Origin of the sequence: Desulfosarcina widdelii (assembly GCF_009688965.1) — a bacterium.
GTDB classification, from domain to species: Bacteria; Desulfobacterota; Desulfobacteria; order Desulfobacterales; family Desulfosarcinaceae; genus Desulfosarcina; species Desulfosarcina widdelii.
Genome location: NZ_AP021875.1, coordinates 2,936,733 through 2,994,403 on the forward strand (window position 1 = coordinate 2,936,733; position 57,671 = coordinate 2,994,403).

At 56.3% G+C, this 57,671-nt stretch carries 47 protein-coding genes (2 of these 47 cut by a window edge); 13 read left to right on the forward strand and 34 right to left on the reverse strand.

Going from position 1 to position 57,671, the window contains the following annotated elements:
* From GN111_RS13840 to GN111_RS13865, 6 genes are all read right to left on the reverse strand, one after another.
* Positions 1 to 162: the start of a PAS domain-containing protein gene (locus GN111_RS13840; protein ID WP_170302278.1), read on the reverse strand. The gene continues 831 nt to the left of window position 1, outside the view; only the first 162 of its 993 coding nucleotides appear in the window; the start codon lies at positions 160 to 162; its stop codon lies off the left edge, out of view.
* A 64-nt stretch (positions 163 to 226) separates the two neighbouring features.
* Positions 227 to 976 carry a substrate-binding periplasmic protein gene (locus GN111_RS13845; RefSeq protein WP_155304316.1) on the reverse strand — a complete coding sequence of 250 codons (750 nt, stop codon included), beginning with the start codon at positions 974 to 976 and terminating at the stop codon, positions 227 to 229.
* Positions 977 to 1,030: 54 nt separating this feature from the next.
* Positions 1,031 to 5,155, reverse strand: coding sequence for a PAS domain S-box protein (locus GN111_RS13850; protein WP_170302279.1), 4,125 nt, complete (start codon positions 5,153 to 5,155; stop codon positions 1,031 to 1,033).
* A gap of 4 nt (positions 5,156 to 5,159) precedes the next feature.
* Positions 5,160 to 6,290 carry an ABC transporter substrate-binding protein gene (locus tag GN111_RS13855; RefSeq protein ID WP_155304318.1) on the reverse strand — a complete coding sequence of 377 codons (1,131 nt, stop codon included), beginning with the start codon at positions 6,288 to 6,290 and terminating at the stop codon, positions 5,160 to 5,162.
* A 28-nt stretch (positions 6,291 to 6,318) separates the two neighbouring features.
* The gene (locus GN111_RS33915) at positions 6,319 to 8,928 is read right to left on the reverse strand and encodes a PAS domain S-box protein (protein WP_170302280.1); all 2,610 of its coding nucleotides are present in this window, start codon (positions 8,926 to 8,928) and stop codon (positions 6,319 to 6,321) included.
* Positions 8,929 to 8,932: 4 nt separating this feature from the next.
* The gene (locus GN111_RS13865; protein ID WP_155304320.1) at positions 8,933 to 10,078 is read right to left on the reverse strand and encodes an ABC transporter substrate-binding protein; all 1,146 of its coding nucleotides are present in this window, start codon (positions 10,076 to 10,078) and stop codon (positions 8,933 to 8,935) included.
* 272 nt (positions 10,079 to 10,350) lie between these two features.
* Here GN111_RS13865 and GN111_RS34195 point away from each other — a divergent pair, with 272 nt between their 5' ends.
* The gene (locus GN111_RS34195; RefSeq protein WP_269433838.1) at positions 10,351 to 11,052 is read left to right on the forward strand and encodes a septal ring lytic transglycosylase RlpA family protein; all 702 of its coding nucleotides are present in this window, start codon (positions 10,351 to 10,353) and stop codon (positions 11,050 to 11,052) included.
* Positions 11,053 to 11,113: 61 nt separating this feature from the next.
* Here GN111_RS34195 and GN111_RS13875 read toward each other — a convergent pair whose 3' ends face one another.
* The 7 genes from GN111_RS13875 to GN111_RS13905 form a co-directional block, all read right to left on the reverse strand.
* On the reverse strand, positions 11,114 to 12,274 hold the full coding sequence (locus tag GN111_RS13875; protein ID WP_155304321.1) for a M20 family metallopeptidase: 1,161 nt from the start codon (positions 12,272 to 12,274) through the stop codon (positions 11,114 to 11,116).
* Positions 12,275 to 12,305: 31 nt separating this feature from the next.
* The gene (locus GN111_RS13880) at positions 12,306 to 13,190 is read right to left on the reverse strand and encodes an ABC transporter permease (protein WP_170302281.1); all 885 of its coding nucleotides are present in this window, start codon (positions 13,188 to 13,190) and stop codon (positions 12,306 to 12,308) included.
* A gap of 7 nt (positions 13,191 to 13,197) precedes the next feature.
* Positions 13,198 to 14,160, reverse strand: a complete 963-nt coding sequence (locus tag GN111_RS13885) for an ABC transporter permease (RefSeq protein WP_155304323.1) — start codon at positions 14,158 to 14,160, stop codon at positions 13,198 to 13,200.
* 319 nt (positions 14,161 to 14,479) lie between these two features.
* The gene (locus GN111_RS13890; RefSeq protein ID WP_170302282.1) at positions 14,480 to 15,991 is read right to left on the reverse strand and encodes an ABC transporter substrate-binding protein; all 1,512 of its coding nucleotides are present in this window, start codon (positions 15,989 to 15,991) and stop codon (positions 14,480 to 14,482) included.
* 37 nt (positions 15,992 to 16,028) lie between these two features.
* Entirely contained in the window at positions 16,029 to 17,012 is a 984-nt protein-coding gene (locus GN111_RS13895; RefSeq protein WP_155304325.1) for an ABC transporter ATP-binding protein, read from the reverse strand.
* On the reverse strand, positions 17,009 to 18,016 hold the full coding sequence (locus GN111_RS13900) for an ABC transporter ATP-binding protein (protein ID WP_155304326.1): 1,008 nt from the start codon (positions 18,014 to 18,016) through the stop codon (positions 17,009 to 17,011). The genes GN111_RS13895 and GN111_RS13900 overlap by 4 nt, the downstream gene beginning before the upstream one ends.
* Before the next feature lie 115 nt (positions 18,017 to 18,131).
* A complete protein-coding gene (locus GN111_RS13905; protein ID WP_155304327.1) occupies positions 18,132 to 19,160 on the reverse strand; it encodes a helix-turn-helix transcriptional regulator in 1,029 nt (342 codons plus the stop codon).
* Positions 19,161 to 19,367: 207 nt separating this feature from the next.
* On the opposite strand from GN111_RS13905, the gene GN111_RS13910 reads away from it, so the two are divergent.
* The 4 genes from GN111_RS13910 to GN111_RS33925 all read left to right on the forward strand — a co-directional run bounded on the left by GN111_RS13910 (position 19,368) and on the right by GN111_RS33925 (position 23,630).
* Positions 19,368 to 19,835: a pyridoxamine 5'-phosphate oxidase family protein gene (locus GN111_RS13910; protein WP_155304328.1), complete on the forward strand. Its 468-nt coding sequence runs from the start codon at positions 19,368 to 19,370 to the stop codon at positions 19,833 to 19,835.
* 183 nt (positions 19,836 to 20,018) lie between these two features.
* Positions 20,019 to 22,172 (forward strand): hybrid sensor histidine kinase/response regulator, encoded by a 2,154-nt coding sequence (locus GN111_RS13915; RefSeq protein WP_155304329.1) that lies wholly within the window; start codon positions 20,019 to 20,021, stop codon positions 22,170 to 22,172.
* A 125-nt stretch (positions 22,173 to 22,297) separates the two neighbouring features.
* Positions 22,298 to 22,951 (forward strand): hypothetical protein, encoded by a 654-nt coding sequence (locus GN111_RS13920; RefSeq protein WP_155304330.1) that lies wholly within the window; start codon positions 22,298 to 22,300, stop codon positions 22,949 to 22,951.
* A 172-nt stretch (positions 22,952 to 23,123) separates the two neighbouring features.
* Positions 23,124 to 23,630, forward strand: coding sequence for an HNH endonuclease (locus tag GN111_RS33925; protein ID WP_170302283.1), 507 nt, complete (start codon positions 23,124 to 23,126; stop codon positions 23,628 to 23,630).
* Between the two features lie 31 nt (positions 23,631 to 23,661).
* On the opposite strand, the gene GN111_RS13930 is transcribed toward GN111_RS33925, so the two are convergent.
* Positions 23,662 to 24,210 carry a DUF309 domain-containing protein gene (locus tag GN111_RS13930; RefSeq protein WP_155304331.1) on the reverse strand — a complete coding sequence of 183 codons (549 nt, stop codon included), beginning with the start codon at positions 24,208 to 24,210 and terminating at the stop codon, positions 23,662 to 23,664.
* Positions 24,211 to 24,660: 450 nt separating this feature from the next.
* Here GN111_RS13930 and rho point away from each other — a divergent pair, with 450 nt between their 5' ends.
* Together rho and GN111_RS13940 are read left to right on the forward strand one after the other, a co-directional pair.
* Entirely contained in the window at positions 24,661 to 25,743 is a 1,083-nt protein-coding gene (gene rho / locus GN111_RS13935; RefSeq protein ID WP_155304332.1) for a transcription termination factor Rho, read from the forward strand.
* 11 nt (positions 25,744 to 25,754) lie between these two features.
* Entirely contained in the window at positions 25,755 to 25,964 is a 210-nt protein-coding gene (locus GN111_RS13940; RefSeq protein ID WP_155304333.1) for a YwbE family protein, read from the forward strand.
* A 214-nt stretch (positions 25,965 to 26,178) separates the two neighbouring features.
* Here the strand turns inward: GN111_RS13940 and GN111_RS13945 are convergent, their stop codons facing one another.
* Complete coding sequence (locus GN111_RS13945) at positions 26,179 to 27,537, reverse strand: ISNCY family transposase (RefSeq protein WP_155302183.1); 1,359 nt, start codon at positions 27,535 to 27,537, stop codon at positions 26,179 to 26,181.
* Between the two features lie 361 nt (positions 27,538 to 27,898).
* Between GN111_RS13945 and GN111_RS13950 the strand changes: the two genes are divergently transcribed.
* On the forward strand, positions 27,899 to 28,453 hold the full coding sequence (locus tag GN111_RS13950) for a hypothetical protein (protein ID WP_155304334.1): 555 nt from the start codon (positions 27,899 to 27,901) through the stop codon (positions 28,451 to 28,453).
* A 68-nt stretch (positions 28,454 to 28,521) separates the two neighbouring features.
* On the opposite strand, the gene GN111_RS13955 is transcribed toward GN111_RS13950, so the two are convergent.
* From GN111_RS13955 to GN111_RS13970, 4 genes are all read right to left on the reverse strand, one after another.
* Positions 28,522 to 29,058, reverse strand: a complete 537-nt coding sequence (locus GN111_RS13955) for a nitroreductase family protein (RefSeq protein ID WP_155304335.1) — start codon at positions 29,056 to 29,058, stop codon at positions 28,522 to 28,524.
* A gap of 44 nt (positions 29,059 to 29,102) precedes the next feature.
* Positions 29,103 to 29,591 carry a YchJ family protein gene (locus GN111_RS13960; RefSeq protein ID WP_155304336.1) on the reverse strand — a complete coding sequence of 163 codons (489 nt, stop codon included), beginning with the start codon at positions 29,589 to 29,591 and terminating at the stop codon, positions 29,103 to 29,105.
* Between the two features lie 180 nt (positions 29,592 to 29,771).
* On the reverse strand, positions 29,772 to 31,262 hold the full coding sequence (locus tag GN111_RS13965) for a CDP-alcohol phosphatidyltransferase family protein (protein WP_155304337.1): 1,491 nt from the start codon (positions 31,260 to 31,262) through the stop codon (positions 29,772 to 29,774).
* A 149-nt stretch (positions 31,263 to 31,411) separates the two neighbouring features.
* Positions 31,412 to 33,475, reverse strand: a complete 2,064-nt coding sequence (locus GN111_RS13970) for a transglycosylase SLT domain-containing protein (RefSeq protein ID WP_155304338.1) — start codon at positions 33,473 to 33,475, stop codon at positions 31,412 to 31,414.
* A gap of 482 nt (positions 33,476 to 33,957) precedes the next feature.
* Here GN111_RS13970 and GN111_RS13975 point away from each other — a divergent pair, with 482 nt between their 5' ends.
* The 3 genes from GN111_RS13975 to GN111_RS13985 all read left to right on the forward strand — a co-directional run bounded on the left by GN111_RS13975 (position 33,958) and on the right by GN111_RS13985 (position 36,484).
* Positions 33,958 to 34,713 carry a phytochelatin synthase family protein gene (locus tag GN111_RS13975; RefSeq protein ID WP_170302284.1) on the forward strand — a complete coding sequence of 252 codons (756 nt, stop codon included), beginning with the start codon at positions 33,958 to 33,960 and terminating at the stop codon, positions 34,711 to 34,713.
* A gap of 89 nt (positions 34,714 to 34,802) precedes the next feature.
* Positions 34,803 to 35,876, forward strand: a complete 1,074-nt coding sequence (locus GN111_RS13980; RefSeq protein WP_170302285.1) for an MBL fold metallo-hydrolase — start codon at positions 34,803 to 34,805, stop codon at positions 35,874 to 35,876.
* A gap of 29 nt (positions 35,877 to 35,905) precedes the next feature.
* Complete coding sequence (locus GN111_RS13985; protein WP_155304341.1) at positions 35,906 to 36,484, forward strand: hypothetical protein; 579 nt, start codon at positions 35,906 to 35,908, stop codon at positions 36,482 to 36,484.
* 39 nt (positions 36,485 to 36,523) lie between these two features.
* Here GN111_RS13985 and GN111_RS13990 read toward each other — a convergent pair whose 3' ends face one another.
* From GN111_RS13990 to GN111_RS14020, 7 genes are all read right to left on the reverse strand, one after another.
* Entirely contained in the window at positions 36,524 to 36,766 is a 243-nt protein-coding gene (locus tag GN111_RS13990) for a hypothetical protein (protein ID WP_231715739.1), read from the reverse strand.
* A 143-nt stretch (positions 36,767 to 36,909) separates the two neighbouring features.
* The gene (locus GN111_RS13995) at positions 36,910 to 37,359 is read right to left on the reverse strand and encodes a hypothetical protein (protein WP_155304342.1); all 450 of its coding nucleotides are present in this window, start codon (positions 37,357 to 37,359) and stop codon (positions 36,910 to 36,912) included.
* A gap of 84 nt (positions 37,360 to 37,443) precedes the next feature.
* Complete coding sequence (locus tag GN111_RS14000) at positions 37,444 to 37,929, reverse strand: Lcl domain-containing protein (protein ID WP_176603291.1); 486 nt, start codon at positions 37,927 to 37,929, stop codon at positions 37,444 to 37,446.
* Between the two features lie 4 nt (positions 37,930 to 37,933).
* Positions 37,934 to 38,437: a universal stress protein gene (locus GN111_RS14005; protein ID WP_170302286.1), complete on the reverse strand. Its 504-nt coding sequence runs from the start codon at positions 38,435 to 38,437 to the stop codon at positions 37,934 to 37,936.
* Between the two features lie 75 nt (positions 38,438 to 38,512).
* Positions 38,513 to 40,588, reverse strand: coding sequence for a TRAP transporter permease (locus tag GN111_RS14010; protein WP_155304344.1), 2,076 nt, complete (start codon positions 40,586 to 40,588; stop codon positions 38,513 to 38,515).
* Positions 40,589 to 40,710: 122 nt separating this feature from the next.
* Positions 40,711 to 41,688 carry a TAXI family TRAP transporter solute-binding subunit gene (locus GN111_RS14015; protein WP_155304345.1) on the reverse strand — a complete coding sequence of 326 codons (978 nt, stop codon included), beginning with the start codon at positions 41,686 to 41,688 and terminating at the stop codon, positions 40,711 to 40,713.
* 425 nt (positions 41,689 to 42,113) lie between these two features.
* A complete protein-coding gene (locus tag GN111_RS14020) occupies positions 42,114 to 43,802 on the reverse strand; it encodes an AMP-binding protein (protein ID WP_155304346.1) in 1,689 nt (562 codons plus the stop codon).
* A gap of 548 nt (positions 43,803 to 44,350) precedes the next feature.
* Between GN111_RS14020 and GN111_RS14025 the strand changes: the two genes are divergently transcribed.
* Positions 44,351 to 45,202 (forward strand): glycosyltransferase family 2 protein, encoded by an 852-nt coding sequence (locus GN111_RS14025; RefSeq protein ID WP_155304347.1) that lies wholly within the window; start codon positions 44,351 to 44,353, stop codon positions 45,200 to 45,202.
* 107 nt (positions 45,203 to 45,309) lie between these two features.
* Here GN111_RS14025 and GN111_RS14030 read toward each other — a convergent pair whose 3' ends face one another.
* From GN111_RS14030 to GN111_RS14065, 8 genes are all read right to left on the reverse strand, one after another.
* The gene (locus GN111_RS14030; protein ID WP_155304348.1) at positions 45,310 to 46,524 is read right to left on the reverse strand and encodes a pyridoxal phosphate-dependent aminotransferase; all 1,215 of its coding nucleotides are present in this window, start codon (positions 46,522 to 46,524) and stop codon (positions 45,310 to 45,312) included.
* 54 nt (positions 46,525 to 46,578) lie between these two features.
* Positions 46,579 to 46,920, reverse strand: coding sequence for an AzlD domain-containing protein (locus GN111_RS14035; protein WP_155304349.1), 342 nt, complete (start codon positions 46,918 to 46,920; stop codon positions 46,579 to 46,581).
* Positions 46,913 to 47,632, reverse strand: coding sequence for an AzlC family ABC transporter permease (locus GN111_RS14040; RefSeq protein ID WP_155304350.1), 720 nt, complete (start codon positions 47,630 to 47,632; stop codon positions 46,913 to 46,915). Before GN111_RS14040 ends, GN111_RS14035 begins: the two co-directional genes overlap by 8 nt.
* Before the next feature lie 417 nt (positions 47,633 to 48,049).
* Positions 48,050 to 52,045 carry an ATP-dependent RNA helicase HrpA gene (gene hrpA, locus GN111_RS14045; protein WP_155304351.1) on the reverse strand — a complete coding sequence of 1,332 codons (3,996 nt, stop codon included), beginning with the start codon at positions 52,043 to 52,045 and terminating at the stop codon, positions 48,050 to 48,052.
* A gap of 105 nt (positions 52,046 to 52,150) precedes the next feature.
* Positions 52,151 to 52,510, reverse strand: coding sequence for a PilZ domain-containing protein (locus GN111_RS14050; RefSeq protein WP_155304352.1), 360 nt, complete (start codon positions 52,508 to 52,510; stop codon positions 52,151 to 52,153).
* Positions 52,511 to 52,860: 350 nt separating this feature from the next.
* Positions 52,861 to 54,006: a TRAP transporter substrate-binding protein gene (locus GN111_RS14055; protein WP_155304353.1), complete on the reverse strand. Its 1,146-nt coding sequence runs from the start codon at positions 54,004 to 54,006 to the stop codon at positions 52,861 to 52,863.
* Between the two features lie 59 nt (positions 54,007 to 54,065).
* On the reverse strand, positions 54,066 to 55,391 hold the full coding sequence (locus GN111_RS14060; RefSeq protein WP_155304354.1) for a TRAP transporter large permease: 1,326 nt from the start codon (positions 55,389 to 55,391) through the stop codon (positions 54,066 to 54,068).
* The gene (locus GN111_RS14065; protein ID WP_155304355.1) at positions 55,391 to 55,924 is read right to left on the reverse strand and encodes a TRAP transporter small permease subunit; all 534 of its coding nucleotides are present in this window, start codon (positions 55,922 to 55,924) and stop codon (positions 55,391 to 55,393) included. Before GN111_RS14065 ends, GN111_RS14060 begins: the two co-directional genes overlap by 1 nt.
* 405 nt (positions 55,925 to 56,329) lie before the next feature.
* Here GN111_RS14065 and GN111_RS14070 point away from each other — a divergent pair, with 405 nt between their 5' ends.
* Positions 56,330 to 57,671 carry the 5' portion of an ASKHA domain-containing protein gene (locus GN111_RS14070; protein WP_155304356.1) on the forward strand. The gene runs 605 nt beyond the window's last position, so only the first 1,342 of its 1,947 coding nucleotides appear in the window; the start codon lies at positions 56,330 to 56,332; the stop codon falls past the right edge of the window.

Consider the following 57,671-nt stretch of genomic DNA (forward strand, 5'->3'; position numbering starts at 1 on the left):
GAACATCTTCTCAGCAGCCTGGTTCTGATCCAAACAAATTCCCTGTTCGGAAAGAAATATTGCCTCGAACGGTGCATCGGCCAAGGCCCTATGTTTACGGGTCTCAATTTCCAGCTCTTTGATGCGTTGTTCCAGTTCTTTGTAAGTGGGCTTTCCATGCATTTTGGGTGCCTGTAAGATGCGGTTTCGATCCATCCCAAAAAATCTGATCGTTTAGAGGTGAAGGCTACTCTACATACTTGGCCACGATCCGGTCTATGGTCCCATCGGCAATCATCTCTTCGATAGCTTTATTCAAAGCCGGCAAAAAAGCTTGTCTGCTCCGATGAAGCCGCAGCGACAATTTGGAAGGCTTGAATCGGTAAGCAGTAACGAAATCGGCAGGGTCCAAGTTCGCTTTTTTCAATAAATATCTGGCCTGAACTTTATCTACGATGATCCCGTCAAGCCGTTCCAGCGCCAGTTTTTGAAGATTTTTTTCCGATACGGGGTTGTCTTCCCGGTGGATATCTCCTCTATTAAAAGCCTCCTGAAAACCCTCGGGATAAAAATATCCCAGCCCACAACCCAAATTCATCCCGTAAAAATCCCGGACTGAAGTTGCGTGGATAGCATTTTTCTTTCTGACGAGAACAATATCGCCGGTTGTATAAAAAGGGATGGTATAAACCGAAATATGGCTCTGGCAGTCCCGCCAGGAAGGATTGACAGTAGGTTCCATATCGATCCCTCCCTTTTCGAACGCAGCCATCATCCGCTTGTGGGGAAACGGTCGGACGTTCATCGCACAGCCGGTTCGCTTGGAGAGTTCCTGGAGGATTCCCGGAGTGATCCCCGTCAGATGTCCATCCTCCAAGACTTGCCATGGCCGCCATTCAGCCGTACCAAGGTTCAGAGACTGGGTTGATGCTTCTCCCTGCCACCATCCCACAAAGACTCCCACGATGATCGCAAACAGGACCTGTTTACTTACCATACGCTATTCTCACGTCCCTTATTTTCCACGGGATAATAACCCAACGGCTATCTGTCAGGAATCGCCTTTGCCCTCTTTTGGGAGTCGAAGGACAAACCGGGTGCCGCAATCTTCCACGGCATGCACACGCATCTCGCCGCCGTGGTCCTCTGTGATGATAAAATAGGACACCGACAGGCCCAAACCCGTGCCTTTGCCCACCGGTTTGGTGGTGAAAAAAGGCTCGAAGATGCGCCGGCGGGTGGTTTCGTCCATACCCGGCCCGTTGTCCTCGATCTCCACCCGCACCCAGTCGCCGTCATTCCGGACGCGCAGGAGAAACATCGGTTGAGTTGATGGACTCGACACCTCGGCCATGGCCTCGGCACCGTTTTTGAGAATATTTATGAACACCTGCTGAATTTTGCTGGATTCGCAGGGCACCGGAACGGTTGCATCGTCGTACTCCCGCACGATCGCGATCTTCTTGAAATCATAATGCTTTTTCATGTCGTAATCGGTTTTGAGCAGGTCCAGGGATTGATCCAGCAGGCCGCTAAGGTCGTGGCTGGAAACAGTGCTGTCGCTCTTGCGGGCAAAGCTTAGCATGTTTTTTACAATGATCGCCGCCAGGCTGCCGGATTTGCGGATATTCTCTATCATGTTGGGCAGCTTGCGAAGCTCCAGGTATTTTCTGATGGCCGTCATGCTGGTGCCGGCCGCTTCTGCCGCCTCGTGGTTGGCAGGCAGGTCGCCGGTCAACCTGTTGGACAAAACGGAAGCGTTCTGAAGAATACCGGCCAAAGGGTTATTGATCTCGTGGGCCATTCCCGCGGCCAGGCCCCCCACGGAGAGCATCTTCTCGCTCTGGATCATCATCTCCTCCAGGCGAACCCGTTCGGTGACATCGTCCACCCGGATCACCGCCCCCTCCACGCCATTGGTGACCAGCGGGAAGATGGTGATGTCTTCGAATCGGGTTTCCTGACCGGCTTTTATGGCAATTTTAGGTGAGTTGATCACCCTCCGCTCTTTAATGGCGGTTTTTATGGTTTCCAATTGATCCGCCAGTTGGGAAAATACGACATTCAAGGGCTTGGCCAGCACCTGGCTGGAAGGGCGTCCCGTCACTTTTTCGGCCTGTTTATTCCACTGGGTCACCCGTCCTTCCATGTCCACGCCCACCAGCACCGAAGGCATGGAATCGATGATGTTGGTGAGATAATTGCGCAGTTGCCGCAGTTCTTCTTCTATCTTTTTGCGCTGCGTGATGTCGACAATCGTACCTTGCATGGTCGTCAGGTTCCCTTCCCCGTCGAACTTTCCCCCGAAAGTGGAGTAATAGTATCCAATGCTGCCGTCGGGGCGCAAAAATTTCTGATCAAAGCTGCCCTTTTCCTTTGTTTGGAGAAACCGTTGAACAATCTCTTCATGCCGCTTTTTGTATTCCGGCCAAGGCGACAGGGCCATAATGGAGTCGATCCGGGGAGAATATTCGGAGGGATCCAAGTGGAGTATTTCATACACTTTTTTCGACCAATCCACCTTCCCCGTGTTGACGTTCCATTCCCAGTACCCCAGTCCGGCCAGTTCCTGGGCCTCTTTGAGCCGGGCCTCACTAATCTGAAGTGCCTCCTCCGCCTGCATGCGTTCGGTAATGTCGGCATGGGTGCCGATAAAACGGGCCGGCTTTCCCTGGTCATCCCAGGCAACAATTTTCCCTTTGCTCTGAACCCACATGTAGTTGCCGTCTTTACGTCGAAACCGAAACTCCACCTTGTAATCATCCAGGCCCCCGGATAGATACCGGGTGATAGCCGATTTTACCCGTTCACGGTCCTCGACGCGAACGCGTTTTTCGAATTCATCGAAAGCTCCGGGAAACGCATAGGGCCCGTATCCGGCCATGGTGTAGTAGCGGGAATCGAAATAAACGGCATCCTGGTCGATATGCCAATCCCAAATGCCTTCGTTGGCACCCGACAACGCCAGGTCCAGGCGTTCTTCACTTTCCTTCAGCGCCTGTTCCATGCTCCTCCGTTCGGTAATATCCTGTGCAAAAGCGATGGCATACTGTTGGCCTTCGAATTCCAAGAGATTGGCATAGATCTCAACGGGAATCCGACGACCGTCTTTCCTACGGTGAGTACTTTCATGGGCGATCAACCCTCGGGCAACCAGTTCTTCCCAAATCGAATCCCAGGTTTTATCAGCAAATGCGGTATCGATGTCCACTATCGACATCGTTTCCAGTTCTTCTTTGGTATAGCCAAGCATTTGCGCGAATTGTCGGTTCACTTCCCGAATCCGCCCATCCCGTAGGACACGATGAATGCCGACATTGGCGTTGTCGAAACTGAATTGGGTGATTTGCAGGGATTTCTCAATTCGTTTGCGTTCGGTGATGTCTTGGACAAAGCAGATGGAAAATTGCCGGTCGTCGTATTCCAGAAGGGTGGTTGTAATTTGCACCGGAATACGGGAGCCGTCCTTGCACCGATGTGTGGTTTCGAAAAAATCCGTGCCTTGAGAGACCAGTCGTCTCCATCCGGATTCCATAAGTTCATGATCTGTGTCTGGGTCAATGTCCGCCACGGACAGCCCCGAAAGTTCTTCGATGGTATACCCCAGCATTTGAGCGGCATGGGCATTCACGTTTAGAATCCGCCCCCCCGATTCAATTTGGTAAATCCCGATGGAAGCTGAATCGTAACAGAACTGGGTCAGATGAAGGGAAGACTCCATCTCTTTGCGGTGGGTGATGTCCGTTAACAGTCCGTAAAAAACAATTTTATCGACGACGCGACGGGGTGTGGAATTGCCCTCGATCCAAAGCGCCTCTCCCGAAGGTTTGATAAAGCGTCCCTGGTAGTACCAAGGTTTGAATTCTTCGACGGCTTCTTTTACGGATGCAATAAACCGGGGTTGATCCTCAGGGGGCAGGCAGGCGACAAAATCATCGAAATAGGTTTCCGGTCCCGAGTCCAGGCCGAACATCTCGAATGCCTTAGACAGCAGTACAATCTTGGAGATATAGGAGCCGGGATTGTCCGGAGCTGCCTCGAACTGATAAACCACACCGGGGACATTGGCCAAAAGTTCTTTCAGCCGCTGTTCGCCGTCGACCAGGGCCTTTTCGCGTTGCTTGATCATTTCGGCCATGCGCTCGAGGCTTTGGCCCAGCCGGGCAAATTCCCATGTTTTGGCCTTCGGCCACTGTAGGTCGTAGCGTCCCTTGGCAATGAATTCCGCCTTCCGGGCATAAGAAGTAAAAAGCGTGCTGAACTTGCCGGCCAAAAGCCAGGATATGGACAGTACCAGACCCAGGGCAACGGCTATCCCCAGAGCGATCAGCGTGAACGTATCCCGGATCGGTTGAAAGGCCAGGCGAATCGGCTGGACAACCAGAACCTTCCAGCCCGCCACATCCATTTCCACCATCGTCCCCAACATGCGTTCGCCATCCAATTCAAAAGTCCTGGTGGCCGTCGAAGTTGCGCCGGCGAGTCCCCTCACGAGAGGGAAATCGGCTCGCACCACCTCTCCCCAGCGCAGATTGCGGGAATCGGCCACGATCTGTCCCCGGGCATCGATCACCATTGTATGATACTCGGATTCCACCGGTAGCTGACTGATGAAGGCAGACAAACGGTCCAAGGTGATCTCCCCGATAATAAAGCCGTCTGCCAGCGGAATCGTCAGCGCCACCGCCATTCGACTGCTGACCGTGGACAAAAAAGTTTGCGACCAGATGCCCCCCGCAGGATCTTTGGCAGTGTCGGCAAACTTTCGGCCGGAAAGATCCAGCCCGATGTAATCCTCACGGCTCGCGCGGCGCGATTTTGGCAGGCCGACCGATTGAATGACGGCTTCCGTATTGTCGACGACAAATAGGGTCTCGAAAAATTCTCCCTTGCCGCACTGGGCATCCAACAATCGCACCGGCCCCGTATCCGGTTGAACCTGTCGATCCTGAAGATATTCGGCCAAGGCGGTCAACTGGCGCTCGCCGCCCTCCAGATAGGTCGAAATCTGGCCGGCAATGGAACGGGCCAGCGCCCGATGCTGGTTTCCCGTCCGGGACTGAATGCTCGGCATAACGAAAAACCAGACCAAAACGGCAATAGTGATGATCGGCAAAATCGCCACGATACCGAAGAGCAGGGACAAATAGCCTTTCAGGGGAATGGGGGATTTCATGGCATCACTCCACGACAACGAACTTCCGGTTGCGGACGATTCGGATGGAGGCATGGGCGGGTGCGACATCACCGTAGGCATCGAAACGAATCTTGCCCTGCAGACCGTCGAACTCGCCAATGGAAAGCAGGACCGCTTTCAGTGGCTTCTGCAACTCGCTTGCCTTCAGAGCGGTCAGCACGACCTGGGCCGCATCATAGGCATAAACCCCTGCAAACCCCGGCTCCCGTTGGTATCTTTCAAGATATTTCTTGCGAAAGGTAAGGTACGGTGGGCTCGGGCTGTCCCAGTCAAAGGCGATGGGCAATGTAACTCCCTCAACGGCATTGCCGCCCATTTCTAGCAGCCGCTGGCTCGCGCCCCAGTTGGAAAGGGTTATCTTTATAGAAGCATCGGCCTGGCGGATCTGTTGGCAAAGCAACCCGGAATCCATGGGATTGGCAATGATCAGGATGCCGTCGGGTTCGGCTGCCAGCAACTCGCGGGCAATGTCCGAAAAAGAACGGCCATCTTTTTCTTTATATTCAATGAAGGTGAGAATCTTGCCACCACCTGCGACAAACGGTTTTTTAAAGTTTGCCAGCCAGTTTTCGCTAAATGTGCGGTTGCCGCCGTCATAGACAACGGCAACGCGCCGCATATCGCCCGATTCGATCTGGTATCGGGCACTGCGAAATGCGTGCTCCTGAGAGGCGATGCAGACGCGGAAAAAATAGTCGTCCTGACCGGACAGATGCGGGGTGGTGACCGTCGGCGCGACGGTGAGCAACTGCGCTTCATTCAAATGCGGCACAACGACCGTGGCCATGTTGGAAACCAGGGGGCCGACAACGGCGACAACGTTTGCCGCGATCAGTTCCTGTATGGCCTGCAGCGCCGTTTCGGCATCCTGTCGATCATCCTTGATGATCAGCGTTACCCGACGGCCGCGGATCCCGCCCTGTTCATTGCACTGCTCTACGGCCAGTTGAACCGCATTGCGGGCCGACATCCCCATATCGGCCAAGCGTCCTGTTATGCTTCCGATAAAACCGATCTGTATCGGTTGATTGGAACCGCAGGCAACCAGGATAATGCCAAGGATGCTGGAAACAAAAATGAGAGTCAGCCACATGTGAATAGAGACACGTTTCATCGGGAACCTCCTTCCAGTACCTTTCTTATCACTGAGTCTTGCCGGCTTTCGGCATTCGGATCACGAAACGCGTACCGCCCCCTTCCGCGGCATACGCCCCCATCTTGCCGCCGTGACCCTCGGTGACAATGAAATAGGAAACCGACAGACCCAATCCCGTGCCCTTGCCCACCGGCTTCGTGGTGAAAAAAGGCTCGAAAATCCGCCGGCAGGTCACTTCGTCCATCCCCGGACCGTTGTCCTCGATCTCCACCCGCACCCACTGCCCGTCGTCCCTCACCCGCAGACAAAACGCGGGTGGAACCGCCCCACCCCCTCTTTCGGCCATGGCCTCAGCGCCGTTTTTGAGGATATTGATGAACACCTGCTGAATTTTGCTGGCCTCGCAGGGCACCGGACTTGCAGCGTCCTCGTACTCCCGGACAATCTCGATCTTCTTGAAGTCGTAATGCTTCTTCATGTCGTAGTCGGTTTTCAGCAAATCCAGGGATTGATCCAGCAGGCTGCAAAGATCGTGGCTGGAAACGATGCTGTCCCCCTTGCGGGCAAAACTGAGCATGTTCTTTACAATGGTGGCCGCCAGACTGCCTGACCTTCGGATGTTCTCCAGCATGTCGGGCAGTTTGCGCAGTTCCAGGTACTGCCGGATGGCTGTCATGGTGGTTCCGGACGCCTCGGCCGCCTCGTGGTTGGCAGGCAGGTCGCCGGTCAACCGGTTGGACAAAACGGAGGCGTTCTGAAGAATACCGGCCAGGGGGTTGTTGATCTCGTGGGCCATGCCCGCGGCCAAACCGCCCACGGAAAGCATCTTCTCGTTCTGGATTATCATCTCCTCCAGGCGAACCCGTTCGGTGACATCGTCCACCCGGATCACCGCACCTTCCACGCCATTGGTCACCAGAGGGAAGATGGTCACATCTTCGTAACGGGTTTCATCGCGATGCCGACTTGAAACCTTCGGATCACGGATCACCCGACGCTCCCGGATGGAGGTCTTGATGCAGTCCATCTCGCGCACCAAACGGGGAAACACTTCGGCCAAAGGCTGGGCCTGGGCCGTATCCCTGTCTATCTCGGTCTCCTGCTCCGCCTTGCGGTTCCACTGGGTTACCTTTCCGTCGCGGTCCACCGCCACAAGAATGGACGGCATGGAGTCGATGATATTGGACAGGTAGTTGCGCAGCCGGCGCAGTTCCTCCTCGGACTTTTTTCGTTCGGTAGAGTCTTTGGCAAAAACAATGGCATACTTCCGGCCACCGTACTCGAGCAGATTGGAATAAATCTCCACCGGTATCCGGCGGCCGTCTTTGCCATGGTGAACCGTTTCGAAGATGTCGGATCCCTGCACTTGCAGTCGTTGCCAGGCCGTACCCCAGTTCTCTTTGTTTAGGGCCGGATCAATATCGAAAACGGTCATGCTGCTCAGTTCTTCCCGGGTGTAGCCGATCATCCGGGCGGCGGATTCGTTCACCTCCTGAATTCGCGCATCCGGACCCAGGCGATAGATTCCGATGGCGGCCCGGTCGATGCTGAACTGGGTGATCAGCAGGCGGGCCTCGTTTTCCCGAAGCTGCTTTTCACGCTGTTGAACCATGATTGCCATGTGGTCAAGATTATCGGCCAGGTTGCGAAATTCGACAGTCTTGGATTCCGGCCAGGTCAATCCGTATTCTCCATCGGCAATGCGTCGCGACTGCTCGGCGTACAATCGGAACATCTTTGAAAGCCCCCCGGCCTGCAGCCAGGCCACCGCCAATGCCAGGACCAAGGCAACGCCCAACCCCAAGGCGATCAGGATGAAGGCGTCACGAATGGGTTTGAAGGCCAGCGTGGTCGGTTGGGCCACCAGGACCTTCCAACCCAGTTCCTGAACGTCGACCACGGTGCCCAAATATGATTGCCCGTCGAGGTTGAAAGAACTGGAGGCATTCACGGCCTGCCCGTCACGGCGGGTGGTGGGCAATCCTGAAAGATCCAATTGCTGCCCCCAGCGTAACCGCTGTGAATCGGCAACGATGCGGCCCTGACGGTCAAGAACCAACGTGAGCAGTCCTGATTCCACGGGCAGGTGGCTGATAAATTCGGACAGCCGGTTCAAGGTGATTTCACCCACCATGACTTCCCGGGCCAACGGAACGATCAAGGCCACGGCCAACCGGCTGCTCACAGTGGAGAGAAAGGTCTGGGACCATGTCGATGCCGTCCGGATGCGGGGATCGGCGAGGAAATCGAGGCCGGTGAGATCCATTCCCAACAGGTCATCGTGCGAAAAACGCCTGGACCGTGCCAGACCGACGCTGCGGATCACGGTATCCGGATTGGAAACGATGTAGATCGTTTCGAAAAAATCGCCGCGGCCGCATTGGGCATCCAGCAGACCGGTGGTCAGCGCTGCTGGCGGAGTGTTGCGGAGCAAAAAGTCGGCCAGCCCCATCAACTGGCGCTCCCCGCCGTTCAGATGGGCTGATATCTGGCCAGCCACGGCGCGCGCCAGCCCTTCATTCTCGATTGCATTTCTGGCGCGCATCTGCGGCATCAATAGAAACCACACCAGCACGGAAATGATGACGACAGGCAGAGCGGCGACAGCGGCAAACTGCAGCGACAGATAGCGGCGGAGCGGTATAGGTGATTTCATGGCGCTAATCGATGACCACAAACTTGCGGTTCCGGACGATGCTGATCGAGGCATTGCCCCGTTTGACGTCGCCGAATTCGTCGAAGCTGAACGCCCCCTGTAGGCCTTCGAAGGTTTTGATTTTAAGGATGGTCTCTTTAAGATTTTGGCTCTTTTTTTGACTCCGCAGGGCGGTTAACACAACCTGCACCGCATCATGTGAATAGACGCCGGGGAAACCCGGCTCGCGTTGATACCGTTCGAAATAGGCTTTGCGGAATTCCTGGTACCGGGGGGCTGGGCTGTCCCGGTCGAATGTCTGCACCACGGTGACCCCCTCCACTGCATTGCCGCCCAGTTCCAGCAGGCGTTCGGTGGCGCCCCAGTCGGCCAAGGTGATCGGGATGGCCGCATCGAGTTTGCGGATCTGCTGACAAAACAGAGCCGAGTCCATGGAATTGGCCACGATCAGAATCCCGTCGGGGCCGGCTGCCAGAAGTTCGCGGGCAACATTCAGAAAAGATCCTCCCTTGTCGGTGGCAAAGCCGATGGTGGTAATGATTTCGCCGCCATTTTCATTGAAGACAGCGGCAAAATTTTCCAGCCAGTTTTCACAGAAGGATCGATTGCTCAATGTGTACGTGGCGGCGATGCGGCGCATCGTCCCGGAATTGACGTGGTAGCGGGCGCTCTTGCCGGCGTATTCGCGGGTGGTGGAAGAGACCCGCAGGAAATAGTCGTCCAACCCGGAAAGTTTTTGGGTGGTGGCGGTGGGGCTCACAGTGATGATTCGGGCTTCGTTAAGAAGAGGAGCCACCGCCATGGCCATGTCGCTGGTCATGGGGCCGACGATTGCGGCCACCTCCTGGCCGACCAAGTCCTTGACGGCCTGGCGGGCCAGATCCGGATTTTGCTCGTCGTTCTTAATGATCAGTTGAACCGGGCGACCGTCGATTCCGCCTACGCGATTGCACGCCTCGATGGCCAGCTGGACGGCATCCCGCCCGGAAATGCCCAGGTCAGCCACCCGCCCGGAGGTGCCGCCCACGAATCCGATGCGAATGGGTTCCTTGGAACTGCATGCCGTCAGTGCAATACCTATTAAGATGCCCAGGCAAATCCAGAAACGGTAGCGACAGTATCGATGGGTATTGGAAAGAACAGTACGCATGGGAAATCCTCCTGTGAAGGAACACCGCACTGAAATATACCTCAACCGTTGACACACCGGCCGCCGATGAGGGATGCATGATCTTTGATCCAACCGGGGAAGGCGTAACGCGGCTATAAAAGAAGAATATCGGAGAAAAGCCTCCTTTCTTTATAAAAACCTTTATTTTATCTACTTTAGAGGATATCCGTTATCGAGGCAAGCCCCATTAGATGCTTCCTGAACCGAGAGACATAAACCTTCGCTCATCTGCCCTTTGAGGTAGCATTTATATGCGTCTCGATATGATGGGCAACAACGGCAACGATTCGAGAATGTGCAATCGACGAACGATAAGCCTTCTATGCACCGGTTTGGCCGCAGCGGGTCTGTTTTTGACCGCCTGCGGCGTGGTGCGCACCACCTATCGGCTGACCAAGGGAACCGTGGTGATGGCCTATAAGGTGACCCGGTTCGCCGGCAGCACCGTCTATACCGTGGGCGGCTTCACCTTCGACGTGGTGACCGCCCCGCTGTCCTGGCCGCTGGTCCATGAGGACATCGAAAGCATCGACGGCCTGTCGCCCAAAGAGGCCATTGCCCAGGGGCGCGTGAAAGCTTCGCCCTACGTGGTGCGCGGCCGGCGCTACGTGCCCATGACCGTGGCCCAGGCCCAAACCTACCGGGAAACCGGGGTGGCATCCTGGTACGGCATGGAAACCTACCGCCAGCGCGGAGGGCACATGACCGCCAACGGCGAGGCCTTCAATCCCAATGGCCTGAGCGCCGCCCACAAGCACCTGCCCCTGCCCTCCTTCGTGCGCGTGACCAACCTGTCCAACCGTCGCAGCATTGTCGTGCGGGTCAACGACCGGGGACCTTTTGTCGATGGACGCATCATCGATTTAAGTGCCGGGGCGGCTAAAAAATTGGGGTTTTACAAGAAGGGAACGGCGCGGGTGCGTGTCGAGACCATACAGTTGGAGAGCTCATAGCCAACCAACGGCAATGGCCGTGAGTCAATGTCAACAGATAAAATTCGTCTGAACCAGACGGCTATGATTGGCGAGCAATCGATTGGCAAACCGATACGATGAGCTGAATCTGGGGTAGGATGCTGTCCAGTTCCACGTATTCATCCTGGCGGTGGGCGTTGGCCCCGATGATCCCCATGCCGTCGATGGTCGGGATGCCCAGTGCCGAGGACCAATTGCCGTCCGAGCAGCCTCCGGTGGAGATATGCTCGATCTGCATCCCCAGGTTGGCGGCCTGGTCTTCGATCATGCCCCATAGCTCAAACGTTTGTTGATCGGGTTCCATGGGCGGCCGATCGACCCCGCCCTGGACGGTCAGGCTCACCTCCGGCACATGGGTGTGATCCGGCAGGGATTGGAAAAACGCCTCGACCTTCTCGATTTCATTTTTGCTGGATACCCGCACATCCACATATGCAGATGCCTCATCCGGGATGATGTTGGTCTTCTCGCCGCCCCGAATGGTTGTCACGTGGGCGGAAATTCCCTCGCCGACCGATTCGTTGAACTGTTGGACGGCGCATACCTGATGGGCGATTTCGACAACGGCATTGGCCCCCTTTTCCGGCTCCACCCCGGCGTGGGCCGACATGCCCCTTGCTGTGATCGTAAACCCTCCACCGCCTTTACGATTCAAAACAAAGCGATGTTCCGGCCGGCAAGGTTCGAAAACAAATACACGACGGCTATTCAAGGCATGGCCCTCTATCCAGCGCCTTGATGCCTTTGATCCCACCTCTTCGTCTCCATTGAAGCAAACCCGCACAGCCAAGTGATCGAGTACGCCGGCATAATGCAAAGTTTCGAGCGTGTGCAGGGCCAGAACCAGCCCCCCCTTCATATCGCTGACACCAGGACCGGTGGCCCGGCAACCATCCATGCTAAAAGGACGCTTTGCAGCCTCGTCATCTTGGAAAACCGTGTCCATATGTCCTAAAAACAGGATATCGGATTTCTCTCCTTCCGAAGCATTGAAGGCCTCCAGACAGGGGATTCCTTGCTTCCCGAGTTTTTTCAAGCACGTCGTAAAGCCGATAGCTTTCAAACGCGGGTCCAACACCTGAGCTACAGCTTCAATACCGACGAGATTATCGCTGCCGCTATCGATATTGACTAAATTCTCCAAATCGCTGATGAACATCTCAACCCTGCCGTCGATGAAAGCTTGTATATCCGTTGGCATGACTTCTATCCTGTACCGATCCTTCTGAAAACTATGTTTGTCTGGCCAGTTTGGGATTGAGCTCGTCGCGCAGCCAGTCCGAGAAGAGATTGATGGCCACCACCAGAAAAATCAGGGTTGCGCCGGGAAACAGCGTCAGCCACCACATGCCGGCATAAATGTAGTTTTTGCCGATGGAGATCATCATCCCCATGGAAGGTTCGGTGAGTGGCACGCCGACGCCGAGAAAGCTCAAGGTCGCCTCCAGCATGATGGCGACGGCCAGGTCCACAGCCATGACCACGAAAATCGGCGGCAGGGCGTTGGGCAGGATGTGGCGGAAAAGAATGCGGCCGTCTCCGGCGCCCGACGCTCGGGCGGCGACCACATAGGCGTTGTCCTTTATTTCGAGGACACTGCCGCGGATGGTGCGGGCGTACTTGACCCAATTGGCGATACAGATGGCAAATATCACCGTAGCGATGCCGCGGGTTTCGAACGCTCCTAAGAGCAGCACGGCCAGCAGAGTGGTGGAAAAAGCAAACACCGTATCGGCCAGGCGCATAATGAGGGCATCCAGAATTCCGCCGTAATAGGCGGCTAGCATGCCCAAAACAATACCCACCACACTGGAGATGGTCACCACCGAAAAACCGACGATCAACGAGGTGCGCAGGCCATAGAGAATGGTGGAGAGGATGCCGCGCCCTTGGTCATCGGTGCCCAGCGGGAAGCTGGCCACGCTGCCGTCCATCCAGGCCGGCGGCAGCAGGAAATTACCCAGATCCACGGTCGTCAAATCATAGGGATCCATGGGGGCCAGTAGCGGCGCGAAGACGGCGCAAAAAAAGAAGATGACCAGCAGGAAACTGCCGATCAGGGCCGAGGGATCCCTCAAATAGTTGCGCAGGCGTTGGGATTTGATCTTGCCGGTCATGGCAGTCCTAGTACCTGATTCTCGGGTTGAGCAGCGCATACATGAGGTCCACCAGAATGTTGATGGTCAGAATGATAAACGCCGCCAGCATGATGTAGGTGACGATCACCGGCTGGTCGGTTTCGAAGATGGACGTCAGCAGCAGATTGCCCATTCCGGGCCACTGAAAAATGGTCTCGGTAACAATGGAAAAGGCGATCAGTTCGCCGAAGGAGAGCCCCGCAATGGTTACCACCGGTATGAGCACGTTCCGCAGTGCATGCTTGATTATAACCTTGAAGGGGGACAATCCCTTGGCCCAGGCCGTTTTGATGTACTCTTCGGAGAGGACTTCGCGCATGCCGGCACGGGTGAGCCGCAGAAGCACAGCCAGCTGGTAGCCCGAGAGAGTGAGGGCCGGCAGCACGATATGCTTCCAGCCGTCGATCGTCAGCAGGCCGGTGCGCCAGAAGCCGATTTGGATGGTGTCGCCGCGGCCGAAGGACGGTAGAATCTCCAGATAGACCGAAAACACCATCACTAGCAGTATACCGATGAGAAAAGTGGGGATCGAGATGCCCAGGATTGATCCGGCCATGATTGCCCGGCTAATCATGCCGGTGGGCCACACCGAAATGAGAACGCCCAACCCTACGCCCAGGACGAAACTGATACAAATGGCGCTAAAGGCCAGTTCCAGGGTCGCCGGCATGCGTTCCACGATCATGTCGAAGGCGTCCACTTGACTGATGTAGGATTTACCGAAATTTCCCCGCAGGGCACCACCGATAAAACTGATGTACTGGATATGCAAGGGCCGGTCCAGGCCGTAGGCCACCCGTACCATCTCCCGCTCCTCCTGGGTGGCGTATTTGCCAGCCAGCATCAGCACCGGATCGCCTGTATAGCGAAAGATGATGAAGCAGACAAACGAGACCGCCAGGAGGACGACGATTCCCTGGAGCAGCCGTTTAATTAGATAGGTGGCCATAGTTTGTCAGAGGTCTATTAATCGTTTTAGGTTCGTCCCGCCAAGGGGTTTTTCTCCTCAGCAGATTCAGGGTCGAAGAATCCAGGAGCCAGGAGTCCGAAGGCTGAAGACTTAAACGGACTCCTGGATTCTATCCATCCGAAATACCAATTTCCGTTCAGGACGGGTAGATTTTCGTTCCCTCAAAACAGAATCTTGCAACACGCCAAAGCCACAGATCAGTCGAGAGACTGCACTGAAAAACACGGGATGTTTCAAAAGCCCAGCGATTCTGCTTCGAGGATCTCGAAACAGCGAAAACGCCGTCCCGGGGTGGATATTATTTGATTTCCTTAGCCACGATCCACTGATCCGGACGCGGCGTGAACGCTACTCCCGAGTCCTTAACCACGGCATAGATGTCCTGCTGGTAGTGCAGCGGAATCCAGGCCACATCCTCAACGGACTTCTTGTTTATGGCCTGCAGGGCTTTTTGCCGTTCAGCCCGGTCGATGATGGACGAGGAATCAATGATCATCTTGTCCAGTTCCGGGTCGGAGTAAATCGCGCCGTTGTAAGCCCCCATACCCTTTTCCTTATCCGGCGTGTGCAGCAACTTCTCGGCACTGCGTCCGAAGTCGTAGGATCCATCGAACCAGCCGATCAGGTAAAAGCGGTGCTTGTAGTCGGACAACTCGTCGAAGAAAATGGATTTGGGTTTGACGTCCAGGGTTACCTTGAGACCAATCTTGGCCAGGTACTTGGCCACCGCTTCGCAGATCTTCTCGTCGTTCACATAGCGGTCGTTGGGACCGGCCACGGTGATCGCAAAGCCGTCAGGATAGCCCGCATCGGCCAGCAACTTTTTGGCCAGGGCCGGGTCGTAGGACAGTCGCTTCAACCCGGGTACGTAGCCGACGGTAGGCACATCCGGCACCTGGGCCGCAGGCGTAGCCTGGCCGCGCATGACTTTCTCGATGATCTCGTCCTCGTTGATGGCGTGGGCGATTGCCTTGCGCACCCGAATGTCGGCGAAGGGCGTCCCTTCCTTGTTGGAAATATCCATATAGATGGCCCGCCGAGCCGGACGTGAAATCAACTGCACGTGGGGCATCTTCTCGATCCGCTCGATCAGGGTAACGGGCACGCCGTTGACGATGTCGGCCTGTTTGCCAGCCAGGGCGGCGAAACGGGTAGCCTCTTCGGTAATCGGGCGGATGTCCACGTTTTTATACTTGGGGGCGCCTTCCCAGTAGTCCTCGTTGGCCGTCATACGCACGTAGGAGCCCTTGACCCACTCGACGAATTTATAGGCACCGGTGCCAATGGGCCGGGTGTTGTAGTCGCCGTCGTCGCGGTCCTTGGAGGACTCCATGTCCACGATGAAATTCTGGTGCATGGTCTCGGCGAACCACGGCACGGGCTTGACAGTCTTGAAAATTACCGTGTGGTCGTCGGGTGTTTCAATGGAGGCGATGGAGTTGGCGATATTGAGCAGCTTGGAATACTGGGGATCTTTCATGCGCTCGAAGGTGAACTTGACGTCGGCGGCGGTAAAGTCGTTGCCGTTATGAAATTTGACCCCCTTGCGCAGGTCGAATTTCCAGGTAGTGCCGTCCAGGCGCTCCCATCTAACGGCCAAGGCCGGCGAGAGTTTGCCGTCGGGCGCAGGCCGCTGCAACAACCCGTCGAAAAAGTTGGACATGTAGGAAAGGTTGGCGTCGGAAGAAAACGCATGCGGGTTCATGGACTTGGGCGGGGCGTCGGTCACCACCACCAGGTCCGCTTTGGCCATCGCCACGGCGGGCAGGGCCAGCAGGGCGACGATCAGGGTCAGGGCGATTCGTTTCATGGGTTGCTCCTCCTTGCTAATTAATGAGTCCTTGGAATTATTGCATCGTTGCGCGGGCATACAAATGGCAGGCGGCCGTGTGGCCGCCACCGAAATTGATCATCTCCGGGATTTCCTTTTCGCAGATGGTCATCCGCTCAGGACAGCGGGTATGAAATCGGCAGCCGGACGGTGGATCGATGGGGCTGGGCACATCCCCGCTCAGGACGACGCGTTCCTTTTTGCGCATCGGATCGGGGACAGGAACGGCTGACAGCAGTGCCTGAGTATAGGGGTGCTTGGGCGAGCCGTACAGGTCCTTGTAGGGCGCCGATTCGACGATCTTGCCCAGATACATGACGATGATTCGGTCACAGATGTACTCCACCACCGCCAGGTCGTGGGAGATGACGATCAGGGACAGATCAAAATTGGACTTCAGGTCCATGAGCAGATTTATAATCTGGGCCTGGATGGACACATCCAGGGCCGATACCGGTTCATCTCCGATGATTACTGACGGATCCAGGGCCAGGGCCCGGGCGATTCCGATGCGCTGGCGTTGGCCGCCGGAAAATTCGTGAGGATAGCGTCGGCCCTGCTCGGGTGAAAGGCCGACGGTTTCCAGCAAAAAGGCCAGGCGTTCGCGGCGCTGCTTGCCGGTATAAAGTCCATGGACGTCCATGGGGTCGGAGAGGATCTCGTTGACCGTCATGCGCGGATTGAGCGACGAATAAGGGTCTTGAAAAACAAGCTGCATTTCGCGCCGCAGTCGCCTGAGAGACCCTTTGCCCATCTTGACCACATCGTCGCCCTGCCACAACACTGTCCCACCTGTTATCGGCAGCAGGCGCGTCACCGCCATGCCTGCTGTAGTCTTGCCGCATCCCGATTCGCCGACGATGCCAAGGGTTTCGCCCCTGGCCAGTGTGAAGCTCACCCCATCCACGGCGTAAACGTATCCGATGGTGCGGGAGAGGATGCCCCGTTTGATGGGAAAATAGACCTTCAGGTCCTCGACGCGGATCAGGCTTTCACTCATGATGCCGGCGGCTCCACGTGAAGCCAGCAGCGAACTCGACGGCCGCTGGTAATGTCGGTTAATTCGGGCTCTCGCTGACGACAGATCTCCATGACCCTGGGGCAGCGGTCGCCAAATTTACATCCCTCGGGTAGGGATACCAGGCTTGGGACCATCCCCTTGATCTCACGCAGCCGTCGGGTTTCGCCGGCCGTACGGCTGCCTAATATGGGTATCGATTGCAGCAACCCAACGGTATAAGGGTGCAAGGGCCGCTTGAAGATTTCCAGGGTCGGGGCCTCCTCAACCACGCGGCCGGCATACATGACCACGATGCGCTGGGCCATTTCGGCAATCACTCCCAAGTCGTGGGTGATCATCTGCACGGCGGTACCGAAGTCCTCTTTAAGTTTGAGCATCAGCTCCAGGATCTGGGCCTGAACAGTCACATCGAGAGCTGTGGTCGGCTCGTCGGCAATGAGGATCTCCGGGTCACAGGCCAGGGCCATGGCGATCATGGCCCGCTGGCGCATCCCGCCGGAAAGCTGGTGGGGATATTCATGGATGCGCCGCTGGGGTGCCGGAATCTGTACCCGATGGAGCATTTCAATGGAGGCTTCCAGGGCCTCCTTGCGTCCGGCGTTGCGATGCAAAATAAACATCTCCGAAATCTGGTTGCCGATAGTAAACACTGGGTTCAGCGAGGTCATCGGCTCCTGAAATATCATGGCGATGCGGTTGCCACGGATTCGACGCATCTGCTGGCGAGACAGGTCGAGCAGATTCGTCCCGTCGAAATGGACACGGCCGTCCACGATCTTGCCGGGAGGGTCCGGAATCAACTGCATGATGGACAGGGCCGTGACGCTTTTACCGCTGCCCGATTCGCCGACGACGCCCAGCACCTCGCCGGACCTTAAATGAAAGGATACCCCGTCCACCGCGCGAGCGGCTCCCCTGGATGAATAAAAGTAGGTCTTCAACCCGCTCACATCGAGAATGGTTTTGGGTTCCGATGGTTTCATCTACGATTTCGAATTGGAAAAGGTTCGGGAATGCAACTATTTAATGCAATGGCCGCATTAAAGTCAATATTATTTATTTAATTGAGTTAAAAATAATGTTTAACCAAATTGCAGCTTAATGGAAACGAAAGTCCGAAAATTCCATCAGTTCGGCGAGGGCGGCATCGAAGCGATCCTCTACGCCGAAGGTAGAGAACCCCTTTCGGATATAGGCATGAAACCCTTCCGCCGTATGGCAGTCGGTAATGTGGTCGATTGCCTCCCGGCAATGCTCGACCTCATTTTTAAACAATCCCACGATGGCAGCGTCATCCGATAGAAAGCTTTCCAGAGTAAATTGATCGCAGTTATCATCGTAATCATGGCGACGCATGGACGTATAGCTGACCTTGGGAGCATCACCGTCGGCATCCTGAATTTGAAATTGAAAATGGGAGCATCGCCTGACGATTCGGTGAAGATGCTTGTCCGGCGCCTTGAGGGATGCTGCAACCGCATTGGCGTAAAACTTGGCGTACAAATCGACAATGTGCGGATTGACCTGCTGGGCAGTGGGGCCGACGTGTCTTTTCAAACTCTCATCTAAACATTTCCGGCACATGTAGGTTTCATAGCGATATCCCCGGTTGCAGTTTTCCAGAAACAGGGCTTTTCGCTCAGCGATCACCTCACCGGTAAAGATTCTGAAGAACCGCTTGGTCTCGCTGGTCGACTCGGTTGGAAATTCTTTCATGATATACAGCTCGGAAGGAAGGAAAATGCCACTGGGCCGGTGCTTCACCAAAATTTTAGCACCACCGATATTTTCAAGTGCCGCCATGAGCAGTTCGAAATAAATGTTGTCGAACTGAGGCAAAATACGCCCTTCAAATTTTCTTCGGCGGTTGTTGTTCAGGATTTCAGGGATATCGTGCCGATTGAGCGGCATGTAGTCGTATTCGGCCAGGATGGCATTGATTGCAGTAAGCGAATAATTCAGCGCCAGAAGGATAGAGGCGATTTTATCCTTGCCGGGTTTATTGATATTGCCCTTGATCAGTTTGGTCAGGTAGGCATTGGATATCCCCGAAACGTTGCTGATCTGGTTCAGATTCAATCCACTGGATTCGATAATTATGGACAGGGTTTCCGAAAATTTTCGCATGCAAGGCTACTGATTTCGATTTTGAATGGCTAAGGAATGCATTTTTGGCCACCATACACGATAACAGTTGTTGGTTAAATATTTTTTTCAACTTTGTTTAATCATTTATCTAAGCCACCGGATATGCTGTTTGCAATCCGACCACAAAAAAGATAATCAAAGATAGAGACAAAAGCGATCCCACGACGGGATTGGGAAAGGAAATTTATGAACAGACCCATGCGACGGGAAGACCGGCGCCTTGACGATAGGGCCGCCATGGCACTGTTGAAACGCGGTGAGTACGGCATTTTAAGTACTTCCGGCAAAGACAACCGTCCTTACGGCATACCAGTCAACTACGTTGTGATGGAAGATGCGATCTTCTTTCATTGCGCCACCGAAGGCCAGAAGCTGGAAAACATCACCGCCAACCGCGGCGTCTCCTTTTGTGTGGTGGGACAGACCGAACTGCTGCCCGAAAAATTCTCCACCCGCTACGAAAGTGTGGTGGTATCCGGCGAAGCCGGGGTCGTGGAGGAGCCGGAACTGAAAATAAAGGCGCTCAACGCCCTGGTGGCCAAATACGCCCCCGGCAATAGGGCCGCCGGAAAGGCCTATATCGAAAAACTCATGGACAAAACGGCAGTGGTCTGCATCTCCATCGATCATCTGATCGGAAAGGCGAGAAAATAAAGTCGCGGCCATTGACAGCCGATAGTCTGGGAAGGAGCAGCTACAAAAAACCATTTCCTTTACTTGAAGCAATCGGGAATGTTCGCTGAAGCCTGAAAATCTGCAAACCAGGCGGATTGATCCGAATGTTCCTCATGAACCGGCCAACGGAGTCGATGTGCCGGACGGAAGGTATTCCTCCAGATGACGCACAGATCGATTTCCATCCTGACGGCGATTTTGCTCTCTGTCGCTTTTTGCGCCTTTGTCATGGTCTACGAAAGATTCGCCATGAACCGCGCCCAGGACCGCATCGAAACCCATGCACGCATCATCGAAGATGCCATGTGGAATTACAACCGCCAGGGAATCGACGAATACCTGAAGCTGGCAGCGTTTTCGGACAGGTACGAATCGCTGACCGTTGTCCACCGCAACGGAGAGACCTTTCACGAAATTTACCAGGAGCCTTCCAGAAGCATCGAACGGATGCTGATTTCCTTCCATCTGATACCAAAGGTCCGGCTGCGGGCCACCGTATCTCACCGGGGTGAGACCATCGGCCATGTAGAGGCCGTCTGGCTGCCCCGCACCATCTACACCTATGCCAATGTGTTCCTGGCGCTGGTGTCGCTTTTCGTGATCATCCAGCTCCAACTGAGACTGCTTCGATCCAAAACCAAGCTCGAAGAGCGGGTGATGGAACGCACGGCCGAACTGGTGGCTTCCAACATGGAACTGAAAAGGGAGATCGACGAACGCACCCGGGCCGAGGAGGCCCTTCGCACCAGCGAAATGAAGTACCGATTCCTTTCGGAAAACATCAACGATGTTATCTGGTCCCTGGACATGGATCTGAACTACACCTATATCAGCCCGGCGGCCACACGGATTCACGGTTGGGATGCCGCCTATCGGGGCAGGCTGACACTGGATAAGGCCCTGACCCCGGCATCGCTTCGCAAGGCCAGCGACTTGATCGGCAAACATCTGGCCCAGGGCGAGAAAACAGGTGATTACCGCACAACCATAACCGCCGAACTGGAAGTGATCAACAAGGACGGGTCGAACACGATCTGTGAAGTGACCGCCTCGTTCATTCTGGATGAAAACAACCAGCCCACAGGCCTCCTGGGCGTATCCCGGGACATCACCGAACGCCGTAAAGCCGAAGCCGAAAAGGCCGAACTGCAGCGGAAGCTGGAGCGCTCCAAGAAAATGGAGTCCCTGGGCCTGCTGGCCGGCGGCGTAGCCCATGACCTGAACAATGTCCTCTCCGGGATCGTCAGTTATCCGGACCTGCTGCTGATGGACCTTCCCGAAGTCAGCCCCATGCGTGCACCCATCGAGACCATCAAGGCTTCAGGGCAAAAAGCCGCCACCATCGTTCAGGACCTGTTGACCCTGGCCCGCCGGGGCGTCAAAACCAGTGAAATTCTCAACATTAACGACCTCATCCGACAACTTCAGCAGGCAGCCGAATATAACGAACTGCTCTCATTATATCCGGATGTGCAATTCTCTTTCGATCTGGCCAGCGATCTTCCCAACATCAAGGGCTCCGCCGTGCACCTGACCAAAACCTTTATGAATCTGCTTGCCAACGCAGCCGAGGCCCAACCCGGCGGCGGTGAAATCCATGTCGCCACCCAAAGCCTCTATCTGGACCGGCCCATCAAGGGATACAATACGGTCGAGCCAGGCGAGTACATTCGCCTGCAAGTGAAGGATTCCGGCGAGGGCATCAGCGAAACAGACATCAATCATATTTTCGAGCCATTCTACACCAAAAAGGAAATGGGGCGCAGCGGTACCGGATTAGGTCTGGCGGTGGTCTGGGGGGCGGTTCGGGATCACAGGGGCTACATCGATGTACACAGTCAGTCTGGCAAAGGCACCACCTTCCACTTATACTTCCCACTGTCCAGAGAGTCGGCGAAGGAGAAAACCGCGTCGCTGAACTTGGAAAACATCCAGGGCAACGGTGAACGCGTTCTGGTGGTGGACGACCTGGAATCCCAGCGGACCATCGCCACCCACCTGCTTCAGCGGCTGAATTACTCGGCCCATGCGGTGAACAGCGGTGAAGCTGCTGTCGAATACTTGCAGGACAACACAGTGGATCTGGTGGTTCTGGACATGATCATGGACCCGGGCATGGACGGCCTGGAGACCTGGCGGCAAATCGTCGGTATCCATCCGGAACAGCGCGCCATCATCGCCAGCGGGTACGCCGAAACCGAAAAAGTCAAAACCGCCCAGCGCTTGGGCGCCGGGGAATACCTGAAAAAGCCTTATATGATCGACAGCCTGGGCAAATCGATTAAAAAGGCGCTGGCGGGCTCCGACGAGACATAAATAATCTGAATTCGATTCCTTTTTTGCGATTGACAAACCCACCCAAAATCGATTTACTCATCCTTCCTGATCCGATTTCTTCATACTCAATCTGCCGAGAAGTGACACACTGACGGAGGTTCCCGATGACACCGGCTACCCAACAGGCACTGGAAGGGTTGCGCGATCTGTCCACGCTCAAATGGTACGTGATTCCGCTGCTGGCTTATACCTTTTACATCTATACCCTGGAAATGAAGAAAGCCCGGACCACAGGCAACTGGAATGCCGTGTTTGCCGGCCTGACCGTATTTGGCATGGATTTCATCAACGAAACCTGGAATGGTTGGGTGCTTGTATTCACCCAGCGGTCCGCCTTCTGGACGGCCCCCGGCGAAACGGCCCTTCGCACCATGGTGGGCTGGAATATCGAAATCATGTTCATGTTTGCCATTTCGGGCATCATTTACGCCAACACCGTTTCCGAAGACCGCGACGAAAAAATCCTGGGCATCCCCAACTGGTGGTTCTGGGCCATCGGGTATTCGGTCTTCTGCGTGTTCGTTGAAGTGCTGCTCAACATGGGAGGGCACCTGATCTGGGAATACCCCTTCTGGCATCGGTCTTTCAAAGGCGTCTGGCTGATTTTTTTCTTCGGCTATTTTCATTTTTACGTGGCCGCCCTGCTGGTCATGGGGTTGCGAAGCATTCGCGCCAAGGCCGTTACCGTCGCGTCCCTATACGGGATTGCCATCGTTGCCAATATTTTTGGACTGGGAATCATGGGCTGGACATATTGACGATTCCGTCCGGAACGCGGTTTTTACCAACCACGATTTCTTACATCCAAGGGATCAAGTTTTAATCATTTTCTAACGGGGGAATGTCAACCAGGGTTGATATAATCGAACAACAACCCGAATTATCCTGACCGAACACCAGCAAAACCCTTCCCGCAAAGGGGACAATGCCATGGGCCAATCGTGCGTTTTACTCAATGGAGACTACACTTTTCTCGGTCTGGTAGACTGGAAAAGGGCCATGAGCCTGATGTTTGCCGAAAAAGTCAGGGTCCTGAAGTTTTCCGACCGGGTGATACAGGGCGTGAGCCGGACGTTCCGCGCGCCGGCCGTGGCGGTGCTGATCAAGGTGGTCAGAAGCGTTTACCGGGGTCGCGTTCCCTTTTCACGGCGCAACGTAATGGTACGGGACCGCTTTACATGCGCTTATTGCGGAACCCGGTCCCATCCCATCACCATGGACCACGTCGTTCCCCGTTCCCGCGGAGGCAAAACCGACTTTGACAATTGTGTGGCCTGCTGCCGGGCCTGCAACCAGAAAAAGGGCGCCCGCCTGCCCAGCGAAGCCGGAATGCCTCTTCGGCGGCGTCCCTGGCAACCCACCATTGCCGAATTCATCCGGATTCGCCTCCGCCAGTCCGATGTCTACCAACTGCTCGTGGAACTGGGACTGTTGTAGATCGCTTTGTCAACCGATAAACCCGCTACAATCAAAGCGCCGGAGGTTGAAGCCTTGGTGGATCGGGGTCCAGTGACCGAAGCTTTTCCAGCAGCAATTGGGGGTCAAAATGGGGTGTCAGCCGCTGCCGGTATTGTTCCAACGCGTCCAGGGCTTTTGCGCCGATGCGCCGGGCTGCGCTGCGATTGCCCTGCTCCAGATGCACATAGGCACCGGCTGCCCGGATAAGAGCCTGAAGCAATCTTTTTTCGTCGCCCTCCGCCGCCATCCAGAACGGTTCCAGATATTCGTGGGTTTCGAAAAACAAGCGGCGGTTAAATATGCGCGGGGCAATGGCCAACGGATCATCGGCCGGGCAGTCCCCTATGTCCGTCAGCACGCCTTCGTAGGCAGTCATCCGTTTGTCGATGTAATCCCTGACCACAGCGGGAAGATCGCCGTTCAGGAAGAACCCGGCCGTGTGTTGCACCGGCTCGAGCGCCCTGCGATCCAGAGCTTCTTTGAATCCCTCGGACAGCGCGTTGCGGACGTTGCGGCATAGGCGATTGTTGAAAGGATCGAAACGGTCGATTTCGCTCATGTAGTGCTCCTGTTTCTTGCTTCCATCGATGAATCATAACCGATAGCATCGGATAGAGACTGCTTGTCACGTCTAAAAAAATTGGAAACGATTCGTTTGGTTCGATAATGGTTGTCAGACGGGTCCAACTGTTTTATTATAACATTTATTCAGTCGCGATTGTTACCACTCGTCCATCGCCAGCGTCAAACGAGCGAGACTCCCACCGGTTTAATTTCAACCAAGGGTACCAGGTTTAACGACCAGCCACAATCCGGCTCCGGTATTGCGACCGGCAACAGGACGGTATTTACCGAAAGCAGGGGATGGGACGGACTGTTATCCCGACCCCGGCAACAGCGAAAGACGGACCGCTTAAAATATAACATATTGTTTTTAAAATCGGATACCGTATCGGAAACAATATATCTGGAAGAACAATAGATAAACTGTCAAGCGAAAGGAGTATCCGTGGAATCGGTTAGCGGCCACCTCGAAATCCTGGACAAGGGGTTCGGCTTTCTGCGAAACATAGACAACAATTACCAGGCCGGCCCGACGGATACCTTTGTCCCGGCGTTTTTGATCGGCAAACTCGGACTGCGGGAGGGAACCCTGATCGAAGGTCAGGGAGAACCGGGCAACCCAGGCAACCGGAATCTGAAGCTTGCCAGGGTGGAGCAGGTCAACGGCCTGTCCCTGGACCGGTATGCCCAAACCGAAACCATGCACACCATGACCAGCATCAACCCAGATCAGCGTCTGCGCATGGCCCAGGGACCCAAAGACCTCACCGGCCAGGCTCTGGACCTCATCGTCCCCATGGGTCGGGGCCAGCGGGGATTGATCATCTCTCCGCCCAAATCGGGCAAGACCACACTCTTGCGGCACATGGCCAACTCGGTGACGGCCAACGATCCGGAAATGAATGTCTTTGTCCTGCTGGTCAATGAACGGCCGGAGGAGGTGACCGATTTTAAGCGGGGGCTTAAAAATGCCCACGTGCTCTACTCCTCTTCGGATCAGAGTATCGCGCAGCACATGCGCATGACTCGTCTGGCCGTGCACTCGGCCATGCGCTGCGCCGAAACCGGGAGGGACACGGTAGTCTTTATCGATTCCCTGACCCGCATGGCCCGGGCCTTCAACGCCGAGACGGAAAGCTACGGCCGGACCCTTTCCGGTGGACTGGGTGCCAACGCCATGGAAGTGCCGCGCAAAATTTTCGGTGCGGCCCGCAACATCGAGGACGGCGGATCGCTGACCATCATTGCTACCATTCTGGTGGAGACCGGCAGCCGCATGGACGACATCATCTATCAGGAATTCAAGGGAACGGGCAACATGGACCTGGTACTCAGCCGGGAGTGCGCCGAGCACCGGGTCTTTCCGGCCATCGACATCCGGCAGAGTGGAACCCGCAAGGAAGAACTGCTGCTGGACAAGGAAGAACTCAAAAAAGTGGTGGATATCCGACGGGCCTTGTCAAAAAAAGATACGACCGAAGCCATGGCGGATCTGATTGAATATCTGGACCGACGAAGTAAAAACTGAGGTTCGTAAATATGGACGGCCGTTACCGTAAAAACATCCTCCCCGGTGCACAAGTGGATATCGTCCTCAAAACCGATCAGCGCACCGGCCGTCTGACCCATGGCACGGTCAAGGACATTCTCACCCGATCTGCGCACCATCCCCATGGCATCAAGGTCCGCCTGATCGATGGACAGGTGGGCAGGGTTAAAAAAATTGAACCCATCAGACCGATAAACTGACCGCGACACCTTTCACAAGCTTCCGCCGCGATAACTAGTGTCGATCCATAAATGGTAATTTTCAGAGCCGAGTCGCAAAAAAAATAGAGTGGTAAAATCCTCGGCAGGATTTTTCTCACCATCGCTACATCGGTTTGTGGCTAATTTACCGAAATCGGCTTAATGCAAGCGCACTTGTTCAACCAGTTTTCACGATGCGGAATCGATTAAGGTCTCAAGTGGCTGTTTTTCCCCTGGCGATGGTCAGCAGGTTGGCGGCCACAATCGAAGACCAAACATAGGATTTAAACGAGTCCCATCCTTTCCAGGTACAGCGGGTCAGGCCAAGGCAACGCTTCAGCCAGGAGATACCGGATTCAATACCCGCTCGAAAGCGGCGCAATCGACGATACACATATTGGCTGCGGCACATGTCGGTTTCAGATAGACCTCGTTTCTTGGCAAAGCAGACGTCTTTGATCTTACGCGATTGGGCTCGCTTCAAGTTTTCCTTGGATGCAAAACCGCCGTCGAAGCTGGCCTTGAGGGGATAGCGGCCATAAATTTGTTTTTGCCGCTCAAGCATCGGTATCGTCAGGTCGGCGTCGGCCGGATTGCCTTCGGTGATGACACAGTCCAAAATAAGGTTCGACGCGCCTCCGGTCAGACAGATTTTGTGACCAAACAGCGTATCGCGCCTATCCTTGACGATGATATCGGTATGTGGCTCGAACAACGATACTACTTTGTCTTTGGCATCGACCGTTTCTCCATGAAGAACCCGGCGTTCGGTCTGGTGGATCACCCTGCGGGTCAGATCGACAAAATGTTCGATCTGGAAGCCAATCGTCATGACCAGCGGGTCGCAGGTCGCACCGGCATTGATCGCAGCGACTGCCTTATGAGCGTACCCAACCACTTTGCGACTGGTTTTGAGCAGGTCCACATAGGCAACCTTACGCTTGTTTTTCCGTTTGGCATTCATCACCGCCAGCATCCGTCGTTTGGCAACACGGGTATGGTTATGGAAGTCAGGAACTGTGATCCCCGATTCATCCCGGAAGCGCTTCAGCAGCCTCGTCAACACGCGAACACCATCCCACAGCAGGTTGGAGTCGGTGGGATGATGGATGTGAGTTTCAACGCACGTGCAATCGACCCGGACCTGTCGGCCCTTTTCAATGCCCTTTTGCTTCGCATATCCCAAAAGATCCGCATTGATCAGTTCCCAGGTGGCGTCCGATATGCCTTTGATATTTTTGTTCAGGGCGGATTTTTTGTATCCCTTGTCGGCGATACCGATCCGGCAGAACCAACTCAATGCCTGCGAATCGACAATATGAAATGCCAGTTCATCATACGTAAAACCGAAAAGGATTTTGACGATAGCACAACGCAGTACCTGGTCGGCGCTCATGCCGTCAGCCCCAGTTCGATAGGCCACCAGCTTGCCCTTGTTCAAATCTTGAAGAACGCGATCACAGATGATAGGGTGAGCATCGATGATACCACTGATAGCTGTAAGTTCTTTTGCTTGGGCGTGGTCTTTGATCTGAGGCATCAGGGGCATCTGTTTTTGCCATTTTTCGCGCATTTTGTGATCGGCTCCTTTCTTTCTTTTGTAGTGATATTGGTTGTTTGGCGACTTTCAATATACTACAAAGAGAAGAGAAAAACCACTACAAAATGCGCGTTTCTTATTTATTACAGGTAGTTATTCCTGTGGATGAGCACTAACTAGTAAAAACCTGTACCACCCGAAAGAAAACGACGCTGCCGGGTTGCGCAATGCAATTCTGCCCTTATTATGTCCTGCGCACCCCGCTGCCGAACGGCATGGTGCTGCATTTCGGCGGGTCGTCTACGCGATCCATAGACTGGAAAGTTCAGGCGTTTTAAAACTGGAAAGTTCAGGCGTTTTAAAAATGGATGAAACATTTAACAAGGAGAAACCAATGGCAGATCGTTCCCATATCACTCTTTACAGTGGAGGCCACAAGGGCACCGAATCGAAATTCGGTCGGTTGGCCGAGGAATGGGGAATTCAGGAAGTCAACTTTTCGTTCGAAGGGCATGTGGTGGAGCGTTCACGCGGACTCCGCGAACTGAGCCCCGAGGAATTGGATAAAGGCAATGTCAGCATGGAAATCGTGTCGGCCCGGATGGGACGCAAATTTGCCCAGGCCAACAAGATTCGCAAAGTGATTCAGACCATCTTCCATATGGTCAACAACGGTTACCATGTGATTGCCGTAGGTTGGATTCAGCCGGATGACACGGTCAAGGGAGGAACCGGATGGGGCGTGGAATTGGCCAAGCTGTTCAACCGGCCGGTGCATGTCTACGATCAGGAGCACAAGGGTTGGTTCACCTGGAAAGACAACGCCTGGGTGGCCGGGGCACCTGAAATCGAAAAGAACACGTTTGTGGGAACAGGCACCCGCAATCTCACCGAGGACGGTAAAAAAGCCCTTCGCAGCTTCTTTGAAGGCGCATTCGGGCCGGCCTGATGTCCTCCCGGCCTGCGAGTGGCGGCTGCCGGTTTCACCGGCGGCCGTGCTTGCATTGGAAACAGATGCTATGACCGTTTACGGCCATAGCGGTTGAAACTGACTTTATCGCGCTGCAGCGCCGATTCCGGATGGGGGGACGGCTGCCGATCCGGATATCCAACGGCCATGATGGCGGAAACCTCCAGCCCGTTGGGCAGCCCCAGCAGATGGGCCGCATGCTGACCGGCGGTCGTACGCTCGTCGTAATTGCGTTTGCGCAATTGGATCCAGCAGCTCCCCAGGCCAAGATCCGTAGCCGCCAAGTGCAAAATGATGGTGGCAATGGAGACATCCTCCACCCAGACGTCGGATTTCTCCGGGTCACCGCAAACGACGATGGCCAGCGGCGCCTTGGCGAGGAAAGAGGCTCCGTGGGGTTTGGTTCGGGAAAGCGCCGCGAGGATCTCGGGTTCGTCAATCACCACGAACTCCCATGGATTGAATCCGCGTGAGGACGGCGCCCGCAGGGCGGCTTCGATCAAAAGGTCGATCTTCTCCTTTTCAACGGGTTTGTCCTTGTATTGCCGAATGCTTCGCCGCGACCGCAGCAGATCGATAAACATCTGCCCTCCTTCCCCCTCGCAAATTGGTCATTTCTGGATGGGCACTACTTCCCGCAGCACTTCTTATACTTCTTCCCACTGCCACACGGACACGGATCGTTTCGGCCGATTTTAGGGCCCTGACGCACGGACTGAACCTGCTGGGGGGCGTGGCCGTCCTTGAAATACCAGCGGTCGTCCTGGCAAACAAACTCGGCGATTTCATGGTGCTCGAAGGCCCTGCCGTCTTTCCGGTAGCGGGCCACGAATTCCACCGTACCCTTTTCGTCTTCCGGCCCGCCGGCCTCTAGGCTGCGGACTGTCAGGCGCTGCCAGTCCAGTTTTCTGGACCAGGCCGCCGTTTCCTTGCGGTCTTCTTCCTTGCGGCTTTCGGGCAGGGTGGTTTCGAAAAGATAATCGTACTTCTTTTTCGCGTGGGCGCTGTAGCGGGACCGCATCAACATTTCGGCGGTATCCGCATGCGCTTTACCTTCAAGCAGCGGTTCACAGCAATCGGCATACGCTTTTTCACTTCCGCAGGGGCATAAATCCATGGTTTTCGTTCCTGGTTACTGGTTTATTCGTTTTTCCCTTATCCATCTTCCCTTTTCCTTCGTCCATCTTCGATCATCCACCATCCATCATCCGTCTTCCGTCTTCCGTCTTCCGACCTCCGACTTCCGATACCGGCTCAGCCCTATACGAATTCACAAACGATGCTGTCAAGCAAATCCTCATCCTTCGGCCATCGACTTGCGGCGGCTCTCCCGTGCGGCTTCTTCGGGATTGATGCGCCAGGTATATAAAGGCGACAGGAGATAGAGGATCGCGTATCCCAGGCAAATCTGGCCGAAAATCGGCGTAAATATGCTGACGGTCAGCAGGAGCAGGTTCACGCGTCCGAACCAGGGATGGCGGCTCATGGTCCGGCCCATGTGAAGATAGTGGATGGGATACACATTCATGATAATTCCGGCGAAAACCATGGTTCCCGTGGCAAAGAAACCCCAGAAGAGGATGCGCTGGGAAGAAAGCGCCAGCGCCTGGTCGAAAATCACCAGGGGCGATATGACCAGCATGGCCGCTGCCGGGGTGGGCAGGCCCTTGAAAAAGCCGGGGATGGGGGTCTTGTCCAGGGTGAAGTAAACCAGCCGGACCGCACCCATAAACGCATAAAAAACCGCGATCCAGCCGATGGGCAGATGGGCGAAGCGGCCTTCGCCGAATTGGCTCAGGGTAATGTAGAAGATCCAGGCCGGCACGATGCAGAAGCTGATGGCGTCGGCCAGATCGTCCATGATGCTGCCCATATTGATTTTCTTTTCATCGGTTTCCTCGGGCAGCGGCTCCGTCAGCCCCAGGCGGCGGGCCAGGGCCCCGTCCAGCTTGTCGAAAGTCGCCGCCCCCATCAGCATCAGATAGGATTCGCGGATACGGCCCTGGTAGGCAAAAAAAACGGCGATCAATCCCATGAAGGCGTTCATCACTGTCAGGGCATTGGGAAACACCGCAAGGATCTTGCGCCTCAGGACCTGATCTCCGAAGCACAGTTCGTCCAGGCAGGCGGTGCCGTATTTTCTGCAATAGCCGGCAATGGATCCCAGATTGATGACAAGAAACAGGATCTCCACAAAAAGGAGAACCCGCAGGGAAACGTTTCCCAGGTAAGAATACCGGAAATAAATCCACGATTCCGGACCTTCGGGAATGTAAAAAGCATAGGCGTACAACAAGGCACTGACCGGCGCAGCCACGATGGTCCGCAGGCGGTTGTACTCGCTGTTTTCCGGTTCGGTTCCCTGGCGGATGGCAAATCCGCGCATGAACGAAGCAAAACTGTCCCGCACCAGCACCGTCACGCAAAGCACCAGCACAAAAATCGCATGCAGCAACTGGCCGTGGGTGGGGTCGGTATGCGCGACAAGCAGGCGCCACATCATGCCCGCGGAAATGACCGGAAAAATGATGGAATAGACCAGTTTGTCCATGAGGCGGTCCGCCAGGGGCGCCAGTGGAGCGTTGGGACGGAAGCGGGCCGAGAACCAGCCGTCCACGAGGTCGAACACCATGGAAAGAACCAGAAACGATACGCCGACCGTGTAAATGACAGGGTTGCGGCCCCACATCACAGCCAGGGCGCAGATCATCCCCCCGAAAACCAAAACGGGGCGGCTGTATACCAAAAGGGCCGCCAACTTGGCCGGCAACTGCGTTTTTTCGGTCATGGTCACTCAGACTTTTGTTAAAATGAAACCGATCCCGGTGTCCGTATAAAAATCGGGCAAGCGGTCATTGGCAGTTGGACACTGACACAGGCATCATAATGGCAATCCGAATCCGAGTCAACTAAGCACTCTTATTGATAAAAGCGATGTCATGCATCGGGTGCGGATGTGGTGTCCATTGTTGCAGGATCGTTAGCCGCGACACTTTCGACGGATGGAATGGTGAGGGACTGGTGGACCTTGAGTGTAGCCAGGTTGATGTCTGCATTGTAATGTTTGAGCAGCCACAAGGGCAGATCGAACTTTTCCCGACACAGGGTCCAATAGCTGTCGCCCGGACGCACCTGGTATCGCTGCAGTTCGCCGATGCGGTAGACGGCAAAAAAGTCCTCCTGGAGGCGTTTGTGAAACTCGTAGCGGCGGGTTTCGAAGTCGTCCGCAGTCACATTGCCGAGGGGAATCTTGACCCGCTGATTGAGCTGCAGATGCCGACCGTAAGAAAGACCGTTGAGGCGACGGATAGAAGAAGCGCGAACCCCGGCCCATTCGGCATAGTGGCCGAGGGTCTCCTCCACCTCGACCCGGATAATCCCCACCGGTTGCCGGGCACTGCGATCAATGCGATGAAAGCCCATATCGACCGGGGCGACGCCCGGATTCACCAGCGAGGCCTGAATGCTGGCATCCCGGCTCGCATTTTCGTTGATTTCATCAGCCATAGCCAGCAGGTCGGCCGGGGCCGGTTCCAGGCGTCGATATCGGCATTCGGCGCTTTCCAGGGGTATATTCGGCAGAAGGATCTCCACAGTGCCGCTCCCGGCCGCGGAAGCCGGCTGCGCCTTGGAATCCGTTGGATCGACGGCCCGTTTTTCAGCAACGAGTCCCACCGATTCGTCCTTCTGGGGAATGCGCAGGCGCTGTCGGATATAGACGGTCGCCCGCCGATCCAGTCCGTTGGCCAGAATCAGGTCGTTGAGCTTCACCCGATGCATCCGGGCGATTTTACCGGCCGTGTCTCCTCGACAGACCGTATAGAACCGACTGGGCTTCTGGGTTGTCTTGAACAGATCGGCAGGCGCTTTGGAAAGCAAGGTACCGCTCGATGGAGAACTTGAAGGAAGATTGAACACGTAGCCTTCGGGGACGTATTTCTGACCGCTGAACACCGGCGGTCGCAATGCCGGGTTCAGGCTGCGGGCCGCCTCTGGAGAAATTTTAAAATGGCGGCATAAATCGTTAAAGGCGGCAAATCCGGCCATCTTTACCGGCTGGGTCGATTGGGGGGTATCTAAGGTGATGTCCCCAAAATAACGGCGGTAATTGGAGGCCACTTGTCTGGCCGCCAGGAACTCCGAATAAAAATTTCGGGAAGCGAACTTGAAGGTACGCCCCTTGTAGGACGCGAAAATTTCCGGGTAGCCGCCGTGCTTCGCCTTGGCGCGCTGCATACCGGCGGCACCGTGGTTGTATGCGGTAATGGCAAGGGGCCAGCTGCCCAGCTTTTCGTAATTCTCCCGGAGCAAGAGCGCTGCCGCCCGGGTAGCGGCAATAGGGTCGCGGCGTTCGTCCAGCACGTAGTCGACCGTCAAAAAACGCTTGCCCGTGGAACGGGTGAACTGCCACATGCCGGCAGCGCCAAACTTGCTGTAGGCATGGGCGTTGAACGAGGATTCCACATGGGGCAGATAGGACAGATCTTCGGGCACACCGCTGGATCGTAAAATGGCCCGCATTTGATCCAGATAGGCTCCGGAACGAATCACGCCGGCCTGAAAGCGGTCCTGCTGACCGATCTGGCAGCGCACCCGGCCGCGCGCCCGGGCGAACGTTTTTGAATCCGGTTGGGAACCGAAGAGGGCTGCGACCCGCCGGCAGTCGGCATCGGCGGCTTTCGGATCGGCGGCCAGCCGTTTTAGGATATCGGCTATCCGCCGGCTGGCTTGTTTCATGCGCTTGCGGTTGATTTTGCGTGCACCCGCTTCCTTCATGGGCTTGAGGTCAATCACCTCGTAGACGATATCGAGGTGAAGACTGTCGTGCACCACTGCCTGGGAGGTGGAATAGCGGGCATAGATTTGGGTCCAGAATGCGACATTGGGTTCGATGGCGGGGTAAACGGGAAACCGTTCACCGTCGGCCTGGACGGGCACGGCAGAAATGCTGAAGATGGCCAGGGCCAATAAAAATAAAATTGTGAACCGTTTGCACAGCATGGTAAGATTTCCTTGAAATACCTCAAGCGGGTTGATAGCCGTTTTGAAAACCGTTCAAATATAAGCAATATCGGTACCACAGACGCGGCAACGTCTGCAACTCCCTGCCGACGCTGAAAAACAACGCCAATCGATATAACGATCTGCCAGGGGCTGGCTGGAAAACTTGACAAGTAGCGGCAGAATGTTGACAAAAAAGTCAAACTGGACAGCATAGTAAATAACTTTTTCAGATCACCGATGACCACACGCCAGAAGGGAAATGGTGGATTTGATAGCCTTTCAGCCGCGATTCGGGCAGCAATCATCGCGGCGGGGACGCCGCTCCCACGAAAAACTGTGACCGAACAGATATCACTTGCTTAGAAGCTTGAAAAAGCCCTCAGGATGACCATATTTTTAAAAATAGAGTTAATCGTTGCAGGGGCCCGCGAACCTGATGACGGTATTTTCTCCCATGCTTGCTTCGTTGAAGGATGGCCATGAGCCTGTTGCGCAACCTAATTCGGCCGTACTTTTACACCCGCTACGGCTTTCATCGCCTTACCGGGACCGGCGCGTTCAGAGACGGCCACGTCAGCTATGTCCAGCAGGATTTTCGGCCGCAGTGGAATCCGCTCAAACGGGCCCTGTGGAACGCCCATGTAAAACAGCTTCAGGAATCCTCGTGTTCCGTCGCCGCGGTGGTGACGTGCATCAATGCCATTGGCGCCACGCAAAACGGCAGTTCCGGCACCGCCAGCCAGACGGGTATTCTTGACCGCGTGACCACCGGGCACTGGAAGGAACGCATGAGCAACAATGGATACCGGGGACGCCGCGGCCTGCCGCTGCCGCTGCTGGGACAGGTGATCGAGGAGAGCCTGAACGTTTATGGACTGAAATTTCAGGCCGTCGAGGTCGTGCGGACACCGAAAAACATTCACCGGCAATCATCGGTTCGTACCACGCTGAAAAAGCGGTTGCATGATTTCGATCGCTACGGCAAAGGCCTGATCGTCGCTCACTTCGATCAGGGCAGCCTGGTGCCCACGCTGAACATTCCCCACATATCGCCTGTGGGCGCCTATGATTCGGCTACCGGCCGGGTCACCATGCTGGATGTGGACCCCGAGCAAAAACATCCCTACGCGGTGGATTTCGACACCTTTTACAAGGGGCTTTCCTGCGATTATCACCACGTTCTTGAAGCTTACGGGTATGGCAGCGGCGGATATGTCCACATCCGGGTTCGGTGAACGGCAGCAGCAACGACAAAAGGAGTTCGGTTTTCGAAACACAGATAAAAAGCAGCCGTCCGGAAGGAAATATGTCGAGAAGACGCTTCATGGGCAGACTGACGATGGGTCTCAAGATGGCCCTGGCAGGCCAATTCCTGCCCCGTGTGGTGCAGGCGGCCGTCCTACCCGAGGCTCCGGCGCTCCACTACCGCCCATTAAACGGAAACAACCTGCGGGAGATGGCCCGGCGAAAAATGCACCATGGCGATGGGGTCTTCCTGAACCCCATGGGCATTGCCAGGGATAAGCGTTTCTGGCAGGTGCTTTCCTGGAAGCTCTTCCACAAAAATGCCTACGGTGATTTTCTGGACGACCAGCCGACCACCCCTGTAACCATCGATTGGCAGCCGGTTAAAAGCCATCGGGGGGTGTCCGTAACCTTCATTAAACATTCGACCCTGCTGATCAAGGATCTGGACAAAGTCCTGCTGATCGATCCGGTTTTCGACGACATCTTCTGGTTCATCAAAGACTATTCCCCTTTGGCCTTCGATTTGGCGGAAATGCCGCAGCCGGACCACGTATTGATCACGCACGGCCATTACGACCACCTGGACAAACCGTCCCTGGCGGCCCTGAATCCGGGCACCCATGTCATCAGCCCGTTGGGGTACGATGCCGAATTCGAATCCGTGGGCATGCACCATCGCACCCAGTTGGACTGGTATGGCCAATTTTCCGACGGCCGGCGGGAGATCACCTGCCTGCCCGCCAACCATTGGACGATGCGCAATCCCCTGGTGGGTCCGAACCGGTCCCTGTGGGGCGGCTACCTAATAAAAACTGCCGGGGGTCTGACGATCTACATTTCCGGAGACAGCGCCTATTTCGATGGATTCGAACAACTGGCCCACGAAACTGAAATCGACCTGGCCATTTTTAACGTGGGCGCCTATGCGCCGCGCTGGTTCATGGCTCCCAGCCACATGAACCCGGCCGAATGTGTCCGCGCCTTTCGGGAAATCCGCGCCCGCAATCTGATGATCGCCCATTGGGGAACCTTCCAGTTGGGGGACGAACCGGTGCATTTCCCCCCCGGGGATATGAAAAAGGCCCTGGAAGAAGAGGGATTGCTTTCGCGCTATATCCCTTTGGGGTTGGGAGAAAGCTACTTTTTTTAAGGCCATCCGAAACGGAAAAGGAGGAGACGATGCGAAAACGATTTTTGATATTCGCGATTTATTTTTCTATCCTCCCGGCCATTGCTTCCGCAGACCGGTATCCCTTTCCCTCACGGGTGGGCAGGGGCGCCTCGGCGGCTTTCAAGTCCGGGCATGTGCATGGGCGAATTGGCGTCCCACCGCGCCCGCACTGGAAGAACGGCATCGCCCGGCCTTTACTTCCACCTCGGCTCCCGGACAAACCGGGACACCGGCGACAGCCGGCAAAACCGGGTTTCAAGCCCCCCCATCACGGCAAACCCAAGCCGCCCATGTATGTGCCACCCAGGTACTGGTGGCCCGCAACAACCACGGTGGTGAAAGAAGTTCCGACCATCGTCATCGTCAACCCACCGCCTCCGGCCACGCCGCCGCCCGAACCCGAAAAAATTTGGGTGCCACCGGTCATGGGCATCCGCACGGAGCCCGGTTATTGGGATTACGGCGTAAAAAAGCAATGGATGGGCGACCATTGGCGCTACGAACAGGATGTCACCCAAAAAACCTGGGTGCCTGGGTCACAGGTGGAGTATGTCAAGCAGGCCGGGTATTGGAAGCTGGTTGAATAAATTGCAGAAACTTTACGCTGCCGCGGGGCTGCAGCCATGCTATGCGCTGGCCTTCAGGCTCCTGTAATAACCGCGTTCGAAATACTGGTTTGTTTTGACGTCCTGGACGGCTTCGTTTTCGTGAATATACCGCGGGCCATCGCCCCAAGCGCCGCAAGCCAAAACGGCGGTATCGCCCAGGTTGAACTTGCGACCGCAGGCCGGGCATCCGCTGGCATTGGTGACGTTGAGCGCTTCGAGGTCCATGATAATTTTAGGTTTGCATGCATTCATATCGTTCATTTTGATTTCCTTTCATTTCGGTCCCATTTTCTATCGACAAGTTAGGCATCCTGGCGTCGAATTCAATTCTTTCCCATATCCAGCACCGATTATCCATGGCAAAAGGGATCATACATACCGATAAGATTTTATGGATTTTTCTTTCAGAAGCGTCGCACGGGCCGTTTGCCACGGTTCAGAATAAAGGGGTCGGGATCTTTGGAAGGCAGGCTGACCACGATTACGTTGTCCGGTTCGAACCGAATGGCGGTTTGGCTGTAGGGAGAATACCATACCCCGATTTGTTTTCCCTCGGGGTTGGTGATGCCGGCACCCATGATGGCAGGAGTAAATCCCAACTGGTCGGTCATGGCATCCACCAGCCGCTTCAACAACTCGGGGGTCATCTCTACAGGCCGCCACAGCCCTGGCTGCAGGGTATAAGATCGGTGGACAGCCAGGATAGCCTTGGGGCGGGCTTGCGGACCGGTGACAAAATAGCGGTGATCGGACAGGACTTCGTGGCGTTCGAATAAATTGCCGACATCATTACTGCGCACCAGGCGGCCATAACTGCCCGAACAGGCCGATAGAAACAATAAAATTGCACACATCCCGAGGCATTGAACAGGTATCGGTGGCAGTTGCTTCATAGGAAACCCGGATCGACAAAAGGCTGAAAACGGGGGCGGTCCCGATCACCGGAGGTCGCGTACGGCCAGCGCGCGATAGGCTTTCTTGTGAACCATGCGGTCGCTGTAATGGTAGCCACGGTGAAAGTTGAAAATGTAGGCCTGGATGGCCGACGTGTCCGAAGACCACACCCAGCCGCAGCTAAGCCGTATCTGGGGGGCAATCTGGACCCACTGCCCGCAGGCGGTTTCGTATCCGGCCTGTTTGTCGGCCTGATAGAGGCTGGCCAGTTCCTTCAAGGTCGGCATCCGCCAGTTGTCGTAAGTGGTGGAAATGGTGTAGGGGAAGGTAAATTGGATCCACTGACGCGCCTGCTTCCAGTCAATGTCTCCCTGGTTGTCGTTTTTGGCCCACATGACACCCAATTCGTGGTCCGTGACGGTACCGTCTCCGTTGTCGATAAACCGGTCTCCAGCCAGGGCGGCCCCACCGACAGCCAGGGCCAGCCAGGTCATCAGACCGATCACTGTCATTGCGGCGGTTCTAACCATGGCATTATCCTTTAAGGCGTCTTTTAATTCGTCTTCTCAGCCGCTCGGCGACCTTCTCTTCCCGATAGGAGATGATCGTCGCCGGAGAGCGCCGGAAAATCTTTTCGGCAACGGAGCCCACCAGAATGTGTTCGAGATCGGTGCGGCCCTTGGGGCCCATGACCACCACGTCGATATCCTGATCCAGAATCACTTTGAGCAGTTCTTCTATGGGATTGCCGACGAAAAAGAGGCAGCGGATTTTCTCCGGTGAATAGCCGCCTTCGGAGATAAACCCATCCAGGATGCGGCGCCGTTCGTCCTTGATGTTCTGAATGTAATGGCTGCCGTCCACTTCATAGCCCATGGCCGATATGGTCTGGACCGACTCTACATCGCGGGAGTTGATCACGCTGGCGACGATCAACTCGGCCTCGCTGCATTGGGCGAATTGGGCCGCGAAATTAAAGGTCCCTTTGGCGTATTCCGAAAAGGCCAGCGCTACGAGTACTTTTTTAACCTGTTTCATCGCATATCCCTCCATTTGGGTAATGCGTGTTCCTGAACCGGAACGGCAACCCTGGAGATGGGTTGCCAAAAAATGTCAGGCCGCCGTTGCAACGGTATCGGCCTTGGGCATCCGCGGACGCTGCACAAGGTACATCAGGCCAAAGATGGCCAGCCCGATGAGATAGGTCCAATAGCGCTGATCGTGAGGGATTCCAATCAATGAGGCGATCAGATCCGGCCGCATCAGGCTGAGCGTCACCGCAAGGAAAAAGGGGACTTCCCAAATTTTGTTACGAGCCACAAACCACCCCTGAGTTGCCGATGCGAAAGCAAAATTCCCCAGGCACGCCATAACAAAGATCAGGATTCCCTGGGGCCAACTGTAAATCTCATGCAGGATCAAGTCGGCATTGAAAATAAACATGAACGGCAAGATGGCGGTCCGGATATCGTACATGAACCCCTGTATGCCGGTGGGTATCGGCGGCGACTTGGCGATGGCGGCTGCCGCGTAGGCGGCCAGTCCCACCGGGGGGGTGTCGTCGGCCAGGATGCCGAAGTAGAAGCAGAACAGGTGGGCTGACATCAGCGGCACGATAAAATCGTTGAATCCGCCGATCTCGACAATGGCCGGGGCGGTCAGTGAGGCCATGACGATGTACGTAGCCGTCGTGGGCAGTCCCATGCCGATGATCAGGCTGGCCACGGCCGTGATGACGAGCATCAAAAAGATATTGCCCCCTGAAAGTGTGTCGATAATGGCGGTAATCAACTGGCCCAAGCCCAGCGCAACCACGCCCACGATGATGCCGGCCGCCGCAGTGGCCAGGGCCACGGAGACCATATTGCGGGCACCGGCAGCCAGGGCCGAAAAGATTTCTTTGATGGCCAGCTTGACGGCCGGTCCGATGGGTTCTTTTCGAAGATGGGCCTGGATCGGACGCTGCAGCAGCATGACGATGGCCATAATCCAGATAGCGTTGAAGGCAGCCATTTCGGGCGAGTGCCGCACCACGATCAGTTCGTAAAGCAGGACCAGGATCGGAATAACATACTGCAGTCCGCCTACAAAGGTCTTGAAGAAAGGAGGCAGTTCGGAGCGGGGCATGCCACGCAGACCCAGCTTGGACGCCTCGATGTGGGTGATATAAAACAGGGCCGCGTAAGAGGCAAAGGCTGGTACGGCCGCTGCCTTGATCACTTCCACATAGGGTACGTTGACGTATTCGGCAATGATGAAGGCGGCCGCTCCCATGATGGGCGGCGCCAGTTGGCCGTCGGTGCTGGCGGCCACCTCCACGGCGGCGGCCTTGGTAGGTGGATAGCCGACCTTTTTCATCAGCGGGATGGTAAACGTTCCGGTGGTCACGATGTTGGCGATACTCGAACCGGAAACCAGGCCGGTGAGTCCGCTGCCCATGATGGCTGCCTTGGCGGGACCGCCCTTGAATCCGCCCAGCAGGCTCAGGGCCAGCCGGATGAAATACTGGCCGGCACCAGCCTTGTCCAGCATCGAACCGAAAAGCACGAAGAGAAAAACAATGGTGGCCGACACGTCCAGCGGGATGCCGTAAATACCTTCGGTGGACATGGTCATCTGACCCACGAAGCGGTTCATCGACACGCCCTTGAAGGCAATCAGGTCCGGCATGTAGGGACCGGCGAAGGCATAGATGATAAATGCCCCGGCAATCACCGGTAGTGCAGGGCCGATTACCCTTCGGGATGCCTCCAGCAGGAGGATGACCAGCGCCAGACCGATCACAATGTCGCGTACAATCGGGTCGCCGTAACGCAGGGTCATGCCTTCGTAGTCGATGGCGATGTACAGTGCGGAAAAACAGGCAAACAGGGCGACGGCGTAGTCGATGATGGGGATACGGTTTTTGGCGGCGAGAAATTTAAGTCCCAGCAACGGCGTTTTGAACATCGGATAGTTGAGATAGACCACCAGCAGGGCAAAGCCCAGGTGGATCGAACGGATATAGGTGGTATCGAGGATCAACCAACTGGCGATGGAAAGCTGGAACAGGCTCCAGGCCACGCAAACCGTAGGAATCACCCATTTGGATGGCCCTTTGGGCCGCCTGCCGATCCCCTCTTCTTCCTCGGCCATGCGTTTGGCCAGATCCAATCCCTCGTCGTGATCATCGATATCTGTATGGCTCATAGTAAAAACCTAATCCTCTGAAATATAGGGCGCGAGGCTGCCGGTGCTGGAATGCGGTTCCATGCCCCGGCCGCATAGCCGGGGCATGGAACCGCAACAGGTAAGACGTATGAAACAACGAACTATTTTAAACCGACCTCTTTGTAATACTTCATGGCGCCTGGATGAATCGGCGCGGAAAGACCGGCCAGCATGTCCTCTTTGGTCAGACCGGCATAGGCCGGGTGCAGCTTCTTGAATTTGTCGAAGTTGTCGAAGACTTCCTTGGTGATGGCGTAGACGACTTCATCGGGAACCTTGGCGGAAGTGACGAAGGTGGCCTTGACGCCGAAGGTTTCAACCGCATCCTCGGTGTTGGCGGCGCCTGGATAGTTGGACATCAGGGTTTTGGCGGCTGCATAGTAGGGGTATTTGGCGACCAGCTTGTCCGCATTGGGAATGGCGATGAACTTTACCTTGCGGGCGCCGGCGGTGGCTTCCTTGTAGTAGCCGCTGGGATGACCTACGGTGTAGAAGGCGGCGTCGATGCGGCCGTCCTGGATCAGACCGGGCGCTTCGGCGGCTTTCAGACTCTCAGCGTGAAAGTCTTTTTCGTAATCAAGCCCGTTGGCCTCCAGGGCATCGATGGCGTTCTTGCGGTAGCCGGAGCCGACATTGCCGATGTTAACGCGCTTGCCTTTCAGATCCTGAATGGTGTTGATGCCCGAATCGACTGCGGCAATCAGGTCAACCGTCTCGGGATGGATGGAGAAAACGGCCCGCAGGTCTTTTTGGGGACCCTTGTCTTTCCAGTCGGCAATCCCCTTGACAGCCTGGTATTGGCGGTCAGACTGGGCTACGCCGAATTCGAGATCGCCGGCCATGATGGCATTGATGTTGAAAACCGAACCGCCGGTGGATTCAACAGTGGCGCGGATACCGTATTCCTTGCGTTTGGCGTTAACCATCTTGGCGATGGCGCCACCAGTGGGATAATAGACGCCGGTGATACCGCCGGTGCCGATGGTAACGAAGGTGGTTTTGGCCTGAACATCAGCCGGAGCGGTTCCAAAAACAAAGGTCAGCGCGACAAACAGTGCAAGTATAGAAAGCTTTTTCATGAAATCCTCCTCCAATAGGTCAATCGAGTATAAAAAAATGGGCCGAAGTCGGCCGGGTTAAAAGAAAAAGATTCCCCTCCTTTCTCCGGAAAATCGGGCTGCAACCATCTTGATAAGGTGCCGAGTGCAATTTGTCCGGCAACCATTGAACACTGCTGAAAACCGGTTTTACACCTGGCAAAACCGTTGAGTGGAATAAAGGGTGGGCGGTTTATCCCGCCCTGGTCAGCGTAACCGTTCGGCTGGCATCGGGGATTCTCAGCCGTGTACAATACAGTAGATGAATAACTGTTTATAAATAAAGCAAAAGAAGTTCTCTGTCAACCAATGGCCCTATGCTGGCCAGGGTAGCCGCACTTGGCCTTGCGAAACCCCTGATCGCCTATTCCGTAGCTTTTCTCTGTGCTTGCATGTGTTGCGCGGCTTCACGCCGCCTCCTGCCAGACTACCGGCGCATTCATGGCATACCAGGATTCCGCCAGGGGACCGTAGGTGGCGTCCAGCACCCGGCGTTTAATTTTGAGGGTCGGGGTCAGAAAGCCGTTTTCCACGGTCCAGTCATCCTTGGCCACTGCCAGAAAGGCTATCTGCTCGAAGGGCGGCAGGCCACGATTGACGTCGCCAAGCAGGGTTGCCAGTTCATTGGCCAGGATGCCCCGGGTCTCTCCATTTGCCTTCTGGCGCGCCTCCTCGCTGAGCATGACCACGGCGTGGGCCTGATGATAGCCGCTGCCGGTGACGTAGCAGGCTTCCACCAGGTGACTGCTGGCCAGTTGGTTCTCGATGGGCGCCGGGGCCACGTATTTGCCCTTGGAGGTCTTGAACAGCTCTTTGGCCCGGCCGGTGATTTTCAGCCGCCCCATCTCATCGATTTCCCCCAGGTCGCCGGTACGGAAAAACCCGTCCTCGGTAAAGATGTGTTCGTTTTTTTCGGGCATTTTGAAATACCCTTTCATGGTGCCGGGGCTTTTGACGAGGATCTCCCCTTCCGGGCTGATGCGGTGCTCCACGTCGGGATAGGGATTGCCCACGTAACCGGGTCGGATCCTGCCGGGCCGACCGATGTGGGAATAGGAGAAGTTCTCCGTCATGCCATAGCCTTCCAGCAGTTCAAGGCCCAGGCGACGATACCAGGCGATGACCTCCTTGGGAATGGGCGCCGATCCGGAGGCGGCCACGCGCACCTGATCCAGCCCCAACTGCCGGAGGATCTTCTTTTTCACCATGCCGCTGAGAATGGGGATTTTCAGGAGTCGATCCAGCCTGGCCGGCGGGACCTTCTCGAACACTCCCAACTGGAACTTGAGCCACAGCCGCGGCACCGAAGCGAACATTGTCGGCCGCGCCCGCTGCAGATCCTGAACGAAAGTGTCCAGGGACTCGGCGAAAAATTGCTGGAAGCCGGTATACAGGTAGTGGGCCTGGCCCACGAAGCGTTCCATGGCATGGGCCAGGGGCAGATAGGAGAGGGTGCGGTCTTCGGGAGTCGTATTCAAATACTCGCTAAGTCCCCTTCCGCTGCGGTACATGGCCCCAAAGGAGATCATGGCTCCCTTGGGCTTGCCGGTGCTGCCTGACGTGTAAATGATGGTGGCGGTTTCATCGGGCGGGCATTCGGCGACGTCCTTCAGGGGGGAATGTGCCGCGACGATGGATTCCCATTGCTCTTGGCCGTTTTCCGGGGCCAGGGGGAAGGACACGGTCTTCAGGTCAGCCGGGACGCCTTTTTTCATTTCCTCCCAGACCGGGTCGAGCTTGCCAACGAACAACAGCCTGGCCTCGGAGTGCTCCAGGGTGTAGTTTACGATATCCGCGGTAAGAATGGGGTAAATCGGTACGCTGACGTGGCCGGCCATCCAGATGGCCAGATCCGCCATCAACCAGTAGGCGCAGTTCTTGGAGCACAGGGCAATGCTGCTGCGCAGCGGCAGGTCGAGGCCTTTCAGGTAGGCGGCCACCCGGCGGGCCTCGTCGACGGCCTGGGCCCAGGTCCAGGTGCGCAAATTGGCGTCGCCGCCGCCCATGGGCTGGGTGAAGCAGATGCGGTCGGCCGCGTCCCGTTCCCAGTACAGGGCGCAGTCCAAAAGGTTGGTGCACTGTGAGGGGGAAGCCATGTCAGTCCTCCTGTTGTATGGGTTGCCATCGGATAAATGCTCCGCCTTCAGGCATCGGCACATATTGGCGGGCCACAACGTCAACGGGCATCGGCACTCGAAATCGGCGGCAATGTCGCTCCAGATCGAACCACCTGCAAAAGGCACACACGGAAAACAGACTGTCAAGGCGGGATATTCACTGATTTATAGCTGAATTGCTCCGAAGCGTCAATCGGGGACCCGGGTAACCGCGGGGTGACCGCATTTGGATTTATTATCTGCTTTTCACGATCATGCCTGCGACGATACGGATTTCGAAACCGTTTTTCTGTGTGTTGCATAAGTGTAGTGGCGGGGTTTATCCCCGTCTTTGCTAACCGGGCGCGGATGAACCGCTCTCCTACACTACATCAGAGCAAAAATTCGGATCTTAAAACTCGTTACCTTTAATCGGGGACCCAAAAAGGCAGCAAGTACGGCGACCGAGACCTGGCAAGGTCAGTCTGGGCCAACCCTTTCGGCGGTTTGGCTTGCACCCGGATTCATCCACGGGTATGGTAAGCGCCATGAGCAACACCGCACCCATGGTCAGCGTCATCATTCCGACCTTTAACCGAAACGGCATGCTCAAGGATGCCGTCGATTCCGTGCTGGATCAGGAGTACGGCAACACCGAACTGATTGTCGTCGACGACGGCTCCACCGACGCGACGGTTCGAATGCTTTCCGCCTACCAAAACCGTCTGCGCCTTATACGGCAGGAGAACCGCGGCGTGAGTTCGGCCCGCAACGCCGGCATCCGGGCGGCTGCCGGAACACTGATCGCCCTGCTGGATTCGGACGATCTCTGGCTGCCCGGCAAACTGCGCGCCCAGGTCGACTATTTCGAGGCCCATCCCGAAGCGCTGATCTGCCAGACCGAAGAGATCTGGATTCGCAACGGGGTTCGCGTCAACCCGGGCAAACGCCATCGCAAGGAGGCGGGCGACATCTTCGAGAGAAGTCTGGCAATGTGCCTGGTGAGCCCTTCGGCGGTGATGATGAGAAAATCGCTTCTCGGCGAGGTGGGCCTTTTCGACGAAAGCCTGACCGCCTGCGAAGACTACGACCTGTGGCTGCGCATCGCCTGGAAGCATCCGGTCCACCTGATCGACACACCCCTGATCATCAAACGCGGCGGCCATGCCGACCAGCTTTCCCGCATGCCCGAACTGGACAAGTACCGCATCCGATCCATCTGCAACCTGCTGGACCGCGGATGCCTTTCCCCAAGCCAGGAGGAAGCGTCCGTTGGCATGCTGAAAACCAAGTGCGCCATCTATGCTCAGGGATGCCGCAAGCGGGGTAGGGACGAAGATGCGCTCTACTACGATCTGCTGGCAGGCCGATATGAATCCTGTGGCAATAGTCGCAAATGAAAACAGAAACCACCGGTTTTGCAAATCGCGATGTATGGACCGGCTATCGCCTCATTTTCTAACCGTGGGGAGGGGCAAGAGCGGTATAGGCTGTTCCATATTCTGGCTCATTTACGGTAAACCCCCACCATTTTAACGATCCGCACTGCTGCCGCGACTGCTGCCGCGTGGTCCTGTGAAAAGTTTAGCCGGATGCTGTCATTATAACCCGGCGCGAATTCTGTTCCAGGCGTAACCGTTACACCTGCCTGACGGCGAAGCAGTCGTACAAACGTATTTGATCCAACATCAAGGGGCGGCAATTGCGGAAAGAGATAACTCCCGGCTTGTGGCGTGGCGGTCCAAAAATCAGCAGCCCTGAAAATTTTTAGTAATTCATCGCGTATTGCTTCATGTTCACGAATACGTTTTTGCATCCAGCCTGCCGGCTCCTGAAACCAAGTATCAAGAACGGCCTGATTGTACCCTGCCGCACGTAGAGTAACAATTGCTTGAAGGCGCTCCATTCTCTCTATTAATCTGGCAGTACCGAATGCAGTTCCAAGACGAAACCCGCTGAGAGACTCAGTCTTCGAAGGGCCCATAATGGTAATGATATTTTCAGGTTGTATATCACAAGCGCGAAGATGTGTATAAACCTCACCACTGTAAAGCATCCGGGAGTACAGTTGATCCACAATTAAGGTCACATTATGTGTTGCTGCGAGTGTTGAAATTTCAGCGATTGAGTTGCTTGAATATACCAGACCTGTGGGATTGTTTGGTGTCGAAAAGACCAATACCTTCGTGCCGCTTTTAAATGCATCTTCAATTCGATTAAGATCGGGGCCATTTTCAGATGGCGTTCCCTGGTAATGGAGAGGAATAGGAACAATTTCACCGCCGAAGAACTTAACAAGTTTGCGGTTGGCAAAATAGTCGGGCTCAACCACGGCAACTTTCGTCCCAGTAGTGACTGTAGCGCCGAGCGCCAAAAACAGCGCACCTTGCGTACCGGGTGTTATGATCAATTCTCTGTCCGCCGAAATGGGGCTGCCTGTGAATGTGCCAAGGCGCTCGGCAAGGCTTTCCCGGATTTGAGCCGCACCGCGATATTCAGTGTACGCTTGCTGCCCACCTTTATCAAAGCCATTCTTCCACGCTTCTGATGAACCGGGCGTTGGCGGAAAAGCATCTACGTCCCCATGCGAGAAATCAACCGGGATCCCGGTATATTTTTCACCTCGCATAATTTTATTCAGGTTGCTTGTTTCTTGTCGAACCTCTTGACCAGGAGCATTGTCTGCCTCAAGAGCCCTAAACTTTTCATCCAATGTCGTCATATTTTTCTCCGATCATTAAGAAATCGAAATAGACCAGCCGACAAGCCTCCCGTTTCACGAAATCCAGGGCAGCCACTGCGGGTCGATCTTCCCTGCCAGCCAGAACAGCAGCATCCCCACGACCACCGTTCCACCCAGAGACCGTTTCCACCAGGCAAAAGCGAACGTCGGGATGGCCACCCACAACTCCGGCCGCAGCAAGTCAAGGGTTCTGGGATCGTTGTCGAGGATCAGGGCCGGCAGCAGCAGCGCGCTGAGAATGGCCGCCGGGATCAGTTCCAGCCACTGAACGAACCATTCCGGCAGGGATCGGCGCGAAAGATAGTGCAGGGGCAGCCAGCGGGGCAGGTAGGTCACCAGCCCCATGCCCACCAGGAGCAGCAGATAATCAGCCATGGTTGCGACGCCTCCTCTTGGTTTTGCGTTGAACCAGGACGCCCAGGGTGGCGGCAATGACGGAAGCGATGACGATATAGCTGTTGCCCGGTATCAGCAGCGCCAGAACAACGGCCGTCAATCCGGCGATCATGGCCGTAAGCAGGTGAATCCGCTTTCTGATCTGGAAGATCAGCAGGCAGATGAACATGGCAATCAGAGCATAGTCGATGCCCAGGGCGCCTTCGGGAATAAAGCGGCCGCCGATGCCGCCGGAAACGGTGCTGAAAAGCCAGACCAGGTTGGCGGAATGGTTGACCACCAGGGCCCGGGGCATGTCCCAGGTGCGGGCGTGGAATTGCGGCAGATTGACGGCAAAGCTTTCGTCTGTCACGCCGTAGGCGAACAGCGCCAGCAGGCCTCGATGGGCGGCGCGCAGGTAGACGGCCAGAGCCGAACTCATCAGCACGTGGCGCAGATTTACCACAAAGGTGGTGGTAACGATGGCAACGGCCGAGGCCCCGACACTCAGCATGGCCACGGCAATGAATTGGGCGCTGCCGGCAAAGACCAGGATGGACATCAGGCCAATTTGAAACGGGGTCAGCCCCGCCTTCTGGGCCAGCACGCCGAAGGCCATGCCGATGGGCAGATACCCCAGGCAGATCGGCCAGCCGGCGCTCAGCCCTTCTTTGAGGATCTTTGAACGGGTATCGGGTAAATGGGCACTCATAGGGGTTCATCTCCAACGAAGACAATTAGGATCTGAGTGGTCGCCAGGATAACCACATTTTAAAAAGCACTTTTTTATCACCCCTCACCCTGGCCCTCAATGCTGTTGACTTAAGCGAATCAACCAAAACGCGAATTTTGGCAACATAACGAAAACAAGTGCTTTTAGAATATCAAGATTGGTGAGTTCGTAAAGGGTGCCGGTTTCGTCATGCCGGACCTGATCCGGCATCCAGAACACACTAAAATGACTGGATTCCGGCCTACGCCGGAATGACGGCAACTTGCGATTTCCGATTTTTTGCGAAACCATCAAAGTTGCTCAAGTCTACAGTATTGACCCTGGCTTCCTCAAGGGGCGAGGAGACGCTGGCCGGAAACCACGGAAGATCGACGGCCAAACGGTGCCGCTTTCATTTCAAATCATCCGTTCAATCTCGCCGATCTGCTTTATCAGCCGTTTGGCCGATATCGGGCCGTCGGTGCCCACCTCCTGGGCGAACACCGAAACCTTGAACTCTTCGATCATCCAGAAAAATTCCTCCACCTGGACCCTTTTTTCCGTGGAGGTGCTTGCATCCATTGCGGTGAGCATCCGGTTCAAGGCTTCTACGAAAGGTTCTACCGTGGCCTGGCGGGAGCGGTCCTTTTCCAGGTCGACGATTCCCCGCTGGACCCGAATACATGCGGCATTCAGGTAGCGCACCAGATGGAAAAGGCGCTGCCGGTCATACAGCAGCACAAAGTTCTCTGGCACCAGGCGGCCCAGTTCGCCTTTCCGGGCTTGCAGAAACTGCCCCACCACCGGTGCGGCGATGCGCTTTTTCTCCACGTCCAGGATGCGACACTGGGCTTCATGGTGCGCCTCCACAACGGCGATGACGGCCTGTCTCAGTTCCTGGCCGCACTGATGAATCCGCCCGCGGGCCAGTTCTTCCAGGCAGGCTTCGAATGCTGCACGGGTAAAAATGGATTTGGCGAACAGTTCCCGGGAAACACAGGTAAACAGCTGTTTCTCGATGACCGCCAGCCCGCCGAAATAGACGGTCTGGCGCTTGAGCAGGTCAGGCAGTTTCAGGTTTTTTTTCAAAAATTTCAGGTCTTCGGCAAAATAACGGGCGAGCAGGGCTGCGACCCCTTCCCGGTGGGACTGCCGGGCCTCATCCGCATCGGTAAATAACCGCAGGGCAATCCCATCGTCCTCGACCGCCAGCCGGGGAACCAATCGCCAGCCGGCATCCTTGCGGCGGTCATCGTAAAGAACCTCGGGCAGATCTCCGAAATCCCATTCGGCGATGTTCTTCCGTTCCCATTTTCGCTTCAGCGCTTTCATGCCCCTGGGCAAAGCGGAATCGGAAGCCTCACGGTCCAGCAGCGCCTCGTCCCTTCCGCTGGCCACCACCCGCCCCTTGGCATCGGTGATGGCCAGACGCAGCTTCAGATGGTCGGGCAGCGCGTCCACGGACCATGCCGAGGCAGGGATATCCACTTTCAGCCGCCGGAAGAGAAAACGGCTCAATGCCGTGGGCAGGCTCTCCTCTCCTTTGGGCATCTCATCGAGAATGATCTGAACCGTTTCGGCCACCGGTACCAGGCGCACCCGATGGGCCTTGGGCAGTCCCTTAATCAGGGTGGTAATCTTCTCCTCCAGCAGTCCCGGCACCACCCAGTCCAACCGCTGGCGAGGCACCTCCCCCGTGGCCTCGGCTGGAACGGTCAAGGTCACCCCGTCGGCCGCATGGCCCGGATCGAAAACATAATCGCAGTTCAAGACGCGGTGGCCCAGATCCAGCTTGCGGGGAAAGCGGTCCAGTTCGGCGCCATCGGGCCGGTAGCGAACCAGCATTTCCCGGTCCAGGCGCAAAAAACGGTCGCCGTCCTTTTTGCGGATCAGGTGGTTGAGGCTCCGCAGGTCCGCTATGCCGACAAGCCGCTGCTTGTAAAAATCCACCAGCACCTCGTCGTCCACCAGGATGTCTCTGCGCCGGATGCGGTCTTCCATGCCGTGCACTGACTCTACCAGGGCGAGATTGTGGCGTAAAAACGCCGGCGGCTTTTTGACATCGCCTTCCAACAGGGCGCTGCGGATAAAAATATCCACAGCCCGGTCGGGATCGATACGGCCGAAGGGCACCCGTCGGTCGACAACGATAGGCAGACCAAACAGGGTCACTTGCTCTTTGGCCACCACCTGGCCGCGATTTTTCTCCCAGTGGGGATCGGACCAGCTTTTGCGGCACAGATCGCCGCCCAGCGGCTCCAGCCAAGCCACGTCAATCACTGCCGCCTGGCGGGCAAACAGGCGCGAGGTCTCCACCATCTCCGCCGCCACGATCCAACCGCCCGGATTTTTGAACAGACCCGATCCGGGAAAGAGCATCACCTCCCGGTCCCCGGCCGCCCGGTAGAAGACTTTCTCCTTTTGCATGGCGATACTGGAAAGAAATCCGCTGAGAATGCAGCGGTGAATGGCGGCATACAGCGGATGAAAGGCTTGGTTGCGCTCCGGACTGGCCGTCAGAAGGCCCATTAATGGGTCGCCTTTGGTCCGGCTTTCGCCGAAGCCCTGCTCTTTTAAGGCGTCGGCGATCTGGCGGTGGATATCCCGCCATTCCCGCACCCGCCGGAAGGAAAGGTAATGCTTGCGGCAGTATTTTCTCAACGCGCCGGTGCTGCGCGGTCGTTCGGGGCCGTGGTGCAGCGCCCGCCAGATGTTGAGGATGGTCATAAAATCGGACTGGGAATCCACAAAGGGACGATGGGCCTGGTCGGCCAGGGCTTCTTTTTCCAGGGGCCGCTCGCGGACATCCTGGATGCTGAGGGCGGCTGCAATGATCACGACGGGCCCCAGGCACGCTTCCTTGCGGGCTTCGATGAGCATGCGGGACAATCGCGGGTCGATGGGCAGGCGCGCCATGGTGCGGCCGTTTTCCGTCAGCCGGTAGGCGCTGCCGCCGCGGGCCTTTTCCCTGCCAACGATGGCGCCCAGCTCCAGCAGCAGGTTGAATCCGTCCCGCACGCTCTTTTCCGCAGGCCGGTCGATGAAGGGAAACCGATCGATGTCGCCGAGCTTGAGGGCGATCATGCGCAGAATGACCTCGGCCAGATTCGACCGCAGGATCTCAGGTTGGGTAAACAGGGGCCGGTTGAGGTAGTCCTCTTCGCTGAACAGGCGGATGCAAACACCGTTTTGCACCCGACCGCAGCGGCCTTTGCGCTGGTCGGCGCTGCTTCGCGAGACGGGCACCACCGGCAGCGCGGTGGTGCGCGATCGGGGCACGTAACGGGAAATACGCGCCAGCCCGGTATCCACCACATACTTGATTCCCGGAATGGTGATGGAAGTCTCGGCCACGTTGGTGGCCACGACGATCTTGCGGGCGGCGGTGCCCGCGAATACGCGGTGCTGTTCACCGGCGCTGAGCCGGGCGAACAGGGGCAGGATCACGGTTCGCGGAAGATCGCGCCCGGCCAGCAGGTCGCAGGTTTCGCGGATATCCTGTTCGGTGGGCATGAAAACCAGAATGTCGCCCCGTGTGCGGCGCGCCACCAGCTCGTCCACGGCCGCCACCGCCGCCTCCACCGGCGTTCCCTCCTCCTTTTCCCGATCCTCGTCATCGGAGTAGAAATAGCGGGTTTCCACAGGATACATCCGTCCGGAGACCTCGATCACCGGCGCATCGTCGAAGGCTTTGGAGAATTTCTCGGTATCGATGGTCGCCGAGGTGATAATCAGCTTCAGGTTGCTGCGTTTGTGGACCAGCTGCTTGAGAATGCCCAGCACGAAGTCGATGTTCAGGCTGCGCTCGTGGGCCTCGTCCACAATGATGGTATCGTATTCGTTGAGCCAGGCGTCGCCCTGGGTTTCGGCCAGCAGGATGCCGTCGGTGACCACCTTGATGTACGCCTCCGGAGAGGTGTTGTCCTGAAAGCGGATCTTGTAGCCGACCGAGCGGCCCAATTCCTCGCCCAGTTCCTCGGCGATGCGGGCCGCCACCGTCGTGGCGGCAATGCGCCGGGGCTGGGTGCAGGCGATCTTGCCGTCGATGCCGCGGCCGGCAGCCAGGCAGAACTTGGGAATCTGGGTGGTTTTTCCCGACCCGGTCTCGCCGGAAACAATGGTAACCGGGTGGTTGCGGATGCTTTCGACGATGGCTTCTTTGGCGCCGGTAATGGGCAGGTGGGGCAGATCGGAAAAGCGGGGGACATCCTCAAAACGGCGGCGACGTTTATCGACAGCCGCGCAGATGTGCGCAGCCAGATCGTCGAGCCGGCCTTCGAAGGCGGCCTCCGACGTCTTTTTTTGGCTGCGCACTAGGCGGTCCAACTCCCGACGCAATAAGATGGCGTCGGCGTGCATGACTTCCTTCAGCCGGCTTCTGATCCGGCCAATCTGTTTCCGGTGGTCGATCATGGGGTGTTCGGTATTGTCGCATCCGCGGCGATCAAGGCACCGCTCAAAAGGGCAAGGCGGAATCGGCGGTTCGGGCACAGTCGGCGCAGATTCAACCGTGAGGCGTCACCGGTCACTTTCATGGACGATTTCGGGAAAATGTCCTTCCTTGCAGATCAGGCCCTGGATGGGTTGGTCGAAGACCACGGAAAATCCCTTCTGACTGCTGCGGGACACCGTTCCTTTCACCCGAATCTGGTTTTCGAATTCGAATACCGGAAATTCGAGTTCGATGGGCTGCCCCGAGGCAACGCCCCTTGTGGTGTTGACAAAAATTCCCGTCGCCCCGATATTCTTGATGATATCCCGGAAGGTTCCCTCCTTGACGGTGTAGCGGGCGATGATATAGGCCGCCCGGCGGGGAAATCGTCTCTGTTTCCGATCAGGTTGCTGGTTCATTGCAGTTGTCGCGATTTTATTGATCATTTCAGCACTGCTATCTTTTACAAATTAAAAACATGCACAATATCCGGGTTGGGCTTCATTGTCCGTCACCATGGCTTATCTTTAAAGCCACAACACCTTTACAAAAACAAAAATCGTATGCTTTATAACACGGTTATCCGAACGTGCCAACCATGACCAGCCCGGTAACAAGGAAACCGCATTATTACTCTGTCGCAAGTTCGAAAAATCTTTCACCCCTGCACCTGAGCATCACACAGACAAGCGTATTGATGCAGGTACGACAAGGCCCGTAAACAACAATCGGCTCCGGCATGCCGCCGGAGCCGATCGGTTGTTGAATTTTCTCTTCGGAAGCTTGAACCTACCGCTTAGCCCTTCAGGGAAAACTTGGGCTGGATGATATCGTAGTAAGCCTTTTCCGATACCGTGCCCCAGGTGCCAACCACTTTCTGGAAGTCTTTGAAGGCGTTGTTAACCTTGGTGGCAATCGGCGTTTTGGCGGCTTCCTCGGCCACCACCTCGTCTGCCATTTTGCGCAGGTCCGCCAGCACCTGGTCGGGGAACTGGATCAATTGGGCGTTCTTGTCATTGATCAGGGTCTGCAGGGCCTGGCCGTTGCGGGCCTCGAACTGGGCCAGGACCCAGTGTTCGGTCTCGACGCAGGCGGCATCGATGATGTGCTTGAGATCCGCAGGCAGTTCGTCGTACACCTTTTTGTTGAAAAAGTACTCCAGGTAGGTGCCCGGTTCGTGCCAGCCGGGATAGTAGTAGTATTTGGCCGCCTCGTAAAAGCCCATGCGCAGGTCATGCAGGGGGCCCACCCACTCGGTGGCGTCGATCACGCCGCGCTCCAGGGAGGTGAAGATCTCGCCGCCGGGCAGCAGTACCACCGTACCGCCGGCTTTGGCCAGCACCTTGCCGCCCAGGCCCGGAATTCTCATCTTGAGGCCTTTAAAGTCGTCAATGGTTTCGATCTTCTTGTTGAACCAGCCGCCCATCTGGACGCCGGTGGAACCGCCGGGGCGCGGCACGAGGTTGAAGGGGGCGTAAGTCTCTTCCCACAGTTTCAACCCGTCGCCGCCGTGGAACCAGGCGCTCATGCCCTGGCCGTTCAGACCAAAAGGCACCGCCGCGAACCATTGGGTGGCCGGCTCTTTTCCAGCCCAGTAATAGGACGCGCCGCTGCCCACTTCCACGGTGCCGTCGGATACCGCCTGGAAGCTTTCCAGCGCGGGAACAAGCTCGCCGGCGGCGAACACCTGGATTTTGATCCGGCCGTCGGAAAGCTCCTCGATCCGTTTGGCCAGGCGCTCGCAGCCGTCTTGCAGCACGGGCAGTTTAGGCGGCCAGGTGGTGACCATTTTCCAGTTGTAGGTCTTTTTCGTTACCGCGGCCGGCGCTTGGGCCTTTTTTTCCGGTTCTTCTTTTTTCGAGCAACCGATAACACCAGCCGTTGCTGCTGCCGCTGCTGCCGCGCCGACCCCTGCCTTTTTCAGAAAATCTCTTCTCTTCATCGCTGTATCCTCCTCCTTGGGGTTAAGAAATGGAATGATGGAAACGGCACCAAATGAGTTTACTGTCCGAACACGACTTTCGGCAGCCAAGTGGCCAGTTGGGGGAACAGGACCACGATGGACAGACCGATGATCTGAACGATGACAAAGGGGATGATCCCCCGGTAGATGTGTCCGGTGGTGATTTCGGGCGGCGTCACCGCCTTCAGATAAAACAGGGAAAACCCGAAAGGCGGTGTCATGAACGAGGTTTGCAGATTGACGGCGATCAAAATGCAGAACCAGACCGGATCGTATCCGAATTCGATCATGATGGGCGCCAGCACGGGCACATGGATAAAGGTGATCTCGATAAAGTCCAGAAAGAAGCCGATCACGAAAATCAACCCCATGACGATGGCCAGGACCATGCCGTGGCTGTACTTGTGGGCCAAGCCGCCGAGAAATTCGCGCACTAGGCCGTCGCCGCCCAAGCCGCGGAAAACCAGCCCGAAAAGCGCGGCGCCGCAAAGAATGATGAACACCATGCAAGTCAGCCGCACGGTGGTCTGCATCACCTCACGGAGGATTTTCATGGAAAATTTACGATTGGCCAGGGTGAGCAGGGTGGCTCCCACCGCGCCCACGGCCGCCGCCTCCGTGGGCGAGGCGATGCCGGCGAAAATCGACCCCAGCACGGCCACCATGAGAAACAGGGGCGGGAACAGGGCTCGGCCCACCCGGGCTGCCAGCTGACCGCGGGAGATGGCATCCAGTTCGGCCTTGGGGATGGCCGGCGCCCATTTGGGCTTCAGCCAGGAGACGATGGCTATGTAAAAAACAAACAGCCCAACCAGCAGCATGCCGGGTAGGACCGCCCCCATGAACAATTCTCCGACGGAAACCCCGACGATATCGCCGATGAGCACTAGTACAATGCTGGGAGGAATGATCTGACCCAGGGTACCAGAGGCGGAAACCGTGCCCGTTGCCAGCTCTTTCTGATATCCTCTGCGAAGCATGGTGGGCACGGCCAGCAGGCCCATGGTGACCACCGTGGCCCCCACGATGCCGGTGGACGCCCCCAGCAGGGCGCCCACAACCACCACGGAGATGGCCAACCCGCCCCGAAGGCGGCCGAACAGGACTCCCATGGTGTCCAGCAGTTCCTCTGCCAGGCCGGAGCGCTCCAGCATGACCCCCATGAAAACAAACAGGGGTACGGCAATTAGCGTGACGTTAGTCATCACGCCCCAGATACGAAGGGGCAACAGATCGAAAAAAGACCAGCCGAAGCCGATGAGGCCGAAGCACATGGCCGTCCCCATCAGGGTGAAGGTGACCGGAAAACCGGCCATCAGCAGGATTGTCAGGGCCAGAAACATCCACGCGGGCAAATATTCCATCAGGCGTTCTCCTCCTCACCCGTTTCCACCCCCAGTACCTGCAGCAGAGCATGCAGTCCCATGGAAAGGCCCTGAAGCAGCAAAAGGGCATACCCCACGGTCATGGTTCCTTTAACGATAAAGCGGTAAGGGATGCCCCCCGGATCCGGAGAGCCCTCCAGCATGGAAAAGGAATTGCCCACGAATTTCCAGGAAGTGGCGATCACCAGCCAGCAGCCCGGGATCAGAAAGAGAATCACGCCGATCAGATTGACCCAGGCGCGTCCTTTGATGCTCAGACGCTGGTAGATGATGTCCACCCGCACATGGCCGTCGTGGAGCAAGGTGTAGCCGGCACCGATGAGAAAAATGAACGCGAACAGGTGCCATTCCAGTTCCTGGGTGAAGACAAAACTGGTCTTGAACAGATACCGCATGACCACATCCACGAAAACCACCAGCACCAGCAGCAGGCTGACCCAGGAGACGATGCGTCCCACCGCCTCGTTGGTGCTGTCGATGGCGCCGCAAAAAATCTTCAATAAGTTGAGCATGAACACCGCCTGAAAAAGAGAAAACCCGGTCCGGTTTCAGCCACGCATTTCGCGCCGGCTTGTCCGGCATGATCCTGAAATAGCTAATAGCCTTAAGCCGTTATAATAATCGACGCGTATTGTCAACATACATATAAACTGACTGCAATTCAGTTTCTTAAGCCGCGAAGACATCCGGTTTCCGGAATCCATGGACTTTTGCTTGATAAAAACGGCATGAACCGATATGAAAGAATGTTCATAACAAAAGTTTGAAAAGCTTCCGCCACCGGCAACGGGTTGGCAGCAAACCGCAAGAAAGGCCTCCGCACCCGGGCCGGCAGGGCGCTCGTTGGATCGGATGGCTGAAGACCGCCGGCAAGAAGCCGCAAAAACCACCTCAGAAAGCGTGCAAGGAAAGCCCAAATGACCGTCCATACCGTATCATTCCTTCCCCACAACCGCGAAATTCAAGTACCCGAGGGCACCGTGCTGATCCGGGCGGCCATGGAGGCCGGCGTGCACATTAACGCCTCGTGCGGCGGGGAAGGCGTTTGCGGCAAGTGCCGAGTCATCGTCGAATCAGGTGAGGTGGCCGGGGGCATCAGCGAGCAGCTCAGCCCGGAAGATCGGGAAAAAGGCTATCGCCTGGCCTGCAAGTCGCTTGTCACCGGAGACGTCACCGTGCGCGTGCCCGTGGAGTCGGCCATCGACACCAGCGTGTTGAAGCAGAGCTACGTTCCCCGGAAAACGGCCCGCATCCGACAGATGGACCTGAACGACTTAAAAGAGCAGGGGCTGTTTCTGCCGCCGGTGGAGAAAATCTATATCGAACTTCCCGAGCCGGACAACCAGGACCACCTGCCCGACGTCACCCGGCTGGTCAGCCACCTGAAACTGCACCACGACGAACATCGCCTGACCGTCAGCCTGCCGGTGATCCGCAAGATTCCCGACGTGCTGCGCAAGGACGGATTCCGGGTGACGGCCACCCTGGCCCGGCCGGTGATGGAAAGCGGCAAAACCGAGATCGTCAACGTCCAGCCCGGCGACACCAGCGACCGCATCTACGCTATCGCCATGGACATCGGCACCACCACGATCTACGGCCAGCTCATCGATCTGAAAAGCGGAGCGGTGCTGGCCGAGAAAGGCGATTTCAACGGTCAGATCAGCTACGGCGAGGACGTGATCAGCCGGATCGTGTTCGCCGAGAAAGCCGGCGGACTGGAACAGCTGCAAAAAGTGGCGGCCGAGACCATCAACAAGATTGTGAACGGCATCGTACGACGGTCCAAGGTGGACCCGGACGATATTGCCGCCATCACCCTGGCCGGCAACACCACCATGACCCAGCTGTTGCTCAAGATCAATCCGCGCTACATCCGGCGCAGCCCCTATGTGCCGGCCTCGACCCTTTATCCACCCATCCGGGCGGTGGACATCGGCCTGGATATGGGCGACCATGTCACGGCCCTGGTCTACCCGGCCGTTTCCAGCTATGTGGGCGGGGATATCGTAGCCGGCGTCATGGGATCGGGCATGTACCGGGACGAGCGGCTGACCCTGTTCATGGACATCGGCACCAACGCCGAGATCGTGATCGGCAACCGGGACTGGCTGGCCTGTGCGGCCTGCAGCGCCGGACCGGCCTTTGAGGGCGGAGGCATCAAGTTCGGCATGCGGGCGGCCAAGGGCGCCATCGAGGACTTCTCGCTGGATCCCACGACCTGGGAGCCCATGCTCATGACCATCGGCAACGTGCGCC

What these genes read in the sequence shown, in the direction of transcription:
- GN111_RS14055 (WP_155304353.1), bottom strand. Translation starts at nt 54,006, where the DNA reads ATGAAGAGAAGAGATTTTCTGAAAAAGGCAGGGGTCGGCGCGGCAGCA.
- GN111_RS13920 (WP_155304330.1), top strand. Translation starts at nt 22,298, where the DNA reads ATGACACCGGCTACCCAACAGGCACTGGAAGGGTTGCGCGATCTGTCC.
- GN111_RS14000 (WP_176603291.1), bottom strand. Translation starts at nt 37,929, where the DNA reads ATGGTTAGAACCGCCGCAATGACAGTGATCGGTCTGATGACCTGGCTG.
- GN111_RS13930 (WP_155304331.1), bottom strand. Translation starts at nt 24,210, where the DNA reads ATGAGCGAAATCGACCGTTTCGATCCTTTCAACAATCGCCTATGCCGC.
- GN111_RS33925 (WP_170302283.1), top strand. Translation starts at nt 23,124, where the DNA reads ATGGGCCAATCGTGCGTTTTACTCAATGGAGACTACACTTTTCTCGGT.
- GN111_RS14025 (WP_155304347.1), top strand. Translation starts at nt 44,351, where the DNA reads ATGAGCAACACCGCACCCATGGTCAGCGTCATCATTCCGACCTTTAAC.
- GN111_RS14020 (WP_155304346.1), bottom strand. Translation starts at nt 43,802, where the DNA reads ATGGCTTCCCCCTCACAGTGCACCAACCTTTTGGACTGCGCCCTGTAC.
- hrpA (WP_155304351.1), bottom strand. Translation starts at nt 52,045, where the DNA reads ATGATCGACCACCGGAAACAGATTGGCCGGATCAGAAGCCGGCTGAAG.
- GN111_RS13910 (WP_155304328.1), top strand. Translation starts at nt 19,368, where the DNA reads ATGAACAGACCCATGCGACGGGAAGACCGGCGCCTTGACGATAGGGCC.
- GN111_RS13875 (WP_155304321.1), bottom strand. Translation starts at nt 12,274, where the DNA reads ATGCCAACGGATATACAAGCTTTCATCGACGGCAGGGTTGAGATGTTC.
- GN111_RS14035 (WP_155304349.1), bottom strand. Translation starts at nt 46,920, where the DNA reads ATGGCTGATTATCTGCTGCTCCTGGTGGGCATGGGGCTGGTGACCTAC.
- GN111_RS13955 (WP_155304335.1), bottom strand. Translation starts at nt 29,058, where the DNA reads ATGTTTATCGATCTGCTGCGGTCGCGGCGAAGCATTCGGCAATACAAG.
- GN111_RS13975 (WP_170302284.1), top strand. Translation starts at nt 33,958, where the DNA reads ATGAGCCTGTTGCGCAACCTAATTCGGCCGTACTTTTACACCCGCTAC.
- GN111_RS13960 (WP_155304336.1), bottom strand. Translation starts at nt 29,591, where the DNA reads ATGGATTTATGCCCCTGCGGAAGTGAAAAAGCGTATGCCGATTGCTGT.
- GN111_RS13995 (WP_155304342.1), bottom strand. Translation starts at nt 37,359, where the DNA reads ATGTGTGCAATTTTATTGTTTCTATCGGCCTGTTCGGGCAGTTATGGC.
- GN111_RS13915 (WP_155304329.1), top strand. Translation starts at nt 20,019, where the DNA reads ATGACGCACAGATCGATTTCCATCCTGACGGCGATTTTGCTCTCTGTC.
- GN111_RS13940 (WP_155304333.1), top strand. Translation starts at nt 25,755, where the DNA reads ATGGACGGCCGTTACCGTAAAAACATCCTCCCCGGTGCACAAGTGGAT.
- GN111_RS13865 (WP_155304320.1), bottom strand. Translation starts at nt 10,078, where the DNA reads ATGCGTACTGTTCTTTCCAATACCCATCGATACTGTCGCTACCGTTTC.
- GN111_RS14010 (WP_155304344.1), bottom strand. Translation starts at nt 40,588, where the DNA reads ATGAGCCATACAGATATCGATGATCACGACGAGGGATTGGATCTGGCC.
- GN111_RS13980 (WP_170302285.1), top strand. Translation starts at nt 34,803, where the DNA reads ATGGGCAGACTGACGATGGGTCTCAAGATGGCCCTGGCAGGCCAATTC.
- GN111_RS14015 (WP_155304345.1), bottom strand. Translation starts at nt 41,688, where the DNA reads ATGAAAAAGCTTTCTATACTTGCACTGTTTGTCGCGCTGACCTTTGTT.
- GN111_RS33915 (WP_170302280.1), bottom strand. Translation starts at nt 8,928, where the DNA reads ATGAAATCACCTATACCGCTCCGCCGCTATCTGTCGCTGCAGTTTGCC.
- GN111_RS14030 (WP_155304348.1), bottom strand. Translation starts at nt 46,524, where the DNA reads ATGACGACATTGGATGAAAAGTTTAGGGCTCTTGAGGCAGACAATGCT.
- GN111_RS13880 (WP_170302281.1), bottom strand. Translation starts at nt 13,190, where the DNA reads ATGACCGGCAAGATCAAATCCCAACGCCTGCGCAACTATTTGAGGGAT.
- GN111_RS14050 (WP_155304352.1), bottom strand. Translation starts at nt 52,510, where the DNA reads ATGATCAATAAAATCGCGACAACTGCAATGAACCAGCAACCTGATCGG.
- GN111_RS14060 (WP_155304354.1), bottom strand. Translation starts at nt 55,391, where the DNA reads ATGGAATATTTGCCCGCGTGGATGTTTCTGGCCCTGACAATCCTGCTG.
- GN111_RS13895 (WP_155304325.1), bottom strand. Translation starts at nt 17,012, where the DNA reads ATGAGTGAAAGCCTGATCCGCGTCGAGGACCTGAAGGTCTATTTTCCC.
- GN111_RS14065 (WP_155304355.1), bottom strand. Translation starts at nt 55,924, where the DNA reads ATGCTCAACTTATTGAAGATTTTTTGCGGCGCCATCGACAGCACCAAC.
- GN111_RS13850 (WP_170302279.1), bottom strand. Translation starts at nt 5,155, where the DNA reads ATGAAATCCCCCATTCCCCTGAAAGGCTATTTGTCCCTGCTCTTCGGT.
- GN111_RS13945 (WP_155302183.1), bottom strand. Translation starts at nt 27,537, where the DNA reads ATGCGCGAAAAATGGCAAAAACAGATGCCCCTGATGCCTCAGATCAAA.
- GN111_RS13965 (WP_155304337.1), bottom strand. Translation starts at nt 31,262, where the DNA reads ATGACCGAAAAAACGCAGTTGCCGGCCAAGTTGGCGGCCCTTTTGGTA.
- GN111_RS13885 (WP_155304323.1), bottom strand. Translation starts at nt 14,160, where the DNA reads ATGGCCACCTATCTAATTAAACGGCTGCTCCAGGGAATCGTCGTCCTC.
- GN111_RS13970 (WP_155304338.1), bottom strand. Translation starts at nt 33,475, where the DNA reads ATGCTGTGCAAACGGTTCACAATTTTATTTTTATTGGCCCTGGCCATC.
- GN111_RS13985 (WP_155304341.1), top strand. Translation starts at nt 35,906, where the DNA reads ATGCGAAAACGATTTTTGATATTCGCGATTTATTTTTCTATCCTCCCG.
- GN111_RS13950 (WP_155304334.1), top strand. Translation starts at nt 27,899, where the DNA reads ATGGCAGATCGTTCCCATATCACTCTTTACAGTGGAGGCCACAAGGGC.
- GN111_RS13905 (WP_155304327.1), bottom strand. Translation starts at nt 19,160, where the DNA reads ATGCGAAAATTTTCGGAAACCCTGTCCATAATTATCGAATCCAGTGGA.
- GN111_RS13990 (WP_231715739.1), bottom strand. Translation starts at nt 36,766, where the DNA reads ATGAACGATATGAATGCATGCAAACCTAAAATTATCATGGACCTCGAA.
- GN111_RS13890 (WP_170302282.1), bottom strand. Translation starts at nt 15,991, where the DNA reads ATGAAACGAATCGCCCTGACCCTGATCGTCGCCCTGCTGGCCCTGCCC.
- GN111_RS34195 (WP_269433838.1), top strand. Translation starts at nt 10,351, where the DNA reads ATGCGTCTCGATATGATGGGCAACAACGGCAACGATTCGAGAATGTGC.
- GN111_RS13845 (WP_155304316.1), bottom strand. Translation starts at nt 976, where the DNA reads ATGGTAAGTAAACAGGTCCTGTTTGCGATCATCGTGGGAGTCTTTGTG.
- GN111_RS13855 (WP_155304318.1), bottom strand. Translation starts at nt 6,290, where the DNA reads ATGAAACGTGTCTCTATTCACATGTGGCTGACTCTCATTTTTGTTTCC.
- GN111_RS14005 (WP_170302286.1), bottom strand. Translation starts at nt 38,437, where the DNA reads ATGAAACAGGTTAAAAAAGTACTCGTAGCGCTGGCCTTTTCGGAATAC.
- GN111_RS13900 (WP_155304326.1), bottom strand. Translation starts at nt 18,016, where the DNA reads ATGAAACCATCGGAACCCAAAACCATTCTCGATGTGAGCGGGTTGAAG.
- GN111_RS14040 (WP_155304350.1), bottom strand. Translation starts at nt 47,632, where the DNA reads ATGAGTGCCCATTTACCCGATACCCGTTCAAAGATCCTCAAAGAAGGG.